51 protein-coding genes and 1 pseudogene (1 of these 52 only partly in view) are annotated in these 56999 nt (G+C 57.9%); 26 read left to right on the top strand and 26 right to left on the bottom strand.

Annotated elements, in window-relative coordinates:
- The 6 genes from dsbC to ACZZ0B_RS20755 all read left to right on the top strand — a co-directional run.
- On the top strand, positions 1 to 514 hold the 3' portion of the coding sequence (gene dsbC, locus ACZZ0B_RS20780) for a bifunctional protein-disulfide isomerase/oxidoreductase DsbC (RefSeq protein ID WP_008081624.1). It extends 218 nt beyond the left edge of the window; only the last 514 of its 732 coding nucleotides appear in the window; the start codon falls outside the window, past its left edge; the stop codon is at positions 512 to 514.
- Between the two features lie 130 nt (positions 515 to 644).
- The gene (locus tag ACZZ0B_RS20775; RefSeq protein WP_007908972.1) at positions 645 to 1949 is read left to right on the top strand and encodes a homoserine dehydrogenase; all 1305 of its coding nucleotides are present in this window, start codon (positions 645 to 647) and stop codon (positions 1947 to 1949) included.
- Between the two features lie 109 nt (positions 1950 to 2058).
- On the top strand, positions 2059 to 3468 hold the full coding sequence (thrC, locus tag ACZZ0B_RS20770; RefSeq protein WP_008081622.1) for a threonine synthase: 1410 nt from the start codon (positions 2059 to 2061) through the stop codon (positions 3466 to 3468).
- Positions 3469 to 3588: 120 nt separating this feature from the next.
- Positions 3589 to 4959: a transporter substrate-binding domain-containing protein gene (locus tag ACZZ0B_RS20765; protein WP_463546139.1), complete on the top strand. Its 1371-nt coding sequence runs from the start codon at positions 3589 to 3591 to the stop codon at positions 4957 to 4959.
- 117 nt (positions 4960 to 5076) lie between these two features.
- The gene (locus ACZZ0B_RS20760) at positions 5077 to 5484 is read left to right on the top strand and encodes a response regulator (protein ID WP_463546138.1); all 408 of its coding nucleotides are present in this window, start codon (positions 5077 to 5079) and stop codon (positions 5482 to 5484) included.
- Between the two features lie 166 nt (positions 5485 to 5650).
- Positions 5651 to 5932 carry a DUF3509 domain-containing protein gene (locus tag ACZZ0B_RS20755; protein ID WP_008081618.1) on the top strand — a complete coding sequence of 94 codons (282 nt, stop codon included), beginning with the start codon at positions 5651 to 5653 and terminating at the stop codon, positions 5930 to 5932.
- A gap of 176 nt (positions 5933 to 6108) precedes the next feature.
- Here the strand turns inward: ACZZ0B_RS20755 and ACZZ0B_RS20750 are convergent, their stop codons facing one another.
- Entirely contained in the window at positions 6109 to 7062 is a 954-nt protein-coding gene (locus tag ACZZ0B_RS20750) for a TIGR02285 family protein (protein WP_463546137.1), read from the bottom strand.
- On the bottom strand, positions 7016 to 8215 hold the full coding sequence (locus ACZZ0B_RS20745) for a CaiB/BaiF CoA transferase family protein (RefSeq protein ID WP_463546136.1): 1200 nt from the start codon (positions 8213 to 8215) through the stop codon (positions 7016 to 7018). Before ACZZ0B_RS20745 ends, ACZZ0B_RS20750 begins: the two co-directional genes overlap by 47 nt.
- A 146-nt stretch (positions 8216 to 8361) precedes the next feature.
- Between ACZZ0B_RS20745 and ACZZ0B_RS20740 the strand changes: the two genes are divergently transcribed.
- The 3 genes from ACZZ0B_RS20740 (at position 8362) to ACZZ0B_RS20730 (ending at position 12029) form a co-directional block, all read left to right on the top strand.
- Positions 8362 to 8904, top strand: coding sequence for a YaeQ family protein (locus tag ACZZ0B_RS20740; protein ID WP_007908961.1), 543 nt, complete (start codon positions 8362 to 8364; stop codon positions 8902 to 8904).
- A 55-nt stretch (positions 8905 to 8959) separates the two neighbouring features.
- Positions 8960 to 10669 carry a single-stranded-DNA-specific exonuclease RecJ gene (gene recJ, locus ACZZ0B_RS20735; RefSeq protein WP_463546135.1) on the top strand — a complete coding sequence of 570 codons (1710 nt, stop codon included), beginning with the start codon at positions 8960 to 8962 and terminating at the stop codon, positions 10667 to 10669.
- A gap of 253 nt (positions 10670 to 10922) precedes the next feature.
- Positions 10923 to 12029 carry an NADH:flavin oxidoreductase/NADH oxidase gene (locus ACZZ0B_RS20730; RefSeq protein WP_463546134.1) on the top strand — a complete coding sequence of 369 codons (1107 nt, stop codon included), beginning with the start codon at positions 10923 to 10925 and terminating at the stop codon, positions 12027 to 12029.
- 206 nt (positions 12030 to 12235) lie between these two features.
- Here the strand turns inward: ACZZ0B_RS20730 and ACZZ0B_RS20725 are convergent, their stop codons facing one another.
- Positions 12236 to 13864: a glucan biosynthesis protein D gene (locus tag ACZZ0B_RS20725; protein WP_440093410.1), complete on the bottom strand. Its 1629-nt coding sequence runs from the start codon at positions 13862 to 13864 to the stop codon at positions 12236 to 12238.
- A gap of 403 nt (positions 13865 to 14267) precedes the next feature.
- Here ACZZ0B_RS20725 and ACZZ0B_RS20720 point away from each other — a divergent pair, with 403 nt between their 5' ends.
- Entirely contained in the window at positions 14268 to 14453 is a 186-nt protein-coding gene (locus tag ACZZ0B_RS20720; RefSeq protein ID WP_008081608.1) for a hypothetical protein, read from the top strand.
- 38 nt (positions 14454 to 14491) lie between these two features.
- On the opposite strand, the gene ACZZ0B_RS20715 is transcribed toward ACZZ0B_RS20720, so the two are convergent.
- The 3 genes from ACZZ0B_RS20715 to ACZZ0B_RS20705 form a co-directional block, all read right to left on the bottom strand.
- Positions 14492 to 14782: a type II toxin-antitoxin system RelE/ParE family toxin gene (locus ACZZ0B_RS20715; protein WP_463546133.1), complete on the bottom strand. Its 291-nt coding sequence runs from the start codon at positions 14780 to 14782 to the stop codon at positions 14492 to 14494.
- On the bottom strand, positions 14751 to 15008 hold the full coding sequence (locus tag ACZZ0B_RS20710; RefSeq protein ID WP_463546132.1) for a CopG family ribbon-helix-helix protein: 258 nt from the start codon (positions 15006 to 15008) through the stop codon (positions 14751 to 14753). The genes ACZZ0B_RS20715 and ACZZ0B_RS20710 overlap by 32 nt, the downstream gene beginning before the upstream one ends.
- Positions 15009 to 15211: 203 nt before the next feature.
- Positions 15212 to 15718 carry a BRO-N domain-containing protein gene (locus ACZZ0B_RS20705; protein ID WP_463546131.1) on the bottom strand — a complete coding sequence of 169 codons (507 nt, stop codon included), beginning with the start codon at positions 15716 to 15718 and terminating at the stop codon, positions 15212 to 15214.
- 443 nt (positions 15719 to 16161) lie between these two features.
- On the opposite strand from ACZZ0B_RS20705, the gene ACZZ0B_RS20700 reads away from it, so the two are divergent.
- Positions 16162 to 16719, top strand: coding sequence for a hypothetical protein (locus ACZZ0B_RS20700; protein WP_098967395.1), 558 nt, complete (start codon positions 16162 to 16164; stop codon positions 16717 to 16719).
- Positions 16720 to 16777: 58 nt separating this feature from the next.
- On the opposite strand, the gene ACZZ0B_RS20695 is transcribed toward ACZZ0B_RS20700, so the two are convergent.
- The 8 genes from ACZZ0B_RS20695 to ACZZ0B_RS20660 form a co-directional block, all read right to left on the bottom strand.
- Positions 16778 to 18262 carry an APC family permease gene (locus ACZZ0B_RS20695; RefSeq protein WP_463546130.1) on the bottom strand — a complete coding sequence of 495 codons (1485 nt, stop codon included), beginning with the start codon at positions 18260 to 18262 and terminating at the stop codon, positions 16778 to 16780.
- Positions 18263 to 18488: 226 nt separating this feature from the next.
- On the bottom strand, positions 18489 to 19913 hold the full coding sequence (locus ACZZ0B_RS20690) for a gamma-aminobutyraldehyde dehydrogenase (protein WP_008081603.1): 1425 nt from the start codon (positions 19911 to 19913) through the stop codon (positions 18489 to 18491).
- A gap of 168 nt (positions 19914 to 20081) precedes the next feature.
- Positions 20082 to 20906 (bottom strand): ABC transporter permease, encoded by an 825-nt coding sequence (locus tag ACZZ0B_RS20685; RefSeq protein ID WP_016986393.1) that lies wholly within the window; start codon positions 20904 to 20906, stop codon positions 20082 to 20084.
- A complete protein-coding gene (locus tag ACZZ0B_RS20680; protein WP_463546129.1) occupies positions 20896 to 21831 on the bottom strand; it encodes an ABC transporter permease in 936 nt (311 codons plus the stop codon). Before ACZZ0B_RS20680 ends, ACZZ0B_RS20685 begins: the two co-directional genes overlap by 11 nt.
- Before the next feature lies 1 nt (position 21832).
- Positions 21833 to 22870 (bottom strand): ABC transporter ATP-binding protein, encoded by a 1038-nt coding sequence (locus ACZZ0B_RS20675; protein ID WP_463546128.1) that lies wholly within the window; start codon positions 22868 to 22870, stop codon positions 21833 to 21835.
- 223 nt (positions 22871 to 23093) lie between these two features.
- Positions 23094 to 24245, bottom strand: coding sequence for a putative ABC transporter substrate-binding protein YdcS (gene ydcS / locus ACZZ0B_RS20670; protein WP_463546127.1), 1152 nt, complete (start codon positions 24243 to 24245; stop codon positions 23094 to 23096).
- Between the two features lie 83 nt (positions 24246 to 24328).
- The gene (locus ACZZ0B_RS20665; RefSeq protein WP_212544199.1) at positions 24329 to 25786 is read right to left on the bottom strand and encodes a gamma-aminobutyraldehyde dehydrogenase; all 1458 of its coding nucleotides are present in this window, start codon (positions 25784 to 25786) and stop codon (positions 24329 to 24331) included.
- 131 nt (positions 25787 to 25917) lie between these two features.
- Positions 25918 to 26832, bottom strand: a complete 915-nt coding sequence (locus ACZZ0B_RS20660) for a LysR family transcriptional regulator (protein ID WP_007967749.1) — start codon at positions 26830 to 26832, stop codon at positions 25918 to 25920.
- Positions 26833 to 27146: 314 nt separating this feature from the next.
- Between ACZZ0B_RS20660 and ACZZ0B_RS20655 the strand changes: the two genes are divergently transcribed.
- Positions 27147 to 27866, top strand: coding sequence for a tellurite resistance TerB family protein (locus ACZZ0B_RS20655; RefSeq protein ID WP_440093421.1), 720 nt, complete (start codon positions 27147 to 27149; stop codon positions 27864 to 27866).
- Between the two features lie 9 nt (positions 27867 to 27875).
- Here ACZZ0B_RS20655 and ACZZ0B_RS20650 read toward each other — a convergent pair whose 3' ends face one another.
- From ACZZ0B_RS20650 to ACZZ0B_RS20605, 10 genes and pseudogenes are all read right to left on the bottom strand, one after another.
- The gene (locus ACZZ0B_RS20650; RefSeq protein ID WP_440093651.1) at positions 27876 to 28547 is read right to left on the bottom strand and encodes a hypothetical protein; all 672 of its coding nucleotides are present in this window, start codon (positions 28545 to 28547) and stop codon (positions 27876 to 27878) included.
- Between the two features lie 613 nt (positions 28548 to 29160).
- Positions 29161 to 29379 (bottom strand): annotated as a pseudogene (locus tag ACZZ0B_RS20645) (contractile injection system protein, VgrG/Pvc8 family); the annotation flags it as partial.
- 77 nt (positions 29380 to 29456) lie between these two features.
- Positions 29457 to 30188, bottom strand: a complete 732-nt coding sequence (locus ACZZ0B_RS20640) for a hypothetical protein (protein ID WP_463546126.1) — start codon at positions 30186 to 30188, stop codon at positions 29457 to 29459.
- A gap of 273 nt (positions 30189 to 30461) precedes the next feature.
- Positions 30462 to 31076 carry a hypothetical protein gene (locus ACZZ0B_RS20635; protein WP_463546125.1) on the bottom strand — a complete coding sequence of 205 codons (615 nt, stop codon included), beginning with the start codon at positions 31074 to 31076 and terminating at the stop codon, positions 30462 to 30464.
- Positions 31077 to 31091: 15 nt separating this feature from the next.
- Positions 31092 to 31337: a hypothetical protein gene (locus tag ACZZ0B_RS20630; protein WP_463546124.1), complete on the bottom strand. Its 246-nt coding sequence runs from the start codon at positions 31335 to 31337 to the stop codon at positions 31092 to 31094.
- Between the two features lie 275 nt (positions 31338 to 31612).
- Positions 31613 to 32374: a hypothetical protein gene (locus tag ACZZ0B_RS20625; RefSeq protein WP_463546123.1), complete on the bottom strand. Its 762-nt coding sequence runs from the start codon at positions 32372 to 32374 to the stop codon at positions 31613 to 31615.
- Positions 32371 to 35859 carry a T6SS effector BTH_I2691 family protein gene (locus ACZZ0B_RS20620; RefSeq protein ID WP_463546122.1) on the bottom strand — a complete coding sequence of 1163 codons (3489 nt, stop codon included), beginning with the start codon at positions 35857 to 35859 and terminating at the stop codon, positions 32371 to 32373. The genes ACZZ0B_RS20625 and ACZZ0B_RS20620 overlap by 4 nt, the downstream gene beginning before the upstream one ends.
- Positions 35859 to 36737, bottom strand: a complete 879-nt coding sequence (locus ACZZ0B_RS20615; protein ID WP_463546121.1) for a DUF4123 domain-containing protein — start codon at positions 36735 to 36737, stop codon at positions 35859 to 35861. The genes ACZZ0B_RS20620 and ACZZ0B_RS20615 overlap by 1 nt, the downstream gene beginning before the upstream one ends.
- Positions 36734 to 38785, bottom strand: coding sequence for a type VI secretion system Vgr family protein (locus ACZZ0B_RS20610; RefSeq protein ID WP_463546120.1), 2052 nt, complete (start codon positions 38783 to 38785; stop codon positions 36734 to 36736). The genes ACZZ0B_RS20615 and ACZZ0B_RS20610 overlap by 4 nt, the downstream gene beginning before the upstream one ends.
- 132 nt (positions 38786 to 38917) lie before the next feature.
- Positions 38918 to 39433: an Hcp family type VI secretion system effector gene (locus tag ACZZ0B_RS20605; RefSeq protein ID WP_007919523.1), complete on the bottom strand. Its 516-nt coding sequence runs from the start codon at positions 39431 to 39433 to the stop codon at positions 38918 to 38920.
- A gap of 526 nt (positions 39434 to 39959) precedes the next feature.
- On the opposite strand from ACZZ0B_RS20605, the gene ACZZ0B_RS20600 reads away from it, so the two are divergent.
- The 14 genes from ACZZ0B_RS20600 (at position 39960) to ACZZ0B_RS20535 (ending at position 55538) form a co-directional block, all read left to right on the top strand.
- Positions 39960 to 41582: a methyl-accepting chemotaxis protein gene (locus ACZZ0B_RS20600; protein WP_008086589.1), complete on the top strand. Its 1623-nt coding sequence runs from the start codon at positions 39960 to 39962 to the stop codon at positions 41580 to 41582.
- Positions 41582 to 42118 (top strand): chemotaxis protein CheW, encoded by a 537-nt coding sequence (locus ACZZ0B_RS20595; protein ID WP_463546119.1) that lies wholly within the window; start codon positions 41582 to 41584, stop codon positions 42116 to 42118. The genes ACZZ0B_RS20600 and ACZZ0B_RS20595 overlap by 1 nt, the downstream gene beginning before the upstream one ends.
- Positions 42115 to 43386 (top strand): CheR family methyltransferase, encoded by a 1272-nt coding sequence (locus ACZZ0B_RS20590; RefSeq protein WP_008086592.1) that lies wholly within the window; start codon positions 42115 to 42117, stop codon positions 43384 to 43386. The genes ACZZ0B_RS20595 and ACZZ0B_RS20590 overlap by 4 nt, the downstream gene beginning before the upstream one ends.
- On the top strand, positions 43383 to 44066 hold the full coding sequence (locus ACZZ0B_RS20585; RefSeq protein WP_463546118.1) for a chemotaxis protein CheW: 684 nt from the start codon (positions 43383 to 43385) through the stop codon (positions 44064 to 44066). The genes ACZZ0B_RS20590 and ACZZ0B_RS20585 overlap by 4 nt, the downstream gene beginning before the upstream one ends.
- Positions 44063 to 46336: a response regulator gene (locus ACZZ0B_RS20580; RefSeq protein ID WP_463546117.1), complete on the top strand. Its 2274-nt coding sequence runs from the start codon at positions 44063 to 44065 to the stop codon at positions 46334 to 46336. The genes ACZZ0B_RS20585 and ACZZ0B_RS20580 overlap by 4 nt, the downstream gene beginning before the upstream one ends.
- A complete protein-coding gene (gene cheB, locus ACZZ0B_RS20575) occupies positions 46333 to 47343 on the top strand; it encodes a chemotaxis response regulator protein-glutamate methylesterase (protein ID WP_008086599.1) in 1011 nt (336 codons plus the stop codon). Before ACZZ0B_RS20580 ends, cheB begins: the two co-directional genes overlap by 4 nt.
- 48 nt (positions 47344 to 47391) lie before the next feature.
- Positions 47392 to 48393, top strand: coding sequence for a response regulator (locus ACZZ0B_RS20570; RefSeq protein WP_008086602.1), 1002 nt, complete (start codon positions 47392 to 47394; stop codon positions 48391 to 48393).
- Positions 48394 to 48602: 209 nt separating this feature from the next.
- A protein-coding gene (gene prfB / locus ACZZ0B_RS20565) for a peptide chain release factor 2 (RefSeq protein ID WP_102358477.1) occupies positions 48603 to 49698 on the top strand; the annotation gives its coding sequence in 2 pieces (ribosomal slippage) (positions 48603 to 48674 and positions 48676 to 49698; 1095 coding nt in all).
- Positions 49699 to 49810: 112 nt separating this feature from the next.
- A complete protein-coding gene (lysS, locus tag ACZZ0B_RS20560) occupies positions 49811 to 51313 on the top strand; it encodes a lysine--tRNA ligase (protein WP_008078360.1) in 1503 nt (500 codons plus the stop codon).
- Between the two features lie 105 nt (positions 51314 to 51418).
- Positions 51419 to 52132: a TetR/AcrR family transcriptional regulator gene (locus ACZZ0B_RS20555; protein ID WP_008078361.1), complete on the top strand. Its 714-nt coding sequence runs from the start codon at positions 51419 to 51421 to the stop codon at positions 52130 to 52132.
- Between the two features lie 157 nt (positions 52133 to 52289).
- Positions 52290 to 52844 carry a hypothetical protein gene (locus tag ACZZ0B_RS20550; protein ID WP_463546116.1) on the top strand — a complete coding sequence of 185 codons (555 nt, stop codon included), beginning with the start codon at positions 52290 to 52292 and terminating at the stop codon, positions 52842 to 52844.
- Positions 52845 to 52904: 60 nt separating this feature from the next.
- Positions 52905 to 54155 (top strand): flavohemoglobin expression-modulating QEGLA motif protein, encoded by a 1251-nt coding sequence (locus tag ACZZ0B_RS20545; RefSeq protein WP_177323295.1) that lies wholly within the window; start codon positions 52905 to 52907, stop codon positions 54153 to 54155.
- Between the two features lie 151 nt (positions 54156 to 54306).
- Positions 54307 to 55212, top strand: a complete 906-nt coding sequence (locus ACZZ0B_RS20540) for an alpha/beta hydrolase (protein WP_008078365.1) — start codon at positions 54307 to 54309, stop codon at positions 55210 to 55212.
- Positions 55209 to 55538, top strand: a complete 330-nt coding sequence (locus tag ACZZ0B_RS20535; RefSeq protein WP_008078367.1) for a hypothetical protein — start codon at positions 55209 to 55211, stop codon at positions 55536 to 55538. The genes ACZZ0B_RS20540 and ACZZ0B_RS20535 overlap by 4 nt, the downstream gene beginning before the upstream one ends.
- 138 nt (positions 55539 to 55676) lie before the next feature.
- On the opposite strand, the gene ACZZ0B_RS20530 is transcribed toward ACZZ0B_RS20535, so the two are convergent.
- Both ACZZ0B_RS20530 and ACZZ0B_RS20525 read right to left on the bottom strand, forming a co-directional pair.
- Entirely contained in the window at positions 55677 to 56465 is a 789-nt protein-coding gene (locus ACZZ0B_RS20530; RefSeq protein ID WP_008078369.1) for a lipotoxin F family OmpA-related protein LptF, read from the bottom strand.
- A gap of 55 nt (positions 56466 to 56520) precedes the next feature.
- A complete protein-coding gene (locus ACZZ0B_RS20525) occupies positions 56521 to 56925 on the bottom strand; it encodes a DUF4398 domain-containing protein (RefSeq protein WP_440093435.1) in 405 nt (134 codons plus the stop codon).
- Positions 56926 to 56999 lie beyond the last annotated feature (74 nt).

Genomic DNA, 56999 nt, shown 5'->3' with positions numbered 1-56999 from the left:
CGTTCAGGGTTACCTGTTCCAGCTCAAGGACGGCAAACCGGTCAACCTGACCGAAAAAACCGAACGCCTGGGCGTCTCGAAACTGATCAATGCCATTCCGGTCGCCGAAACCGTGGTCTACCCGGCCATCGGCGAAACCAAATCGCACATCACCGTGTTCACCGACACCACTTGCCCGTACTGCCACAAGCTGCACGCCGAAGTGCCAGAGCTGAACAAGCGCGGCATCGAAGTGCGTTATGTCGCGTTCCCGCGCCAGGGTTTGAATTCGCCGGGTGACGAGCAGCTGCAAGCCGTGTGGTGCTCGAAAGACAAGAAAGCCGCCATGGACAAAATGGTCGATGGCAAGGAAATCAAGGCCGCCAAGTGCGATAACCCGGTTTCCAAGCAGTTCGCCCTCGGTCAGTCGATCGGCGTGAACGGCACACCGGCCATCGTTTTGGCCGACGGACAAGTCATTCCGGGCTACCAGCCTGCGCCACAAGTCGCCAAACTGGCGCTGGGCGCGAAGTAATTCGCATCGTCACGGTCAGCCGTGACGATCATGGCCCGGCAGCGACATCGCCGGGCCATCAATTGAGAGCCGCGAGCACGCGGTTGTTTTCCGGCCGACCCCGCGTCGGCCGTTTTATGGGGAGTTCACAGTGAATCCGGTCAAAGTAGGCATCTGTGGGTTAGGGACCGTCGGTGGCGGTACCTTCAACGTACTTCAGCGCAACGCCGAGGAAATTGCTCGTCGTGCCGGGCGTGGAATCGAAGTGGCACAAATTGCCATGCGCACGCCAAAGCCTCAGTTCCAGACGACCGGTATTGCGATTACCAACGATGTCTTCGAAGTGGCCACAAACCCTGAGATCGACATCGTCATAGAGCTGATGGGCGGCTACACCGTTGCCCGCGAGCTGGTACTCAAGGCCATCGAGAATGGCAAGCATGTGGTCACCGCGAACAAGGCACTGATTGCCGTTCACGGTAATGAAATTTTCGCCAAGGCTCGCGAGAAGGGCGTGATCGTGGCGTTCGAAGCGGCCGTGGCCGGTGGCATTCCGGTGATCAAGGCGATCCGCGAAGGCCTGTCCGCCAACCGCATCAACTGGGTCGCCGGGATCATCAACGGCACCGGCAACTTCATCCTCACCGAAATGCGTGAGAAGGGCCGTACCTTCGAAGACGTGCTGGCCGAAGCGCAGGCACTGGGTTACGCCGAAGCCGATCCGACCTTCGACGTTGAAGGCATCGACGCCGCGCACAAGCTGACGATTCTGGCTTCCATCGCGTTCGGCATCCCGCTGCAATTCGACAAGGCTTACACCGAAGGCATCACCAAACTGACCACCGCCGACGTCAACTACGCCGAAGCGCTGGGCTACCGCATCAAGCACCTCGGCGTGGCACGCAGCACTGCCGCCGGCATCGAGCTGCGCGTACACCCGACGCTGATCCCGGCCGATCGTCTGATCGCCAACGTCAACGGCGTGATGAACGCGGTGATGGTCAACGGCGATGCCGCCGGTTCGACGCTGTTCTACGGCGCTGGCGCCGGCATGGAGCCAACCGCTTCGTCGGTGATCGCCGATCTGGTTGACGTGGTTCGTGCCATGACTTCCGACCCGGAAAACCGCGTGCCGCACCTGGCCTTCCAGCCGGACTCGCTGTCGGCCCATCCGATCCTGCCGATCGAAGCCTGCGAAAGTGCTTACTACCTGCGTATTCAGGCCAAGGACCATCCGGGCGTGTTGGCTCAGGTGGCGAGCATCCTCTCGGAGCGCGGCATCAACATCGAGTCGATCATGCAGAAGGAAGTCGAAGAGCACGACGGTCTGGTGCCGATGATCCTGCTGACCCACCGCGTGGTCGAGCAGCGCATCAACGACGCCATCGCCGCCCTCGAAGCGCTGGCCGGCGTGAATGGTCCGGTCGTACGGATCCGCGTCGAGCACCTGAATTAAATAGAAGCAGCTGCAAGCTTCGAGCTGCAAGCGGCAAGAGAAAAGCGGTCTGGCTTTTACTTGCAGCTTGTAGCTCGTAGCTTGAGGCCCAAACCGAAGGTTTGCCCTTATGCGTTACATCAGTACCCGCGGCCAGGCACCGGCCCTGAATTTCGAAGACGTCCTGCTGGCTGGTCTGGCGACCGACGGCGGTCTGTACGTTCCGGAAAACCTGCCACGTTTCACCCAGGAAGAAATCGCTTCCTGGGCCGGCCTGCCGTATCACGAGCTGGCTTTCCGCGTCATGCGCCCGTTCGTCACCGGCAGCATTCCGGACGCCGATTTCAAAAAGATTCTTGAAGAAACCTACGGCGTGTTCTCGCACAGCGCCGTCGCGCCGCTGCGTCAGTTGAATGGCAACGAATGGGTGCTGGAGCTGTTCCACGGCCCGACCCTGGCGTTCAAGGACTTCGCCCTGCAACTGCTCGGTCGTCTGCTCGACTACGTGCTGGAAAAACGTGGTGAGCGCGTCGTAATCGTTGGCGCTACTTCCGGTGATACCGGTTCGGCCGCCATCGAAGGCTGCAAGCACTGCGAAAACGTCGACATCTTCATCCTGCACCCGCACAACCGTGTGTCGGAAGTGCAGCGTCGCCAGATGACCACGATTTTCGGCGAGAACATCCACAACATCGCCATCGAAGGCAACTTCGATGACTGCCAGGAAATGGTCAAGGCGAGCTTCGCCGACCAGAGCTTCCTCAAAGGCACGCGTCTGGTGGCGGTGAACTCGATCAACTGGGCGCGGATCATGGCCCAGATCGTTTACTACTTCCACGCCGCCCTGCAGTTGGGCGGCCCGGCGCGTTCGGTGTCGTTCTCGGTGCCAACCGGCAACTTCGGCGACATCTTTGCCGGTTACCTGGCGCGCAACATGGGGCTGCCGATCAACCAGTTGATCGTCGCCACCAACCGCAACGACATCCTGCACCGCTTCATGAGCGGCAATCAGTACGTCAAGGAAACCCTGCACGCCACGCTGTCGCCGTCGATGGACATCATGGTCTCGTCGAACTTCGAACGCCTGTTGTTCGACCTGCACGGTCGCAACGGTGCAGCGATCGCCGGCCTGATGGATTCGTTCAAGCAGGGTGGCGGTTTCAGCGTCGAGCAAGAGCGCTGGACCGAAGCGCGCAAACTGTTCGATTCGCTGGCCGTGGATGACGCACAAACCTGCGAAACCATCGCAGAAGTCTACGAGCAGACCGGCGAAGTACTGGATCCGCACACCGCCATCGGTGTCAAAGCTGCGCGTGAATGCCGTCGCAGCCTGGATATCCCTATGGTCATCCTGGGCACCGCTCACCCGGTGAAATTCCCTGAGGCCGTAGAGAAAGCCGGTGTAGGAAAAGCGCTCGAACTACCTGCACATCTTTCTGATTTGTTTGAGCGAAACGAGCGCTGCACCGTTCTGCCAAACGAGCTGAAAGCCGTGCAAGCCTTTGTCAGCCAGCATGGCAACCGCGGCAAGCCGCTTTAAGCCTGCAAAAGCTGTCACATTTTGAAGCCCGTCTCCTGACGGGCTTTTTTGTTTCTGCTGCCACACTGCTCGGGTTTTCACCCACGAAGGACGGGTGAGTCGATCACGAAGGAAGTGGCAATGTGGTTTTTTCGAAATTTGAAGCCGGCGACGGTCGGGCTGTTTGTATTGGCAATGCTGGGGTTCATGCGCTGGGGAGTGGCGGCACAACTGATGCTGCACGATGTCGAGGGCAGCAAGTTTCTGCCCGTGGAACTCGACGCCAAGGAGCGCCAATGGATCCGCGACAACCCTCGGATCATCGTCGCATCGGTGCAATATCCGTTGTACCTGTTCCAGGATGAACATGCTCACTGGAGCGGCTTGAACAACGAAGTGCTCCAGCGCATCAGCGCCATGACGGGGCTGCAGTTCGTGCATCAGGAGTCGTTCTCCACCGATCACATGCTCGAGCGGCTTGAGAAGGCCGAAGCGGACATCAGCACGACGTTGGCGATGAGTGATGAACGCAAAGTGTTTCTGGATTTCAGCCACGCCTTTGGCGGCGCCGGTTGGGTGTTTGTCGGCCGAATCGGTGAGCCGCCGGTGCAGTCGCTGGAACAATTGGCCAAACGCGTGCTGGTTCTGCCGAGCCGCCACGCACTCGAAGGCATCATTCGGCGCGACTATCCATCGATCGAGATCCGCTCGGTCAAAACCTACGCTGAAGCGCGGGCGTTGGTCGAAAGCGGCGAGGCGTACGCCACCATCGAAAACGAAATCGGCGCGCAATTGTTTCCCTCGGGATTGCTGCGCGTCGGCGAACTGCTGGAGGGTAAATGGGAAGCCGATCACCTGGCCGTGCGCAAAGGCCAGCCGGAGCTGTTGAGCATCCTCAACAAGGCGCTCGAGGCTTTTCCTGCGGCGGAGCTGCGTGCCATTCGGCTCAAGTGGCTGGACGGCGTCTCCCTGACCCCTGCGCCTTCGATCTGGCAGCGGGTCACGGGTTGGGGCTGTTGGACAATGACCGTCATTGGCCTGTTTGGCGTGCTGTCGTTGATCTGGAATCGCCGCTTGAGCGCCGTGATCAAACAACGCTGCCAGGCCGAAAAAGACCTCGGCGATCAGTTAGCCTTTCAGCATGCGCTGATCGATTCGATGCCCGATCCGATATTTGTCCGCGACTTGTACGGGCGGTTGATCATGTGCAATCGCAGTTACGAAGAGGCGCTCCTGGTGCGTTTCGATCAAGTGCAGGGGCGCTCGCTGCCGGAGGTCGATGCGCTGCCCAAGGCAACGGCGCTGATGTTGCACGATGAATTCATGCAGCAATTGCGCACGCGCAAGACACGCTTCAGTAATCGGCAGCTGCAGTTCAAGACCGGTCCTCGCGATGTCTATCAATGGACGGTGCCGTTTTACAGCGCTGATGGGCAGCTGCGCGGTCTGCTCGGAGGCTGGACTGATATCACTCACCGGCGAGTGAGCACACCGGGTCGGCATCCTTGGTGAACTTGGGAAAAGTCCTATAACACGTGACTACTTTTCCGATGGGAGGCTGAGGACGGCTGCCCTAGAGTGAACGGCATCTGCGGTGAGAGTCCGCACCTGCCGTTTCCGAGGTTGCTCATGCGCTCGCTCAAAGTCCTGATTCTTGAACACAACCCCTTTCAATTGATGGCGCTGCACCAGATGCTCAATGCCGTCGGTATCTACAACGTGCTGACCGCGCCTTCGCTGGCCGCAGCCTTGTGTTCTCTGGGGCACCGAGGCGCGGTCGATATCGCGATCTGCGATCCGCAACTCAAGGGCGGTGATGGCGTCGCATTGATTCAGCATCTGGCGGTCGAGCGGCAAGCGCGAGCGCTGGTTCTTCTCGGTACGGTCGCACCCAGCCTGCAGAACGACCTCGAGCGCTTATTGCAGCAACACCCCCTGCAATTGCTCGGACGTTTGCAGACCCCGGTTTCAGCCGTACTCATGCGTGATTTGCTCGACCGCTACCTGAACGCCCTGCATCAGCCACTGGAGGTCTGAAGCGCGGCGTTATTTTTCTGTCATCTTCACCGTGCATGCTCTGCAAGACCGGTGACGCTCCACGGAAGTAGCCATTGGCAGGCAGAACTTTCTTCTCGGGCCGGTGGTCATTTATTGTGAACACGCCCCAGGCACTATGTTTTCGGACTAATGAGTGGAGATCGAGATGGAAAGTATCAGTCTATTGCTCGGTGAGGCTCTGAGCCCGTATCAAGTGACGTTGACCCCTCGTGGCAGCCATGGCGAATGCCTGGTGACCCTGAAGAACAGCAACGGCGCCATTGTGGTTGAACGCGAATTCAATCAGGCGCAGTTGAGCGACAAGCGCTTGCTGACCGATGTCGTCGACGGTTTGCACCGTGACGTGCTGATCGCCGAAGGGCGACTGGAACCCTGTGTGATTGCGGCATTGCGCAACGCGGCGCTGGATAAACGTGCGGCGCTGTAAAGATGAAATATTTTTTGTGGGAACCTTCCTGCATCCCTGTCAGTCAGACCCAGTAACAGCAGGATCAAGCATTGTGCTCCGGTGCTTGTCGCTTGCTGCTACTGGTCTTTATGTAGGCCACGTTTAACCCCGAGTCGTCTCCCCACTTCTCGGGGTTTCTTTTGTCCGGCGTTTGCCTATTGCGCGGCTTGATGCTCGAAAAATGTACGGGCTTCCTGCAAATAATCCTCACGTCGGTCGGGGTCCAGCCATGCGGCGTAGAGCTGATTCAGGTGTTCATGGGGCAGGGTGCGCAGCAGATGATTGATCTCGGTAATCGCCTGACGCCCCTGCGTAGTGTCGGAACAGGCGACATAACCTGACAGGTATTTGCCGTTGCCCTGGATCAGATAGAACTCCAGTTCATCTTCATTGATCTGCGCCTGTTTCGCCTGATAGCGAATCTCCGGCCAATAACCCAACACCACCTGCAGCCGACCCAGACGCTGCATCGATAGCAGATTGGTCAGGGCATCGTTGCCGTAATGTGCGGTCAGCGCGGCGCTGGGCGCTTGATGCAACAGGCTGTCGATGAATTCGCCATAGCTGCGTTCCGCCACCACCCCGACTTTGCGTTCGGTAGCGGCCAGCAGCGCCGACAGATTCACTTCACCGTTGACCAGGTACGGTTCGAGCACCGAGCGATCTTGCTGGCGCACCACCAGGCCGTTGCCGACAGCGCGAATCGCCGGGATCGAATACGCCACCCACTGCGCACGTTCCTTGTTCCACAACAGCGCGGGATCGCAGGCGAACGGGTTTTCGTGGAGCATTTGCAGACCACGGGCGCGGTTGACCCGCATCAGCGTGTGTTCGTATTGCGGCATGCCGGCGATCAGCAGCGGCATCAATTGGTCGATCACACCCTGGCCCTTTTTCGGGCCTTCGAAAATCGTCAGGGGCGGCAGGTCGCGCAGCAACCAGATCAACGTCGGCTTAGCCTGTGCCCCGGTCGACAGGGCCAGCAGAAACAACAGGCCGAACAGCCGCCACGTCCACCAATGGTGGGCGCGGTTGGCGTGCGATGTCTGCCGGCGCTTCAGCTTAAATGGCTCCGTCTTCGCGCAGGCGAGCGATCTGTGTCTCGTCATAACCAAGATCGTTGAGTACCTGCGCATTGTGTTCACCGAGCTGCGGTCCGACCCATTCGGAGGAGCCCGGTGTCTCAGAGAGTTTCGGCACAATGCCGGGCATCTTGAAGTCCTTGCCGTCCGGCAGCTTGGCGTGCAGGAACATTTCCCGAGCCAGGTATTGCGGGTCATTGAACATGTCTTCGGCGCTAAAGATCCGGCTGACTGGCACATCGGCCTGATTGAGCAGGTCAAGTACGGTTTGCAGCGGTTGCGAATTGACCCAGCGATCGATCACGCCGTACAACTCGTCGCGGCGATTATCGCGGCCGTCGTTACTGGCCAGCGTCGGATCATTGGCCAGATCGTCGCGGCCGATGATCAGCATGAAGCGCTTGAAGATTGCATCACCGTTGGCGCCGATCTGCACATGCTTGCCGTCGGCGCTGGTGTGAATCGAGGAGGGGGTGATGCCGGGCATGATGTTGCCGGTGCGCTCGCGAATAAAACCGAACACATCGAACTCCGGCACCATGCTTTCCATCATCGCGAAAATAGCTTCATACAAAGCGACATCAACCACCTGCCCAGTGCCGCCGTTGACCTCACGATGACGCAGCGCCATCAGCGCACCGATCACGCCCCACAGTGCGGCAATCGAGTCGCCGATGGAAATCCCGGTGCGCACCGGTGGGCGGTCTTCAAAACCGGTGATGTAACGCAAGCCGCCCATGGATTCGCCAACCGCGCCGAAGCCTGGCTGATCTCTCATCGGCCCGGTCTGGCCGAAACCGGACAGGCGCACCATCACCAGTTTCGGGTTCAGCGCGTGCAGGGTTTCCCAACTCAGGCCGAGTTTTTCCAGGACGCCGGGGCGGAAGTTTTCGATGAGAATGTCGGCTTCACTGAGCAGTTTTTTCAGGATCGCCAGGCCATCAGGATGCTTGAGGTTCAGCGTCAGCGACTTCTTGTTGCGCGCCTGCACGAACCACCACAGTGACGTGCCTTCATACAACTTGCGCCACTTGCGCAGCGGATCACCGCCGTCCGGCGATTCGATCTTGATCACTTCAGCGCCAAACTCGCCGCAAATGCGCGAGGCAAACGGCCCGGCGATCAACGTACCCAATTCAATGACTTTCACGCCGCTGAGCGGCTTGTTGGCGAACGGCATACTGAATCCTGTAGGACAAGGCTGTGCGGATACAGCGTTTTAACATAGCCGGCTGTCAGACGCCGCAGGTTGATCGCCATCAATTCGATGATTGCCTACCGCATCGGTTAGACTTGCCGCCTTTCCTCGTATCAAGAAGCCCGTTCATGGCCCAGCCGTCCACTACCTACAAATTTGAACTGAACCTCACCGACCTCGACCGCAGCGTCTACGAGAGCGTCAAGCAGACCATCGCCCGTCACCCTTCGGAAACCGAAGAACGCATGACCGTGCGGCTGCTGGCCTACGCCCTCTGGTACAACGAGCAGTTGTCGTTTGGTCGCGGTCTGTCAGACGTGGATGAACCTGCGCTGTGGGAAAAGAGCTTGGACGATCGCGTTCTGCACTGGATCGAAGTCGGCCAGCCCGACGCCGATCGCCTGACCTGGTGCTCGCGCCGCACCGAGCGCACCAGCCTGCTGGCCTACGGCAGCCTGCGCGTCTGGGAAACCAAAGTGATCCCGGCGATCAAGAACCTGAAAAACGTCAACATCGCCGCCGTCCCGCAAGAAGTGCTGGAAACCCTGGCCAAGGACATGCCCCGCGTTATCAAGTGGGACGTGATGATCAGCGAAGGGACGATCTTCGTCACCGACGACCGTGGTCAACACGAAGTCCAGTTGCAGTGGCTGCAAGGTGAGCGCGGCTGATCCCGCGCCTGTAGCTGATTAATCCCACGTATTAAAGAGAAGTCTCCGTCACCCCATGCGTATCGAACCTCGTCAACTGCCTGCCACTATGCCGTTTCTCGGTGATATTCCGCCGCTGCTGACCCGCCTGTATGCGGCGCGGGGCGTGCAGTCCGAGGCGGAGCTGGACAAGAGCCTGGCGCGGTTGATCCCTTTCCAGCAGCTCAAGGGCATTGATGCGGCGGTGGACTTGCTGGTGACGGCACTGGAGCAACGCCAGCGCATCCTCATCGTCGGCGACTTCGATGCGGACGGTGCGACGGCCAGCACGGTTGGCATGCTTGGCTTGCGCTTGCTCGGTGCGGCGCACGTTGATTATCTGGTGCCGAACCGCTTCGAATATGGCTACGGCCTGACCCCGGAAATCGTCGAAGTCGCTTTGACTCGTGAGCCGCATTTGCTGGTCACTGTCGACAACGGTATTTCCAGCGTCGAAGGTGTGGCGGCGGCGAAAAAGGCTGGCCTCAAGGTCTTGATCACCGACCACCACTTGCCCGGCGAAGAACTGCCGCAGGCCGATGCGCTGGTCAATCCGAACCAGCCCGGTTGCGAATTCCCGAGTAAGGCACTGGCCGGCGTCGGGGTGATTTTTTATGTGTTGATGGCGTTGCGTGCGCGGTTGCGCAGCCTCGGCTGGTACGAGAACAAGCCGCAGCCGAACATCGGTGAACTGCTTGATCTGGTCGCGCTGGGCAGCGTTGCCGACGTGGTGCCGCTGGACGCCAACAACCGGATTCTGGTGCATCAAGGCCTGGAGCGAATTCGCGCCGGTCGCGCACGGCCGGGGATCAAAGCGATTCTTGAAGTGGCCAAGCGTGACGCCACTCGCATCACCTCCACCGATCTCGGTTTTATCGTCGGCCCGCGCCTGAACGCTGCCGGGCGTCTGGATGACATGAGCCTGGGCATCGAATGCCTGCTCACTGCCGACGCCAACGTTGCCCGGGAAATGGCCGCGCAACTGGACGGTATGAACCAGGATCGCAAATCCATCGAGCAGGGCATGCAGCGTGAAGCGCTGGCGCAGCTCAAGGACTTGCCGGTGGAGTCGATGCCGTTTGGTCTGTGCCTGTTCGATCCGGAGTGGCACCAAGGCGTGATCGGTATTCTCGCCTCACGCATGAAAGAACGTTACTTCCGTCCGACCATTGCCTTCGCTGATGCGGGTGATGGCTTGCTCAAGGGCTCGGGGCGCTCGGTGCAGGGCTTCCATATTCGTGACGCGCTGAGCGTTGTTGCAGCGCAGCATCCGACCCTGATCGCCAAGTACGGTGGCCACGCGATGGCCGCTGGTCTGACCTTGCCGCAGGAGAATTTTCCGCTGTTCGCCGAGGCATTCGACGCTGAAGTGCGTAGGCAACTTCGCGAGGAAGACCTGACCGGGCGCATGCTCTCTGACGGCACGCTGGCGGTGGAGGAATTCCACCTCGAACTGGCCCGCGCCCTGCGCCATGCCGGGCCTTGGGGGCAGCACTTCCCGGAGCCGCTGTTTCACGGTGTGTTCCAGTTGGTTGAGCAGCGGGTGGTCGGTGAGCGGCACCTGAAAGTGGTGCTGAAGAGCGAGTGTGGCTCGGTGAAGCTGGACGGTATTGCGTTTGGGATTGACCGGGATATCTGGCCGAATCCGACGATCAAGTGGGTTGAACTGGCTTATAAGCTCGACGTTAACGAGTTTCGGGGTAATGAGACCGTTCAACTGATGATTGCTCATATCGAACCGCGCTGAAGATCAAAAGATCGCAGCCTGCGGCAGCTCCTACATAGAAGTGCGCTCTGTAGGGGCTGCCGCAGGCTGCGATCTTTTCTTGAATTTCCCCCGATCCCCCGTTGTCGACTAGGCTCTAAGCACTGCTTGATTGGCCTTGTGACGTCTTGTCGAATTTTTTGCCCGCGGGGGCGGGTGCTGCACCTTTTTCCTGTCACTCGTCGACTATTCAAACAGAACCCTGGAGCCTGCCCACTGATTTGAGAGGTGCCCCATGAGTCTGCTGCTTGAACCCTTCACCCTTCGCCAACTGACCCTGCCCAACCGCATCGCCGTCTCGCCGATGTGCCAGTACTCCAGCGTCGACGGCCTGGCCAACGACTGGCACCTGGTACACCTCGGCAGCCGCGCGGTGGGCGGCGCCGGTCTGGTATTTACCGAAGCTACGGCGGTCACGGCCGACGGGCGGATCACCGCCGAAGACCTTGGCCTGTGGAACGACGAACAGATCGAACCGCTGCAACGCATCACTCGCTTCATTACCTCCCAAGGCGCGGTCGCCGGCATTCAACTGGCCCACGCCGGGCGCAAGGCCAGCACCCATCGGCCGTGGCTCGGCAAGCATGGCAGCGTTAAACTCGATGACGGCGGCTGGACCCCGGTCGGACCGTCGCCGATTGCCTTTGACCCGCAACACACGCAACCGAAACAGCTGGATGAAGGGCAGATTGCCGACGTCATTCAGGCGTTTGTCGATGCCGCGAAACGCGCGCTCAAGGCCGGCTTCAGTGTGGTTGAGGTGCATGCGGCGCATGGGTATCTGCTGCATCAGTTTCTCTCGCCGCTGAGCAACCAGCGCCGCGATCAGTACGGTGGTTCGTTTGAAAATCGTATTCGTCTGGTGCTGCAAGTGACTGAGGCAGTGAGGGCGGTTTGGCCGGAAGAGTTGCCGTTATTTGTTCGCGTATCGGCCACCGACTGGGTGGAGGACGGCTGGAATCCGGATGAAACCGTGGAGCTGGCGCGACGCCTGCACACGCTTGGCGCCGATCTGATCGATGTGTCTTCGGGTGGCACCGCAGCGAATGCCGAAATCCCCGTCGGGCCGGGTTATCAGACACGCTTCGCCGAGCGCGTACGCAAAGAGTCAGGCATCGCCACCGGCACTGTGGGAATGATTACCGAGCCGGCGCAGGCCGAGCATATTCTGCGCACCTGTCAGGCCGACATCATCTTCCTCGCCCGCGAGCTGCTGCGTGATCCGTACTGGCCGTTGCATGCCGACGATGATCTGGGTGGACGCAAAGCGGTGTGGCCGGCGCAGTATCAGCGTGCGACGCACCGTGATCAGCCGATTCATGAGTCTGATTTGCGCGATTGATTAATTAGCGATAAAGCAAAAAGCCCCGGGCAGTGATGGCCGGGGCTTTGTTTTTGGTGAGTGGTTTTGTGTTGACTGGGCGGATGCTATCGCGAGCAGGCTCACTCCTACAGGGATTCTGCCGTACACAGAATGTGTGTTCGACGCAGATTAAATGTAGGAGTGAGCCTGCTCGCGATGAGGCCCAATCAGACGCTAAAGAAACATCAAGGGTATTTGCGCTTATCCGGCGCCGGCGGGAAGTACTGGTACAACCACGTCTCGCTCAACGTGCGATCGTTGGTGCGAATGAACAACCGCAGCTCCACCGGCTCAACGCTGTCACTGGTCGGGTACCAGTCAAACAGAATCCGGTAACCCTTGATGTCATCCAGCACCAGCACGCTGAAATCCTGCACCTTGCCGTTCGAGCACGTCACCACCGGCTCAATCCCGGTGCCCTGTGGCAATCGATCAAGGCCGCCACCCGTGAAATCCACAGCAAAACGACGCGCCCACACCGGCGGGTAATGCTCGCCCGGTGCCCAACCCTCAACAAAACCGCCCATCCCGGAACGAGTCGCCTGCACCCGCGCCAACGGCGTGCTCACCGGCGGCAGAGCGCTCCAGTAAAGCTTGTAGCCATAGTTCAGCGAATCACCGGCAGCCACCGGTTTTTTCGGGGTCCAGAACGCCACGATGTTATCGAGCGTCTCGCCAGTCGTAGGGATTTCCAGCAGATCGATAGAGCCCTCGCCCCATGCGGTGGTCGGTTCTACCCACAGGCTCGGACGCTTGCTGTACCAGTCGACGGTGTCTTGATAGTTGGCGAACTCATGGTCGGTCTGCACCAGACCGAAACCTTTCGGATCGGTATCGGCAAACGCGTTGAATTGCAGAGTCGCCGGGTTGTTCAGCGGACGGCAGATCCACTCGCCGTTGCCGCGCCACATCGCCAGGCGATCCGAGTCATGGATTTGCGGGTGAATGGTGTCGCACATGCGTCGTTCGTGGTTGCCGCAGCTGAACATGCTGGTCATCGGCGAGATGCCCAGTTGCTCGATGGCGGTGCGCGCATTGATGTGCGCGTCGATCTCCATCACCACGCGCTCGGCCTGGCAATCGATGTCGAAGCGATACGCGCCGGTCGCACTCGGCGAGTCGAGCAGGGCGTAGACCACAAAACGCGTGGCGTTCTGATCAGGCGTCTCGAACCAGAACTTGGTGAAGTCAGGGAATTCTTCGCGTTTCTTGGCGTAAGTGTCGATCGCCAGACCGCGTGCGGAGAGGCCATATTGGCCAGACGCATCCACCGCACGGAAATAGCTGGCGCCGAGGAACGACACCACGTCGTGGCGATCCAGTTCCGGCGCCTTGAACAGCTTGAAGCCGGCAAAACCCAGGTCGCCCTTGAGCTGCTGGGTGTCGACCGAGGTGTTCTCGTAGTTGAACAGCGCCGGGCGGAAATGCACTTCACGCGCGGTACGAGTCTTCGGGTCGACGCTGTACATGCGCACCGGCTGGCGGAAACCCATGCCGACATGGAAGAACTGCACGTCGAGTTGGCCCTTGTTTTCCTTCCACAACGAATGATTGCCGTCGTAGCGGATCGCGTTGAAATTCTGCGGCGTCATGGTCGCCAGCGTCGGCGGCAGCACCTGTTTAGTGTCCTGATAGGCACTGCCAGCCAGTTGCTTGGCCTGGCGCTTCAGCGCTTCGAAGTCAAACGCCTGCGCCTCGCCATCAGCGGCGCCGCCACTGGCCGCCCACGCACGGGTCGCCAGCAGGCCGGTGGCCGAAAGACCGGTGTAAGCCGCAATGGCCATGGACGCTTTGAGCAAATTCCTGCGGTGCATAAATACAACCTGTCGTGTGCAATCCCGCGCCGTTCCTGGCACGTGCTGGATCAGAAATAACGGTTCGGACAAGCCTTCGGCCAAACGCAACGGACTATAAACAGATGCCGGCTAGCTTAAACGGTTCGCTCGCAATGCAAAATTCGTTGATTCACTGCGCCAGTGTGTCAATGAAACAAGACATGTCGGTTAAAAATCTGACAGGACGTTCTGATTTACACGGCATATCTGCTTTTCTTGACTAATTACTCTAAAAACCGCTTTTCAGCGGCGAATTTATTTCTATTCTATGGGCATGGCCGGCGCGATCCATTTGGCCGGCAGGGCACACGGCGCTGCTGTAAGGGGCAGGGCGACGTGGTGTTTAAGCAATTCTTTGCAGTACTAGAGAAGGACATCGTCCATGGCAAAAATACAAGGCATCACCGACATGCTGGGCATCTTCCCCTGCCTGGGCAGCGGACGCAGAAGGCGCCGGTTGAGCTCTGAGGAACTGAAACTGGTGGAGCGCTATCGGGAGCTTTCGGAAAGTGACCGGATCGCGATGCGGTATCTGGTGGATGCGATGCGGAGTGTTTCGCGGTTTTGAGGGAGGTGTGAAGTAACCAGCCGTCCTTTACGGCTGGTTCACCAATCCCGCGATCGTTCTGCCCGCTGGTGTAGAACACGAAGTATTTGAATGCGACCGTGCATCAACCGGTAGGGGGCAATAAATGGATAGTGAGTCATCACCAACTCTCGAATATCGGGGGCGACCGACGGCCTCCCTGATCCAGGAAATTGTTCAAGTTGACGAAACGTTTTAAGAATCGAATCGATGATTTCTAAGGAGCCCTCTGAACCTAAAAGGCCTTGGTAGTACTCATGGATAACATCGAGATCATTTTCAGCCCTTTTTGTCAGTACTACGTTCGGCACGTATTGCCCACTTAGCCTTCACGGCATCCAGATCGGTGAGATTTCCAGCATCGGCATCTGCGATACCTTCGCTGATAGCTTGTAGATGCCATGATTCGGCTTCTACGTATCGAACCAGTGCACGCTTGAGATGGTATTGACGGTCTCTGTCCGTTGCCGCAGCCAGTTCATCCAGCTGCTGTGCCAACAATTCTTCGACGCGGAAAGATAGAACTGGCGAGGCCATGTCAGAATTCCTATGTATACGTTGTAAACGACGTAAACACCCTAGGCTGCTGCCAGAGCTTCGTCAACCAGTGAGCGTGCGACAGTCCAAGAAAACTGTAGCGGGCCAGAGCGGAACGAAGCGTCGAGATGTGTTGCGAAATGCTTGGCGTAACACTCTGACGTCAGAATCGACGCCAGAGATAGACTAGTTTTGACGAGGAATTAGTTACAAGTCCCCTGAACTGGGAATGGCCGCTGACCGTTTATTAACTCTGGAACATCCCGCCATTTGACCCACGCCTGCTGTTGCCAGTGCAGCAGCGGCACGGTGACGCCCGCCCAATGCATCGAACTCAGGCTCGGGTGGTTTTCCTCTGGACTTGAATGGGTTTCGCGCAGCATCGGGATGACTTCGTGGCTCAGCCATTGGCGCAGGTAGCGGTTTTCCGGGACGACGTGGTGAACGAGCAGGGCGAACAGTCCGGACTCGCTGACCATCGCGCAATCGATGATTTCGCCGTCCTTGCGCAGGAGGACATTGCGACGCTGGTCGGGATCAAGTTTCAGGGTGAGGCGTTCGTTCAGCGGATAGCCCATCAAGCGACCGAGATCCTGAACGCAGAACCAAGCTTCGTGGTCTTGCATGAAGGCGTGGAGGAAGCGGTTGTGGCGGGTGAAGATGGTGGGGGTGAAGTGGGTCGACGATGAATTTTGGATTTGCGCAGACATGTAGTGACTTCCGGTTTGAGTAGGAAAGTCGCCATCAACTCTTCGACAAGTTGGGTGGCGAACCGTGTGGCGTTCGAAGTCGGGATACTTCCAGTCAAACACGGAAAAGCCAGAAGGCCCGCGCCACACGGCCCGCCATAAAGCAAAACTGAAGCTGTGACAGCCACAGTTCAATGGAGGGCATGCAAGCACCGCGTTGACAGTTTCCGGCTTCGACTCCGGGTCGCTGAATTAACAGCGACGGGATGAAGCCTATCGGTCAGGCGCTTGCGGCGACAAGTCTACTCTTTCGACGCACAGCGTAGGAAATGGGGCTTTTTCAAGAAGGCCGTATCTGTAGGAAATGCCTGATTTTGCACTGATGACGGTGAGCCCATCCCTGACCGGCATTTTTTCCGTTATTCATATGAATCTCTAGAAGCGCTGCAGATGATTTGAATTCAATGACCACTGTATTTATTGCTGGCTCTATCAACATCAAGAACCTTGATCCGAAGGTTAAAGAGCGCATCAATAATATCGTCGCGTCAGATTTTGAGGTGGTGGTTGGGGATGCAGGTGGCGCCGATACCTCCATTCAGGAGTACCTGCTGAGTCTCGAACGATCCAAAACCACAGTGTTCTGCAGCGGTTCTGCTCCGAGGAATAACCTTGGACAGTGGCCCGCCAGAACAGTCGACTCCAAGCATTCCAAGGGGTCGAGAGCCTTCTTCACCGAGAAAGACGTTGTCATGGCTGAGGCAGCTGACTACGGTTTGATGATCTGGGACGCAAAAAGCACCGGTACGCTCAGTAACGTCATTGAACTGTTGTCGAGAAAGAAGAAGTCGCTTGTTTTCGTCAACAAGGAAAAGGAATTCAAAGTGGTCGGAGACGTCAGTCAGCTCGAAGAATTGATTGCATTCATGTCCGATCACGCCAAGCAAAAAGCCAATGAAAAAATCAAATTGTTCGACCGTATTTCCCTGTTGAAGCACGATCAGGCGGAGCTTTCTTTTTGATGACGTTTCACGGCTTGCCTGAACCCCGGCACCTTGTCGGTGCCGGGATCAAACGCTCTTAGCGACTCACCTTCCAAGCATCTCCAGCCGGCGCCTTGCCATGGTCATACGGCTTGCCAATCCACATATAAACCAGGCCCAAGCCAATCACGATCGCCGTGCTCAACACCATCGCATAGTTCACATACCACGCCGCATCCGGTGTGCGTGGCCAGGCCATGTTGATGATTGCGCCAACGCCGTACACCAGCGCGCCGATGTTCACCGGCCAGCCCCATGCGCCGAGGGTGAATTTGCCGCTCGGTTTCCAGCCTTTGCTGCGGGCGTACAGCGCGGCCAGGACGATCATCTGGAAGGCGAGATAGATGCCGATGGCGGCGAAGCTGACGATGGTGGCCACGGCGTCTTGCAGGTAGAAGCCGAGGGCGATGATCAGGGCCGGCAGGACGCCGGACACGAACAGTGCGGCAACCGGTACTTGGGTTGTAGGAGAAATGTTTTTCAGTAGTCGGCTGCCGATGACCATTTCATCGCGAGCGTAGGAATAAAGCAGACGGCTCGCCGCGGCTTGTAGGCTGATGACGCAGGAGATGAAGGAAATCATCACCACGCCCATCACTACTTTCGAACCGACCGGGCCGAAGGCATTGTTGAGGATGGTGGTGACCGGGTCTTTGTCGGTGCCGTTGATTACTGCTTGCATGTCCGGCACGGCGAGGATCAGCGCCAGGCAGGCGAACATCGCCGCGATGCCGCCGATGTAGATGGTCATGCGCATGGCCACCGGGATTTTTGCGCTCGGGTTCGGGGTTTCTTCGGCGACGTCGCCGCAGGCCTCGAAGCCGTAGTAGAGGAACATCCCCGCCAGCGATGCGGTGAGGAACGCCGGCAGGTATGAGCCGTCGACGCTGATGTCGAAGGTGTTAAACAGCACGCTGAGCGGTTGATGGCGTTCGAACACCAACAAGTAAACGCCAACGATCACCGCGCCAACCAGTTCGCAGAGGAAGCCGAACATGGCGATGCGCGCCAGCACTTTGGTGCCGCTGAGGTTGACCAGTGTGGCGAACAGGGTCAGCACCAGGGCGATGACGATGTTGGTGTTGTTGCTTGGCTCGAAACCAAGCATGGCGGCCAGGTACGGGCCAGCGCCGACCGCAACGGCAGCGATGGTGACGCAAAGGGCGATGGAGTAGATCCAGCCGACCATCCATGCCCATTTCTTACCGACCAATCGGCGTGCCCAAGGGTAAACACCGCCGGAGATCGGGAACTGCGAAACCACTTCGCCGAAGATCAGACATACCAGCAATTGGCCGCAACCCACCAGCAAGTAGGCCCAGAACATCGGTGGGCCGCCAGCGGCAAGGCACAGGCCGAAGAGGGTATAAACCCCTACGACCGGTGACAGATAAGTGAAGCCCAAGGCGAAGTTTTCCCACAGGCTCATGCTGCGGTTGAAGTTCGAGGTGTAGCCCAGTTTGCGCAGTTGTTCGGCATCGCTGTCGGCAACGGCTGTGGCGAGATCGGGTGAGGAACTCATGTGTGTTTTGCTCCGTGAAATCGGCAGATTTCGGATGGCCGAGGCCGTGGCGGGGCCATGCAGGCGCCGCCCGGTTCGGTAGTTGTTGTTTTGGTTTCGGTGAAGCCTGGTGGTGAATCGCCGACATCATCCGTGTGTCGCGGAAAAGATCGCAGCCTGCGGCAGCTCCTACAGGGGAGCGGCCTCCATCATGTAGGAGCTGCCGCAGGCTGCGATCTTTTCGCCGTTAATGCTTGAACATCACATGCCGAACCGTGGTGTAGTCCTCCAGCCCATACATGGACATGTCCTTCCCGTAACCGGACAATTTCTGACCGCCATGGGGCATTTCGCTGACGAGCATGAAGTGCGTGTTCACCCACGTGCAGCCGTACTGCAAGCGTGCCGACATGCGGTGCGCGCGTCCCACATCCGCCGTCCACACCGAGGACGCTAGGCCGTAGTCCGAATCGTTGGCCCATTCCAGCGCCTGCGCCTCATCGGTGAACTTGGTCACCGAAACCACCGGGCCAAATACTTCGCGGCGAACGATCTCGTCGTCCTGCTGCGCGTCGGCCAACACGGTCGGCTCGAAGAAGAAGCCGTTACCATCAACAGCCTTGCCACCAGTGATCAAACGAATGTGCGACTGCGCCACAGCACGCTCGACAAACCCGGCAACACGGTCGCGATGTTGTGCAGTGATCAACGGCCCCAGTTCAGTCGAAGGATCATCCTGCAAACCGTACTTTATGCTGCTGACCGCCGCGCCGAGCTTCTCGACGAACTTGTCGTAGATGCCCTGTTGCGCGTAAATCCGGCATGCAGCGGTGCAATCCTGCCCAGCGTTGTAGAAACCAAACGTGCGAATTCCTTCCACCGCCGCATCGATGTCGGCGTCGTCGAAGATGATCACTGGCGCTTTACCGCCGAGTTCCATGTGCATGCGTTTAACGCTGTCGGCAGTGCTGGAAATGATATTGGCGCCCGTAGCGATGGAGCCGGTCAGCGAAACCATGCGCACTTTCGGGTGGGTGACCAACGGACTACCAACGGTAGGCCCACGACCAAACACCAGATTGAGTACACCGGCCGGGAAGATTTCCGACGCCAGTTCGGCCAGACGCAACGCGGTTAGCGGGGTTTGTTCCGAGGGCTTGAGCACCACGGTATTACCGGCGGCCAGCGCCGGGGCGATTTTCCAGGCGACCATCATCAGCGGGTAGTTCCACGGCGCGATGGAGGCGATCACGCCGACCGGGTCGCGACGGATCATCGAGGTGTGGCCGGGCAGGTATTCGCCACCGGCCGAACCGCTCATGCAACGGCTGGCACCGGCGAAGAAACGGAACACGTCGGCAATCGCCGGGATCTCGTCGTTGAGCGCGGCGCTGTAGGGTTTGCCGCAGTTGTCGGATTCGAGTTTGGCCAGCTCTTCGCCGTGGGCTTCGATGGCGTCGGCGAGTTTGAGCAGCAGCAGCGAGCGGTCTTTCGGCGCGGTTTGCGACCAGTCGGCGAAAGCGTTGTCGGCGGCGCGTACGGCAGCGTCAACCTGGGCTTCGCTGGCTTCGTTGATTTCTACCAGCACTTCGCCAAGCGAAGGATTGAGCACCGGTTGCGCCGCGCCTTCGCCGTTGACCAGTTGGCCGTTGATCAAGAGTTTGGTTTGCATGTCTGTTGTCCTCTTTATTGTTCTGCCGAAACCGAACCCCTGTAGGAGCTGCCGAAGGCTGCGATCTTTTGATGTTGCTGTTGAAGATCAAGATCAAGATCAAGATCAAGATCAAAAGATCGCAGCCTTCGGCAGCTCCTACATGGGGTTGGGTTTGTGGTTATTCGGTTATTTGCCGCCGCTGCCGGCGACGCTTTCGCCACCACGCGTCAGGTAGTACGCGCCGAGGATCGGCAGCATGGTCACCATCATCACCAGCATCGCGACGACGTTGGTCACCGGCACATCCCGAGGGCGACTCAACTGATTGAGCAGCCACAACGGCAACGTGCGCTCATGCCCGGCGGTGAACGTGGTGACGATGATTTCGTCGAACGACAGCGCAAACGCCAACATGCCGCCGGCCAGTAACGCCGAGCCGAGGTTCGGCAGAATGATGTAGCGAAAGGTCTGCCAGCCATCGGCGCCGAGATCCATCGAGGCCTCGATCAAACTGTGCGAAGTGCGGCGCAGGCGGGCGATGACATTGTTGTAGACGATCACCACGCAGAAGGTCGCGTGGCCGACGATGATGGTGAACATCCCCGGCTCGATCCCCAGCGTCTTGAACGTCGCCAGCAGCGCGATCCCGGTGATGATCCCCGGCAACGCAATCGGCAAGATCAGCATCAGCGAAATGCCCTGTTTGCCGAAGAAGTCGCGGCGATACAGCGCTGCCGATGCGAGCGTGCCGAGCACCATCGCAATCAACGTGGCGATGGCTGCGATCTGCAATGAAAGCTTGATCGACTCCAGCACATCCGGCCGCGAAAAAGCCACGCTGAACCAGTGCAGCGTGAAGCCCTTCGGCGGAAAGCTGAACGCGGCTTCTTCGGTGTTGAAGGCGTAAAGGAAGATGATCAGGATCGGAAAGTGCAGAAACACCAACCCGCCCCAGGCTGCGATTTTCAGGCCTAGAGAGGCATGCCCTTGTGATGAAGAATCAGAGCGCATCGAAAGCCCCCAGTCGTTTGACGATGGACAGGTACACCGCGATCAACACAATCGGCACCAGCGTGAACGCCGCCGCCATTGGCATATTGCCAATCGCACCTTGCTGCGCGTAGACCATGCTGCCGACGAAATACCCCGGCGGCCCGACCAGTTGCGGCACGATGAAGTCGCCCAAGGTCAGCGAAAACGTGAAGATCGAACCTGCCGCGATGCCCGGAATCGACAGCGGCAAAATCACCTGCATAAAGGTCTGACGCGGCTTCGCACCAAGGTCAGCGGAGGCCTGCAACAGCGACGGCGGCAGACGTTCCAGCGACGCCTGAATCGGCAGAATCATGAACGGCAGCCAGATGTACACAAACACCATGAATCGCCCCAGATGCGAGGTCGACAAGGTGCTGCCGCCCACCCCGGGAATCCCCAAGATGAACTGCAAAACCGGCTCCAATCCCAAGTGCTGCACGAACCATTGCGCCACGCCGCCCTTGGCCAGCAGCAACGTCCACGCATAGGCCTTGACGATGTAACTGGCCCACATCGGCATCATCACCGCGATGTAGAAAAATGCCTTGGTTTTACCCGTGGTGTAGCGCGCCATGTAGTAGGCAATCGGGAACGCGACGATGGCGCTGGCGATCGACACGACGATGGCCATGCTCAGCGTGCGCAGGATGATGTCGAAGTTCGACGGCTGAAACAGCGCGGCGAAATTCGCCAGGGTCAGGTCAGGGGTGACCGCCATGGTGAAGTCGTCAAATGTGTAGAAACCCTGCCACAACAGCACCAGCAGCGAGCCAAGATAAATCGCGCCAAACCACAGCAGCGGCGGTACCAGCAGCATCGACAGATACAGGTTCGGCTTGCGGTAGAGCAGGTTGGAAAACCTGCGCAACGGCGGCGATACAGTCATCGCGAGCGTGCTCATATCAAGCCCCGCTCGTCACGGTATCGTGCAGCGGGATCATCGCTTCCCGCGCCCAACGTGCGCTCAGGCGCTGGCCGGTCTGGTGCTGCGCGCTGCTGTCGATCCACTGATTGTTGGCGTGGCTGATACTCAGGGTCTGGCCGTTTTCCAGCTTCAATTCATAACGCGTGGCGCTGCCCTGATACTGGATGTCGTGGAGCAGGCCGCTGACTTCGATTTCGTGACTGGCCAGCGGGCCTTCGGCGAAACGCACGTGCTCGGGGCGAATCGAAAACGGCTGCGGATGACCGCTGATTTCGCGGGCCAGATCGCCACGAATCACGTTCGAGGTGCCGACGAATTCAGCCACGAATGTAGTGGTCGGTTTCATGTACAGATTGCGCGGCGTGTCGACCTGTTCGATGCGGCCCTTGTTGAACACGGCGACGCGGTCGGACATCGACAGCGCTTCGGTTTGATCGTGGGTGACGAAGATGAAAGTGATGCCGAGCTGGCGTTGCAGCTTCTTCAATTCGCTTTGCATTTGCTCGCGCAGTTTCAGATCGAGCGCACCCAAAGGCTCATCGAGCAACAGCACGCGCGGGCGATTGACCAAGGCGCGGGCGAGGGCGACGCGCTGGCGCTGACCGCCGGACAACTGCACCGGTTTGCGCGCGCCGTAACCGCCGAGGGCGACCATGTCCAAGGCTTCTTCGGCGCGGTTGTGCCGTTCGGTTTTGCCGACGCCTTTGACTTTTAATCCGTAAGCGACGTTGTCGAGCACGTTCATGTGCGGGAACAGCGCGTAATCCTGAAACACCGTGTTAACGTCGCGTTGATACGGTGGCAAACCGGCCGCTTCAGCACCGTGAATGCGGATCGAGCCGGCGCTCGGTTGTTCGAACCCGGCGATCAGGCGCAGGCAGGTGGTTTTGCCCGAGCCGGAAGGGCCGAGCATGGAAAAAAACTCGCCGTCCTCGATATCGATGGAAACCCGGTCAACGGCCTTCACTTCGCCGAACTGCCGGGAAACGTTGGTGAACTGGACTGCAAGCGTCATGGTGCGGTGCTCCGGTAAAGCGGGCTTTCAAAAAAGTCGTGTGTGCGTCGAAAAGATCGCAGCCTGCGGCAGCTCCTACAGGAGAGCGGTGCCATTGATCGTTCCCACGCTCCGCGGGGGAATGCAGCCTGTGACGCTCTGCGTCATTTCATGCGAATGGACGCGGAGCGTCCGGTGATGCATTCCCACGCAGAGCGTGGGAACGATCGGCATCGAGTGAAGGCTAGCGGCCGCCCATGATCGCGATGTAGTCCTGCGTCCAGCGGCTATACGGCACAAACTTGCCACCTTCAGCCTGCGGGGTTTTCCAGAAAGCGATCTTGTCGAACTGGTCGAAACCGTTGGTCTTGCAACCTTCAGCGCCAAGCAACTCGCTCTCCTTGCACGCCGCTGGCACGGCTGGCAACGAACCAAACCACGCCGCCACATCACCCTGGACTTTCGGTTTCATCGACCAGTCCATCCACTTGTACGCGCAGTTCGGGTGCTTGGCCTCGGCGTGCAACATGGTGGTGTCAGCCCAACCCGTGGCGCCTTCTTTCGGAATGGTCGACGCGATCGGCTGCTTCTCGTTCATCAAACCGTTGACCTGATACGGCCACGCGCTCGACGCCACCACGCCTTCGTTTTTGAAGTCGCTCATCTGCACCGTGGTGTCATGCCAGTAGCGGTGGATCAACGGCTGCTGCGCGCGCAACAGGTCGAGCACGGCTTTGTACTGATCTTCGGTGAGTTGGTACGGATCCTTGATGCCCAGTTCAGGCTTGGTCGACTTCAGATACAGCGCCGCGTCGGCGATGTAGATCGGCCCGTCATAGGCCTGCACGCGACCCTTGTTCGACTTGCCATCGGGCAGATCCTGCGCGGCGAACACCACGTTCCAACTGGTCGGCGCGGTTTTGAACACGTTGGTGTTGTACATCAGCACGTTCGGGCCCCACTGGTACGGGGTGCCGTAAGTCTGGTTGTTGACCACGTACCACGGCGCGTCCTTGAGGCGTGGGTCGAGGGTGTTCCAGTTCGGGATCAACGCGGTGTTGATCGGTTGCACACGCTTGCCGACGATCAACCGCAGCGAGGCGTCGCCGGATGCGGTGACCAGGTCATAACCGCCCTTGGCCATCAGGCTGACCATTTCGTCCGAGGTCGCAGCGGTCTTCACATTGACCTTGCAGCCGGTTTCTTTTTCGAAACCGGTCACCCAGTCGTAGGCTTTGTCGCTCTCGCCACGTTCGATGTAACCCGGCCACGCAACGATATCCAGCTGACCTTCGCCAGCGCCGACAGCCTTAAGCGGCTCGGCAGCTTGCAGGCTGGCGCTGGCCAGCAGGGCCGTGGTGATTGCACTGAGCAGTGCGGTCTTGTGCACGAACATGGTTGAACCCTCTTCTTTAAATTATGGTCGGGGCAGTTGTGAACGCGGTGAAGCATGCCGTTGGCGGCTTGTTATTAGCGTAGTCAGAGATGCTGGCCGTGGCGGGCCATGATGTGCCGCACCACGCTGTAGTCCTGCAGCGAATCGCTGGATAAGTCTTTGCCGTAACCCGAACGTTTCAGGCCACCGTGGGGCATTTCGCTGACCAGCATGAAATGGCTGTTGATCCACGTGCAGCCGTATTGCAGGCGCGCGGCAACCTGCATTGCCTTGTCCAGATTCTGCGTCCACACCGACGAGGCGAGGCCGTACTCGGAATCGTTGGCCCAGTCGACGGCCTGCGCGAGTTCGTCGAAGCGAGTCACGGTGACCACCGGGCCGAACACTTCGCGCTGGACGATTTCATCAGTCTGTTTGCAACCGGCGAGCAGCGTCGGTTGATAGTAGAAACCGGCGCCGGAATGCACGGCTGCACCGGTCACGCGTTCGATGTGCGGCTGACCGAGGGCGCGTTCGACGAAACTGGCGACGCGGTCGCGCTGGCGCGTGCTAATCAGCGGGCCAATCTCGTTGTCGGCATCACGTTTGCCGGCGAAACGCAGGCTGCTGACGGCGGCGCCAAGCTCTGCGACCAATTTGTCGTGAATCCCGGCCTGCGCGTAGATCCGGCAGGCGGCGGTGCAGTCTTGCCCGGCGTTGTAGTAACCGTAAGTGCGCACGCCTTCGACCACGGCCTGAATGTCGGCGTCGTTGCAGACGATCACCGGGGCTTTGCCACCGAGTTCGAGGTGCGTGCGCTTCAGGGTTTTCGCGGCGGCCTGGAGGATTTTCTGGCCGGTGACGATATCGCCGGTCAGCGAAACCATGCGCACTTTGGCGTGGCCAACCAAGTGGCTGCCGACGCCTTCGCCGCCACCGCAGATGATGTTGATCACCCCGCGCGGGAGGATTTCGGCCAGCGCTGGCGCCAAGGCGAGGATCGACAGCGGTGTGTGTTCGGAGGGTTTGAACACTAGCGTGTTGCCGGCGGCGAGGGCCGGGGCGATTTTCCACGCGGCCATCATGATCGGGTAATTCCACGGCGCAATCGAGGCGACCACGCCAATCGGATCGCGACGGACCATGCTGGTGTAGCCCGGCAGGTATTCACCGCTGAGCTGACCGGTCTGGCAACGCACGGCGCCGGCGAAGAAACGGAACACATCGACGGTCGCGGTCAAATCATCCTGACGCGCCAGGTGCAACGGCTTGCCGCAGTTCAGCGATTCGAGGCGGGCGAGGTGGTCGGCGTGTTTTTCGACGGCGTTGGCGATGTCCAGCAACAGGTTTGAACGTTGCTGCGGCGTGGTGCGCGACCATTCGGCGAAGGCGCGGTGGGCGGCGAGGATGGCGGCTTCGACTTGCTCGGTGCTGGCCTCGGCGATGTGCGTGAGAATTTCACCGGTGGCCGGGTTGAGAATCGGCTCGACGAAACCTTCCCCGGCGACCAATTCGCCGTCGATCAACAACGCGGTACACATCGGGGTCTGCGCGCCAGCCATTTTCCGCGTTCTCTTTTCTTGTGTGGCCATTGTTGCTCCCTGATATCGGGAGCCGACCGTCTTATAGATGCAGCAAGACTAGTGCGCGGCTCCGAGGTCGACAAATTCTAAATACTGAAGGCAGCATTCGATTAAATAGATGGCTTGCGCCCGCCGTGGGGTTGTTCGCGGGCGACGGTGAGGAATGGATCGACGAGAGCGGGGCGCGCGGTGCCACGGCGCCAGGCCAGGCCTACGTCGAGGGTCTGGTTGAGGTCGGCGATGGGCCGCGCTTCGATGATGTCGCCCTCCAGTGACCAGGGGCGATAAGTCATGTCTGGCTGGATCGATACGCCCAAACCGGCGGCGACGAGGCTTCGCACGGCTTCCGTCGAGGCGGTTCTCAAGGTGATTTTTGGCTGCAACCCGGCGCCGCGCCACAATCGCTGGGCGTTGCGATCCATCTCATCGACGTTTAGCTGAATCAAAGGCTCGCGGGCGACATCGGCGAGGTTGATGCTGTCGTGTTCCAGCAATGGATGCTGAGCCGGCAGCCACAGACGATGGGGGGAATGAGTCAGTACCTCGGTCTGCAAGGCGTGGCGATCTTCGAGGTTGGAAAGAATCAAAACGCCAACGTCGATCTCGCCGCTGACCAGCAGATGCTCGATGTACGGCCGCTCGTCTTCCATCACGCGAATCTCGACGTTGGGATAAGCACGTTGAAAACGGGTGAGCAGATCCGCCAGGTAATAACCGGCGACGAGACTGGTCACACCGACGATCAACTGCCCGGCGACCTGATCGGTGCTCTGTTGCAGGCTGCGTTTGGCGTTGTCCACCGTTGCGAGAATCAGGTGCGCCTGGCGTAGGAACTGATGACCTTGGTGCGTAAGAGTCATGCCTTTGGCGTGACGGCTGAACAGGCTGACGCCAATTTCCTCTTCCAGTTGCTGGATCGCCAAGGTCAGGGTCGATTGGGAAATGAATGCGGTTTGCGCGGCGGCGGAGATCGAGCCGGTCTCGGCCACAGCGATGAAGTGACGGATCTGACGCAGGGTCATCATGACGAGGCTACCCAGTGGGCGGTTTTTATAGATTGGCCTGAGTGTATATCTATTTTTTAGAGGGTATGGCTTGCGCATTGCTTTGTGGCGAGGGAGCTTGCTCCCGTTCGGCTGCGAAGCAGTCGCAAAACCGGCAAACCGGGTATGTCTGAAAGAATGCATTGGGTGCCGCTTCGCAGCCCAGCGGGAGCAAACTCCCTCGCCACAGGGGTATCAAGCAACATCTGGAAGCACACTTGCCAGCCGGAAAGGGGCACTTTCGAACTAGGCTGGAGGCCTTATAGATCCGGTTAACCCCTGTTTGGAGGCGGAACATGAACACCCGTGGATTACTCGATCAACTACTCAAGTCCGGTCAGGATCTGTTGCAGAACAAGGCCGGTGGCACGCAGAACAAACAGGCTACCGGTGGCCTGGGCGGTTTGCTTGGCGGCGCTTCTGGCTCCGGCGGTCTCGGCAGTCTGCTGTCAGGCGCAGGTGGCGGTGCGTTAGCGGCTGGCGCGATGGGCTTGTTGCTCGGTAACAAGAAAGTGCGCAAGGTCGGCGGCAAAGTCGCGATTTATGGCGGCCTCGCGGCGCTGGGCGTGCTGGCTTACAAGGCTTATGGCAACTACAACGCGCAAAAAGGCACCGCTCCACAAAGTGAACCGCAGACCCTCGATCGTTTGCCACCGGCGCAGGCCGAACAACACAGCCAGGCCATTCTCAAGGCGCTGGTTGCTGCCGCGAAGGCCGACGGCCACATTGATGACCGCGAACGCGAACTGATCGAAGGCGAATTCACCAAACTCGACAACGACCAGGAACTGCAACACTGGCTCCACGCCGAACTCAACAAACCCCTCGATCCCACAGACGTTGCTCGCGCTGCGAGTACGCCGGAGATGGCGGCAGAAATGTATATCGCCAGTGTGATGTTGGTGGATGAGGGAAACTTTATGGAGAAGAGCTACCTGGATGAACTGGCGCGGCAATTGAAGCTGGAGCCGGGGTTGAAGGTGGAGTTGGAGAAGCAGGTGCGACAGTCGAACTGAGGCGCTACATCATCCGGGCCGATGAACGTCATCAAAATCATCGGCCTTCGGAGTAGCAACTATGCCTTTCGCTTCTTGAGCGCGGTAATACGCCTCAATCGTCAACGATGGATCGATACGCGCTTTGACGATGCAAGCTTCCTTTTGCCATGGATACTCTTGCAGTTGCTTGGACAGAGTTTTCAGGCCGCCTGTGGCCCATCCTTTTTCTGACTGATCTCTCCATCGACGTGGGTTGCGGCCTGTTTTTACATCATGGGCCGCAGTCACGGGATCAAGATGGCGACTTTGCTCAAGCGCAGGCAGGTCAGGCAACGGCTGTGTGACATCCATGTAACGCTGCAGACAATCCCAAAACGCGAGTGCGTTCGACTGATCCAATCCCAGCGAGTGAACCTTGGTCGCCAAGCAAATTTTGTTATCCGTATAACGGTGATGCAACCACAGAGCATAGTCATGGGAGCCAAAGCCATTAGGAAGCAGTTGAAGCACTGGGTCAAACTCTTCAAACGGTGCAACGAATAGCTGACGGAAGCGCCTTTTGAATCTGAGCATGCCATCAGTTCGATTGAACTCGCTGCCATCATGCGTGCTGATTTTGCTATGAGTCCACAATAATGCGTCGGTGCCGAGAGAGGCTACGAAATATAGAAAGGCGCCTGCCCATAGGGCGATACACATTGAGTTTGCACTGAATAATGAGCCTTGCATCCAATAGGTAGTCATTGCACCGGCTACAAATCCCAAGATTTGCATGTAGTGAGCAAATTTATTTCCCTTCATGAATAACACGAGAGAGGTGAGCATCAAAATGGCGGTGGAAATACCAATGAACGCACCTCCTGCAGTGCCAGGGTTGCCATATCCTAGCTCTGCTCCTATAGAACCAAAGACCCCTAGAACCCACGGTGCCCAGATGAACGAATAGCAAACAAGCTTAAGTACGAAAAAAGAATGGGCGACTTTGCTGGAGTTTTGAAATTTCCAGCGTTTATTGCTGCAATAGGTTTCTTCGTCGTGATCGCTTTTTTTATCCCTGACCAAGAGTCTGATAGTTTCAAGTTGAGAACTGACTTCTACCTCCGGCTCTAAATTAGCGTAATTGCCAAACGCCAAGTGAGTGTTAAACATCCCGGTCCGGTTTGCATCTTCCGTGCTGCGAGGTGGTGGCAAAGGTTTTTTGCTGTTGCTTCGATATGCTCCATTCGCATAGATTTTATCTAGTTCAGTAATCATACTTTAGACTCGATTGTTTCAATCTGCCAATAAGCGGGTGCATCCTCGGGAGGAATACTTCCAGCACCTGGCTGATGATTTTCGGCACGCTGAGGTTCTGGAAGATGCGCTGGTTGATGCGGTGCGCGAGGTACGCCAGTTGCGGGCACAGGGTCAGCGAATAACGCGTCAGGCGTTTGCCCGAGTCGCCCTGCGCGGCGCGGTAGATCTGGCCGTGGATGCCGCTGCCGTCGGGCGACAGTTGCAGGAAGGCCGGTTTGTGCAGGAGGGTTTCGAGAACCACGATGTTTGCTCATTGGCCAACTCAGGTTTAAAACGAAAACCTAGTTGCTGGCTCTTTGGTCGTGCAAAAAATTAATTTTTGTCGCGGCCCTCTTCAAAACTTGTAGACGGTCGAGTAAGTTTTTTTGCGAGTACTAAGAATTTGTCAATGTCAGCTTTAGGTAGGTGTACCGGTATATATAGGTAGTTGTCTTCAAGGCGCATTTTTGGATTGTGACGGCGCTGGACAGCGACTAAATTTCGCTTTCTATCAGTAATTACGAGATTTGGTCGATCCCAAGTGAATCTTAAACTTTTTGTCGGGTTTTTCCAGTTTAAAAGATGTATGGCACTCACTATAGAGATTCCAGCGGGACCGGCTAGTAGCCATGCTGCTGATGGGTTGAAAATAATAAATACTAAAACTGCGAAGAGGAATATTCCAGATAGCCATTTGAAGAAGGTCCCCGCAAGCTTCGGGAAGTGGGTTTTGTATTTGACATCGATTTCTTTGTCGGTAACTACGTAGTGGTATATATATTTTTGCCGTATCACTAATGTCCAGAAATATAAAGTCATGCAGAGGCATACAGTTCCGAAGTGCGCGCTTAGAAATATTGAGCGTTTTTGTAATGGGAGCTCAAGATAAAATATTTCATATATTCCATCTAAGAGAGCAGTTAGTCCGATTAAGGTAAGTACAATCATGCCCATGTCCATGATTGAAGTATTGTGAGGTAGAGCTTTGATTGTCCAAGACATTTGGACATTGCCCGCAATTGGTGCCTGTTCGATGGCGTTTTTGTCTGGTATTGAAGTAGTCATTTATTTTTCTTAAGCGGAGCTTGCACCAAGGCGCCACGCATTCGACCGCCTAGTATTTGATTTAGATGTGTGTGATTAACAAGTTCTTTTTATGTCCTTATTCCTGTCAGTGTATTGGCTGGCTGTTCAGATTTAAAGATATTGAAATTAGTGTTGGCTTGGTGTTTTAGCGCTCACCATTTCCAGTCTTCCTCAGAAAAAATTGCATCATCTGGAAGTATTGTGTGAAGGGTTTTTAGATACTCATCGAACAATTTGTCTGGCAGTCGGGCTTCAAATCCAACTATTAAGTTGGTTTGGTGGATTACTATTATATTTTTTTTTTCGATCAACTGTTACAAATTTATATTTATCCCAGTTGCTACTCGTTTCGGTATGTGTTTCATTTTTCCAGCCTAAAAAGAATTTTGCAGAAATTATGGCCATGCCGGCTGGCCCCGCAAGTATTAGAAGCATTGAGGGGTCGTATATGCATGCGCCGATAATCGCTATCAAAAAAAACGCTGAAACTGATTTAAATATATAATTCGCTATTCTTGGAAAGTGTAGTTGTGACTCTTGAGTTCCGAAAGTTCGATTGATTTTATAGTGGTATATTTTTTTTTGGCGAACGACAAGCTTCCATAAGTAAATTGTCATAATCGTCCAAGCGAACCCTGCGTGGAGACTCAGAAATGTCGATTGATCTTTTTCAGATAAGTTCAAGATATAGACTTCGTGCATCCCGTTTGCTATGGCCGTTAATCCGAGTATCAGCATTGCCGCCATGCCGATATCCATAAACCTGGAGGCGTGTTGTCGCGTTTTTATCGACCACTCCATAACAGGAAGAAGTTTATTTGTATTTTTAATATTAGCGAGGGTTGGAGTGTCATTATTTTGGCTCATTATCTTTTGCTCCATTTAATCGAGAATAGGAAGAACTGCTGCATTTTCACGTCCTCCTAATTCTTGTACTACGAGAGTGCTGTCATCCAAAGAACTAATTTCAGTATCATTTTGGTCATTGATTCCGTCGCCTACGAGTTCCAGTTGATAGCGGTATCCTCTGTCTCCTTCTCCGGAACTTAAAATTTCAGAAGGGTACCATATTTGGAACTCGATGTTTTGTGCATCTGCTGTCAAAGGTACCCAGGTCTGCCATACCAATGACTCTCCCTTCCCGGATACGGGCGGTATAAAAATAAAGCGGTAAATTTATTTTCTATAAAGCCAGCTCAAGTTCACTGTTGATGTGCCTTCGTTGAAGGCCCAACATAAAACATTGTTAGGTAGGGGGCATATTAAATTAATCCGATAACAGGACATCATAGAAGCTTCACAAGCGAGTCGACAGATTTAAGATCTGTGCTCTAGGCAAGAGATCATTAGATATATCCCCTTGATAATAGGGTCGGCCTCCGCCGACTCATCGGGGCGCCGAATCAGGCAGTGCTCATCGGGACATTTACTTTGGCTTTGATGATAGGTACATCTGGAGATAAGTATGGCTTTATGAAGTTGGCTACGTTCTCTTTTTGTTTTGGCTTGCAAAAAATGTTGATGCTGTAACTTATGGTTTTTCCAAGGCGCTGGTTGAAATGAGTAAATTTCAAGTCGACTACTTCGCGGTTAGTTGCAATAGCTAGTTGGGTGAAATCTTTCCATTCATATGTGAGGTGATGGTATTGGGTATGCATTTCCCGGTAATTCTTCGAACTGGTCATAGAGAGGTACATTAATCCCATCCCTCCAGGCCCAATTAATGCTCCTATCAAAAAGGCAGGGTCTATCGTCGCGAGAATGATGAATATGATCGCTGTGATCCCAGTGAACCATTTTAAGAAAGTTAACGTCCATTTGGGAATATCCTTCCATTCGCAGCACTCCAACCCGGATTGAGTGAAGCGAAACGAAAAGTTCATTTTTTGATGCGTCATGGATACTAGTGCGGTAGCAACTGTTATGAAAAATAATGAAGTTAGAATCCCACTGAAGATGGGGTCTTCGTCCATGCTCTTATAGATCAGGAACGACCCTATCGATATTGCGGTTAAGCAGGACCAAAACATTATGTCGGCAACAAAAGTGTTGTAATTCCTGGCGCGAATAGTCCACCCTAATAATTCAGTTTCACTCCCAAACTTCCATTCGTGCTGCGGAGGCAGTTCAGGGGTAGGGATGAGCTTTAATTTTGAGTAATTCATTTTGTCTTCCAGTTTGGTACTGCTAGAGTCAGTGTTTTAGTGCTTTTTTGACTCAGTACGATATCCTCTTTTATTTCGCCGCTAGATATGTCGTTGACACTCTCAGCGTTTCGGCTGGTTGACTCCATAGCTATTTTGAACATGTACCCGCGACTATTTTCACTCTTTTGGAAGGAGCCAGGAGGGTATTTTATTTCTATTTCGAAGGCGGGATCGTCATTCGATGTTTCAATCCATACTTGCCATAATCGGTGCTGGTCTGTTTTTTTGTATACGAAATCAGGTGGATTAGTTTTTGGTCCAACGTAACTAGGGAGCTCTCCTGTGAGCTTTGGGTCTATCCAATTGCCGAGAAGGAACTGGTCGTAAAACCCTGCCTGCGTGGCTTCCAGCTTATTTTTCGAAAAATAATTATTTTGTATCATTGCCGGCTGTAAAGCGACATTAATTCCGTCTAATGAAGCAGGAAACTGTATTTGGGCCCAGAAACCAAATGACTTTCTTGGTGTACTTCCTCCTCCGTAATATAATGCTCTCCCCACAACGCTTGGTCGTTGCAGAGTTTCAAGGAGTGTTTGCATTTGTTTGGAGTGACCGTCACTTCCTAACCATTCAGGCAGGGCACCGCGCCCCCAGTTGCAACGGTATAACCACAATCGCAATCCTTCACGCTTATAGCGGTTTGCTGCCATAGTTATCATGAGGTAAGCAACTCCGAGAACCGCTAGAATTATGGTGACCGGATTAGACATTACCCATGCAAACCCAAACCAAAAGCCAAGGGCGGCTCCAACAGTTTGAATGCCTGCAATGGCAAACATTCCCAATACAATTATTCTTTTTGTTTTTAGCAGGTTTTTTTCTGTGTCACTTGTTGCGCCTTCAATGTCTTTGGATAATTGCCAAGCCTCAAGCCCTGTCGCAATTACTCCAAATACAGCCCATGTCAGGGTCCGCAGAATCAGGCCTTTTGAATATGTTGCCATCTTGTTAGCAGCAGTCACGTCTGTACTTCCACTACCGTTCGTCTTGATTGCGGTTTTGGCTTCATCTATCCATTGTGCATAACTGGCTTGTGCTAGTTTCAGCGTTTTTTCACCCACTTCCAGGGACATCGCTCCAGCGCGACTCCAAGCAGGGCCGACCCACAACGCAGCAATAGCATTGGCGGCGTATGCAGCGCTTGATCCTAAATTTCGTAATTCATCTTTCGTAAAGTTACCGTCGTTTTGCGCTTGTTTCGCCGTGTTGTAAACGTTCCACACATTCAAACCAACCAGCAAGGCAGGCAAAGCATTGCCCAGGTTCTGTCCCACCCATGTTTTTGTGCGTGTCACATATTCAATGGTGCCTGCGCTTCTCAGTTGTGCAGCCAACTCTGACTGCCCAAGGTCGGCGAGCCAACTGTTGATTTTAGGAAGGCCCGCATCCAGGCGAGTGCTGCCAGACGCTTTCGCAACGATTTGATGGGGTTGCGTCGAGAACAGGACTTTGAGCTCTTGTTCAAACGCTTGCAGAGATATACGCGCCGAGCGCTGATCGTAAGCAGCCCCCGGGCGCTCCAATACCCCTCTGGCACCGTCCATCTTCTTGTTCAGGGTGCTCAGCTTCATCTGCCAAGCTTGGTATTCACGCTGGTAGTTCGGATTGAAGGAGAGTTGAGTTGCGCTGGAAATTTCGGTGGAAATCAGCACTTGCGGCACGGCGATTATCAGTGCGATTTCCTGTTTCATCGCTGGTAACAGCACTGTGCTCAAGCCATGCCATGCATCTTTGGCCTGGTTGTTGGCGACCTTGATCAACGTCGTCAAGGATTGCTTGGCGGCGTTGCTCATGGCCTTGTAGAGTTTGCTGTTTTTGACAACATCCAGATCCAGCACGGCTTTGATTTCTGCCACTCGGGTGGCGATGTTTGTGGCATCGCTGGACGAAGTTGGTGTCAATGTCGCAGCGCTGCCATCTCCTTCGCGACCTTGGTCATCAAGATTGCCGGTGGTCGTGAAGTTGTGCGTCACCTGCTTGATCAGGGTGGCGAGTTCCGGGTTGAAGTTGAACAGTGCCATGCCGAACAGCTTGCTCGGTTGCTTGGCTTGCTTGCACAACCATTCCTGGCCTTTTTCACCATTGCCCAACAGCGTGTAAAGGGCATGGGCCGTTTCTATAAGCAGGCACGCCTGAGCCTCATCGGTGGTGTCATGGAAGACCGCTTCGGCGCTCGGGCTGAGCAGGTCTAGCCATTTAATCAGGTCCTGCTCGCTACGCTGGCAATGGTCTTGAAGTCGTTGTGCTTCGGTAGTGGTCTTGCTCAGGTATTTCTGTACCTCGTCAAAGCGCACGTCTTCACGCCAGTAACGCTTGGCGTTCCATTCCTCAAGGGCGGCCTGCCATTTTTCCCGATCGGGCAGGTGTCCCCATTTAGCTTTAAATTTGGCTTGGGCCTTTGCAGTCGAAGGGGCTGAGCCCATCTCTACCATCGCTGCTTGATCACCAGTAACAAGGTCCTTGCCGCGCTCCATTTCATCATTAGTGCCCAGAAGGCTGTAAAGATCATCGGCGTAGTCTTGGCGCTTGATCGGATCTTTGATCGAGTCCGGCGTAAATGAGTTGGTGTCGAAACCACACAGGTTTTGCACAGCGATCGCGCTTTGCAGTTTGTATTGATTCAGATTTTCAAACCGACCCTGCTCCATAAGCCTGCCGGCAAGGTTCATGCTCAGGTCGTCGACCATCGCCAGCGGGTCCTCCAGTGCGATAAACAGGGCAGTGTCCTGTTCCGGGACTTTACCGCGCACCAAGGCTTCTTCGAAGGCTGGCTTGAAGGGGCCACCTTTTTCTGGTGCTTGGGTGGGCAAGAGGGTGCTTTTGAACGTGGGGGATGTTTCACCGGCGGCGAGGATGTCCGAAACGCTTTTACCCAATTCGGTAATCGGGCCGCCGTGACCCACTTTTCCACTGGCGCAGAAACCCGCCAAGTCAACCTTGCGCATCCATTGGGTCTGTTCCGTTGCACTGCTGCGCATCAGTTCGCACATGCGCCAGGTCCATTGGACGGGCGAGTAGGCGATACGCAATTGATTGCGACGGGGATAGAGCAGATAGGGGTGCGTTTCACCAGGGTTATTGCGCACATCCTGATTCAACTGGCCGTCAGCCCATTTGTGACGGGTGAATTGTTCGCCTTTGACTTGGTACTCGTGGAAGGTCTTGTCGACGCTGTCCCACACATACAGCCAGCCGTCGCGCAGTTGGCGAAGGGTGTAGCTGCGGGTCTTGAGTTCGGCCGGTTTACCTGACCAGTTCTTGGGCAGTGGATTCGGACCCTGAGCGCTGCCTTTTTGTGGGGATTCATCCAGCGCGTAGCGCACGGGAAAAATGGCCACTTCGCCAGCCATCAATGAGCACTGGCCAGATCCCATGGGCGCATTGGTAAATGCCTGGTTTCGGTTGGCCTGTTTCAGTTGAGCTTCGGTCGCGGGCTGAGTCATCACACTTCCTTGTTTATTTCGATGTCCAGGCAATCGTTATCCATTTGCTGGATACGGATTTCCGGTGCGAGTCTGTAGGCGTCTGGCGTACGGGCCAACCAATCCTGATAAGGCCCTTTGGGGCTTTCGCTGAATCCTGCGCCCCACCGGAGGCTGTATTCGACCCAGATGGCGAGACTGCGTTCGCTCGACAGCCCCCAAGCCTGAGCTTCGTCCAGGCGTTGAGAAAACCACTCGGTACGAATGCTTTTGTCCAGGGTTGATAGAGGCCGAGAATGGTATTGCTCAAAGTTATCGTGCAGTCGCTCGATAAACTGCCAGCGTGCAGCCTGAGCAAGTGCGTCCAATTGTGCCTGACCCAAAAGGGCGTAGTTATCCTTCCACTGCGGTGTCGAGGAGTTACGCTGAAAATTTACCCATTGAACGGGGGCGGCTGACTCCCAGGAATGCAGCTCTTCGGGCATCGACCACGATTCAATCGGGCCAAGTATCGCATCCAGATGTTCGCCCTGATAACTGCCGAGCCAATGACGTGTGACCAGCGGGTCGGCAAAGCGGAGCATACCATTGCCCCCCAGCACGTCGGATGGGGCGATGAACCGTCTCAAGTGATCGGCGACGATGCTGATGGGCGCGCGGCTGGAGAGGAGGCTCGCGTCTATCTGCTGGTCAGGATTTTGGTACGTCTGCGTCAGTAGGTTTGTGGAACCCAAAGACCTGACCAGTATCGGCCCCAAATCCTTCAACTCTGCCCATCGTGTTCCCAAGTACAACGGTTCGATCTCTAACGGTTCGCCGAGCTGATACAGACTTGGGATCGCATCAGGACGCAGGACCCCGTCGATCAGCAAAAAGTTGGCGTTCGACGGGTAGCTCATTTGGCGGCGTCCTTCGCGGCTTGCGCGGCAGCTTTCTCGCAAATTTCACAGCGTGGTGTACGGCGCATCAACGCTTGCCGCTGCGCCGGCACCAACAGCTGCCCGGCCTTATCCGCATCCGCCTGCTTCAACGGCCCCGGCAACAACGGCGCCGCCCCCGTGCCACTGCCCGGCCCACCACCAGAGTTGATGTTGATCACCGGCCCACTCAGGGTCACCCCACCCGCATCAATCTTGATAAAACTCCCACCACCAATCAGCGTCAGCTCCGCGCCAGCCTCCATCACCACTTTCATGCCGCTGCTCAGGTGGATTTCCTGCCCCGCATCCATGAACTGCCCAGTGCCAATCTTGACGTGCTGATTCACCCCAACCGTCAGGTGATCATTGGCCTGCGCTTCAACCTTGCGGTCTTCATAAACCGTGTGATGTTCTTCGGCCTTGAATTCCGTGTAGCTGTTCTTCTCAACCGTATCGTGACGCTCATTGCCGACCCGAATCTTCTGGTCGTGCTCGATGTTTTCATCCCAATCCCGCTGGGCGTGCAGATAAATCTGCTCCTGACCTTTCTTGTCCTCAATACGCAGTTCGTTGTAACCGCCACCGCCCATCGAGCTCAGGGTCTTGAACGTGCTGCGGGTCTTGTTCGCCGGCAGTGCATACGGGACGGTGTTTTCCTTGTGGTACAGGCAGCCGCTGATCAGCGGTTGGTCGGGGTCGCCTTCAAGGAAGGTGACCAGCACTTCCATGCCGATGCGCGGGATGGCGATGCCGCCGTATTGGGCGCCGGCCCAGGCGCTGGAGACGCGCAGCCAGCAGCTGGTTTTGTCGTCGGCCTGGCCTTCGCGGTCCCAGTGGAACTGGACTTTGACGCGGCCGTATTCGTCGCAGTGGATTTCTTCGCCTTTGGGGCCGGTGACCACGGCGCTCTGGCTGCCGAGGATGCGCGATTTGGCGTGGCGCAGGGGCGGGCGGTTGGGTACGTCCCACGGCGTGGCCTGGAAGCGGTTGCGGTAGCCCTGGTGGAAATCGTCTTTGAGTGCGGTGGTGTCGCTGGTCACCGATTCTTCGAGCACTTGCGGCTGTTTGCCTTCGTGGTGGACTTCGGTGAGCAGCCAGAGGTCGTTCCACTTGGCTTTCGGGTGCGCGGTGAGCGCGAGGAAATGGCCGCTGACCAGCAACGGTTGATCGCTTTTGCCTTCGGCCAGCTGGAAGTCGCTGCGGTGGCGTTCGAGGGCGCGTTTGGCCAGGTGTTTGCCGCGCGCGCGGTCGACGAAGCGGCCGGGGTAGTCGTAATCCTCAAGGTCGGGCAGGGCGTCGCCACGGTGTTCGCTTTCGAGGGTGAGGCGCGGTTTTTCGAAGTCGTAATCGCGGCGCGTGGTGCGGCTGGTGCGGGTTTCCAGGCGCAGGTCGAAGCGCTTGATCACCGGGTCGCTGGCGACCATGCCGGAATCTTGCTGGTAGGCCACGGGCTGAAGTTTCGGGAACACCGTCTGGTCATCGCCGAAGATCAGTTTGTGCGCCGTGGCGCTGTGCTGGAAGTGGTAGTGAATGCCTTCTTCTTCGCACAGGCGCTGGATGAAGTGCAGATCCGATTCGTCGTATTGCACGCAGTAGATGCGCTCGGGGTAGACCGCGCCGGTCTGAAAGGCGTAGGCATTGCCCTGGATGCCGTGTTCTTCCAGCACCTGGCTGATGATTTTCGGCACGCTGAGGTTCTGGAAGATGCGCTGGTTGATGCGGTGCGCGAGGTACGCCAGTTGCGGGCGCAGGGTCAGCGAATAACGCGTCAGGCGTTTGCCCGAGTCGCCTTGCGCGGCGCGGTAGATCTGGCCGTGGATGCCGCTGCCGTCGGGCGACAGTTGCAGGAAGGCCGGTTTGTGCAGGAGGGTTTCGAGGTCCAGCGACGGTTTTTCACTGACCAGTTCCACCTCGAACACGAAGGGCTGGCTGATGGCTTCCCGGCCTTGCAGGGTAAACACCTGAAAGTCGGCGGGGAGACCTTCGATGGTCAGGGCAAAGTGGGTTTCATTGGCCGGCGCGAACATCCGTTGTTCCTCGTGCTGTACAGCGGCGCTCGTCGACGGCCGCGAAAGCGGGTCAACGTACGCGAAATTCTGGAGGGGCGTAAACAACATCGACCAGCAGAGCTGGCCGATGTGTGAAGCGATCAGCCGTAATTAAACGACTGGAGCACGCCAGTCATCGGAACCCGAAGTACCGGATACTTCGTGGGTCCAGGTGATTTTGCGGTAGGTGAACTGCACTTCTTCCAGGTGGGTGAAGTGCGAGTTGCCTGGATCCTGGCAGTTGTGCATTTTGTTGTTGATGGCGACGATGATCGCGTCTTCCAGTTTGGTGGTGTAGTAGTGCTCTTGAGTACCTTGAGCCGAAGTACGGAACCACTGGATAACGATTTCGCTCATGCGCTCGCCCGAAGTCAGAGCAGCTTGCAGCAGAGGCGAAGCCTTGTCGTAGACCTTTGTGATCACAACTGGCTTGTGAACGCGTTGGCCGGTTGGCTGACCGGATTGTGGGTCACGCGGGATGATCACGTCGTGGCTGAAAGCCTGAACCATCACTTGGTCTTCGTGGCCTTCCTGGTAGGTGTTGCCTACGGAGTCAGCGGTGAATGCGCCTGCAGTGATCAGGCCTTGTTTTTCGCCGGTAACCGACATGTACGCTGGTGTTGCCATGGGGTGCTCTCCTTGCGGAATAATTTAAGGTGCCCGGGAGGCGAAATCGCCCGGTGGGTGCCTGACTGTTATCAAGGACCATGCCAGCTTTTGCCAAGTCCCCGGCAGCCGGGGGTTAGAGCGCTCTAGCCTGCGGCTTTGCAGTTTTTTGGCAGGTGAATCAGGGCAAAAGTGCGCAAGAAGTTGCGCAGTACTGCGCAACTTCTTGCGCACTCGTCTGTAGACCACGTGGGACGTGGGCTGTAGAGGAATTGATGGGTGAAAAACGAAAACAAGTGCGCAACTTCTTGCGCACAATGGCTCGTGGCCACCATTGCGAAGAAACCGTCCGTTCAGAAATGACCGATCCAGCGCCCCTTTCTACCATTCCGTCACTGGCCAGTTGACCCTCGCTTGCTGGAAAGTCCCAAGCCAGAGCCCGTGCCGGTTTAGCCGCGGCGGGTGTGAGGGTTAAAAAGCGTCTTATAAATGAAACACCGCCCTCGGCTATACTCCCCGCATTTCGACCTAGGCACGAGGAATCACTGTGAAGAACTGGACGTTGCGCCAACGCATTTTGGCGAGCTTTGCGGTGATTATCGCCATCATGTTGCTGATGGTGGTGCTGTCGTACTCGCGACTGTTGAAGATCGAAGCCAGTGAAAACAGTGTCCGCGACGATGCGATCCCCGGTGTCTATTACAGCTCGATGATTCGTGGTGCCTGGGTCGACAGCTATCTGCAGACTCAGGAATTGCTCGGCCTCAAGGAAGGTCAGGGCATCAGCAGCGAAGACGCTGCCGAGTACAAATCCTTTGAGAACCGTCTGCAGGAGCAGATGGAGAATTACCGCAAGACCATGGCGACCGACGAGGACCGTAGCGAATTCGCCGCCTTCGTGAAGTACCACGATAACTACATGCAGATTCAGGACGCGGTGCTCGATTTGCACAAGCGCAATCTGGAAGCTGATGCGGTGAAGCTGTTCCACGAGAAGCTCACGCCGGCGTGGTACAGCGGTCGTACGAAACTCAACGACATCATCGGCGAAAACAAGAAAGTCGCCGATCAGGCCATGGCCAATATCGACGATGCCGTGGCCGCGGCCAAAGTCAGCATGTTCGTTTCCCTGCTGGTTGCGGTCTTGGCTGCCGGTCTCTGCGGTTTGCTGTTGATGCGCGCAATCATGGCGCCGATGAACCGCATCGTGAAGATCCTCGAAACCATGCGCACCGGCGACCTCAGCTCGCGCCTGAATCTCGACCGCAAGGACGAATTCGGCGCCGTCGAAACCGGCTTCAACGACATGATGACCGAGCTGACCTCGCTGGTGTCCCAGGCCCAGCGCTCGTCGGTGCAAGTGACCACGTCGGTCACCGAAATCGCTGCCACCTCCAAGCAACAACAAGCCACCGCTACCGAAACTGCTGCGACCACCACTGAGATCGGCGCGACCTCCCGCGAGATTGCTGCCACCTCGCGCGATCTGGTGCGCACCATGACCGAAGTATCGACCGCCGCCGATCAGGCTTCGGTACTCGCCGGTTCCGGCCAGCAAGGCCTGGCGCGCATGGAAGACACCATGCACTCGGTGATGGGTGCCGCCGATCTGGTCAACGCCAAACTGGCCATTCTCAATGAGAAGGCCGGCAACATTAATCAGGTGGTGGTGACCATCGTCAAAGTCGCCGACCAGACCAACCTGCTCTCGCTCAACGCCGCGATCGAAGCGGAGAAGGCCGGTGAGTACGGTCGCGGTTTTGCCGTGGTCGCCACCGAAGTGCGACGTCTGGCGGATCAGACCGCTGTCGCCACCTATGACATCGAACAAATGGTTCGCGAGATTCAGTCGGCGGTATCGGCCGGTGTGATGGGCATGGACAAATTCTCCGAAGAAGTGCGCCGCGGCATGTCCGAAGTGCAGCAGGTCGGCGAGCAGCTGTCGCAGATCATCCATCAAGTGCAGGCGCTGGCGCCGCGGGTGTTGATGGTCAATGAAGGCATGCAGGCCCAGGCCACCGGCGCCGAGCAGATCAACCATGCGCTGGTGCAGTTGGGCGATGCCAGCAGCCAGACCGTCGAGTCGCTGCGTCAGGCCAGTTTCGCCATCGACGAACTGAGCCAGGTGGCCGTCGGGCTGCGCAGCGGCGTTTCGCGATTCAAAGTCTGATGAGCGACATCATCGGCAAACGCGGTGCCGCGCCCGTGGCGAAGCCGGCGCTGTTCCTGCTGTTTCGCATCGGCAGCGAGCGTTACGCCTTGCGCGCCACTGAAGTGGCGGAAGTGCTGCCGCGCCTGCCGTTGAAAGCGATTGCCCGCGCGCCTCAATGGGTCGCCGGAGTGTTCGCCTATCGCGGCGCGGTGGTGCCAGTGATCGACCTCAGCGCGCTGACGTTCGGCCAATCGGCCGAGGCGCGCACCAGCACGCGGCTGGTGCTGGTGAACTACCGCCCGGACGCCACGCAAGCGGCGCAATGGCTCGGGCTGATCCTCGAACAGGCCACCGATACCCTGCGCTGCCATCCGCAGGAATTTCAGCCTTACGGTCTCGATAACCGTGAGGCGCCGTACCTCGGCCCGGTGCGCGAAGATGCGCAAGGGCTGGTGCAATGGGTGCGGGTCAATGACTTGCTCGATGAGTCCGTGCGTACGCTGTTGTTCCCCACTCCACCGCTGGACCCGGCGCAGCTTGAGGCGCAGCCATGAGCAGTGATCAGCGCTTTTTCGACTTCCTCAAGGAACGCATCGGCCTTGATGTGACCTCGGTTGGCCCGGCGATCATCGAGCGCGCGGTGCGGCAGCGCACGACGCTCTCGCAGGCCGCGCATGCCGATGAGTATTGGCAACTGCTGCAAGGCTCGCGCGATGAACAGCAAGCGCTGATCGAAGCAGTGATCGTCCCGGAAACCTGGTTTTTCCGTTACCCGGAATCGTTCGCCACCCTGGGCAAACTGGCGCGAAATCGCCTCAACGAGCTGAACAACATGCGCGCCTTGCGCATTCTCAGCCTGCCGTGTTCCACCGGCGAAGAACCCTATTCGATTGCCATGGCGTTGCTCGATGCCGGGCTCAAGCCGCATCAGTTCAAGGTCGATGGCATGGACGTCAGCCCGCTGTCGGTGGAAAAGGCGCGGCGGGCGCTGTACGGCAAGAACTCGTTTCGCGGCCAGGATCTGGACTATCGCGAACGGCATTTCAGCGCCGAGCAGGATGGCCATCGGGTCAATGAAAATGTCCGTGAGCAGGTGCGTCTGCAAGTCGGCAATGTGCTTGATCCGGCGCTGCTGGCCAGCGAGCCGGCGTTCGATTTTGTGTTCTGCCGCAACCTGTTGATCTATTTCGATCAGCCCACGCAGAAGCAAGTGTTCGAAGTGCTCAAACGCCTGACGCATGTCGACGGCGTGCTGTTTATCGGCCCGGCCGAGGGCAGTCTGCTCGGGCGTCTGGGCATGCGTTCGATCGGCATCCCGCAGTCTTTTGCGTTCAGTCGTCATAGCGATCCGCATCCCGAGCCGCTGCCGACGCCAAAACCTGTCACGTTGCCGATCAGCCCAGCGCCACGCAGCCCGTCGCCGCCTCCGGTGCGCAATCGGCCGTTCAGCGCAGTAACGCCACTGCCGATCACCCGCAACAGCGCGAACCCGGACGCGGCAGCATTGCTGGCGAACATTGCCGCGCTGGCCAACGAAGGCAAAAGCGCCGAAGCACGCGCCGCGTGTGAACAGTATTTGCGCAGCCATGAGCCGGTGGCTCAGGTGTTTTACTGGCTCGGCCTGCTCAGCGATGTCGCCGGGCTGACCCTCGAAGCCCAGGGTTTCTACCGCAAGGCGCTGTACCTTGAACCGCAACACCCCGAAGCGTTGATGCACCTGGCCGCGTTGCTGCAGGCCCAGGGCGACAGCGCCGGTGCCAGACGATTGCAGGAGCGCGCTGCCCGCAGCGGCCGCACCGCCGACAGTGAGCGTAAACGATGATCGCGTCCGACACCTTGAACGTCACCCACGAAGACGCCCGGGCCATCGACGATTGCTGGAACCGTATCGGCATCCACGGTGACAAGTCCTGCCCGCTGCTCGAAGAACATATTCATTGCCGCAATTGCTCGGTGTATTCCGCCGCCGCCACGCGTCTGCTCGACCGTTACTCGTTGCAGCAGGATGAGCGCGATCCGGTGGCCAGCGCCGTCGAAACGGATGTGAAAACCCGTTCGCTGCTGATGTTTCGCCTCGGCGAAGAATGGCTGGGGCTGGCCACGCGCAGTCTGGTCGAGGTCGCGCCGCTGCAGGCCATTCATTCCCTGCCGCATCAGCGCTCGCGGGCCTTGCTCGGCGTTGCCAATGTCCGCGGCGCGCTGGTGGCGTGTCTGTCGCTGGTTGAATTGCTTGATCTGGACGGCAGCGCTGCACCGGCCAGCAGTGTGCGAATCATGCCGCGCATGTTGATCATCGCCGCCCATGGCGGGCCGGTGGTGGTGCCGGTGGATGAAGTTGACGGCATACATGCCATCGACGAGCGCATCCTTGATGCCGCCTCGCAATCCGGTGAGCAAGCCAGTGCCAAATTCACCCGTGGCGTTTTGCAGTTTCGCGGTCGCAGCCTGCGTTGGCTGGATGAAGAACAGTTGTTGTCCGCCGTGACCCGGAGCCTTACATGACCCCCGAGCAAATGCGCGACGCCTCGTTGCTGGAACTGTTCAGCCTCGAAGCCGAAGCGCAGACCCAAGTGCTCAGCGCCGGGCTGCTGGCGCTGGAGCGCAATCCGACCCAGGCCGATCAACTCGAATCGTGCATGCGTGCGGCGCACTCGCTCAAGGGCGCGGCGCGGATCGTCGGTATCGACAGCGGCGTCAGCGTCGCGCATGTGATGGAAGATTGCCTGGTCAGTGCGCAGGAAGGGCGGTTGTTGCTGCGCCCGGAACACATCGACGCGTTGTTGCAGGGCACCGATTTGCTGATGCGCATCGCCACCCCTGGCAGTGCGCCGCAGCCGAGCGATATCGAAACGTACGTCGCGTTGATGGGGCGCCTGCTCGATCCATCAGCGCCGCCCGTGCCCGTGGCGGCACCGGTCATGGCCGAGTTGCAGCTTGAAGCGCCGCCCGCGTCTTCTATAGACGTGCCGGTCGAACCTTCCGAGCAGCCACCGTCACGCAAAGGCAAACGTACTACCGAAGGCGGCGAACGCGTTCTTCGCGTTACCGCTGAGCGCCTCAACAGCCTGCTCGATCTGTCGAGTAAATCGCTGGTGGAAACCCAGCGCCTCAAGCCGCATCTGGCGACCATGCAGCGCCTCAAGCGCATGCAGAACAACGGCCTGCGCGCACTGGAAAACCTCAACGTGCACCTCAAGGAACACGCGCTGAGCCTTGAAGCGCTGGAGGCGCTGGAAGATGCGCGGCGCTTGCTCGCCGAGTCGCAACAACTGCTGAGCGAGAAAAACGCCGAGCTCGACGAGTTCGCCTGGCAGGCCAGCCAGCGCGCGCAGGTGCTTTACGACACCGCATTGGCCTGTCGCATGCGGCCGTTCGCCGATGTGCTCAGCGGCCAAGTGCGCATGGTCCGTGACCTCGGTCGCAGCCTCGGCAAACAGGTGCGCCTGGAGATCGAAGGCGAGAAGACTCAAGTCGATCGTGACGTGCTGGAGAAGCTCGAAGCGCCACTGACCCATTTGCTGCGCAATGCGGTCGATCACGGCATCGAAACCCCGGAGCAGCGTCTGCTCAAGGGTAAGTCGGAAGAAGGCCTGATCCGCCTGCGCGCTTCGCATCAGGCCGGTTTGCTGGTGCTGGAGCTCAGCGATGACGGCAACGGCGTTGATCTGGAAAAGGTCCGCCGCAGCATCGTCGAGCGGCAGTTGTCGCCAGCGGAAACGGCGGCGCAGTTAAGCGAAGAAGAATTGCTGACGTTCCTGTTCCTGCCCGGTTTCAGCCTGCGCGATACGGTCACTGAAGTGTCCGGTCGCGGCGTCGGGCTCGATGCTGTGCAACACATGGTTCGGCAACTGCGCGGCGCCGTGGAGCTGGAGCAGACGGCGGGCGAGGGCAGTCGTTTCCATCTCGAAGTGCCGCTGACTTTGTCAGTGGTGCGCAGTCTGGTGGTGGAAGTCGGTGAAGAAGCCTATGCCTTCCCGCTGGCGCACATAGAACGCATGTGCGATCTGGCCCCTGAAGACATTGTCCAGGTCGAAGGTCGTCAGCATTTCTGGCACGAAGGTCAGCATGTCGGCCTGGTCGCGGCCAGCCAGTTGCTCAACCGCCCGGCGAGTCAGAACAGTGGCGAAACCCTCAAGGTCGTGGTGATCCGCGAGCGTGATGCCGTCTACGGCGTGGCAGTCGAGCGCTTCATCGGTGAGCGCACGCTGGTGGTCTTGCCACTCGACGAACGTCTGGGCAAAGTGCAGGACATCTCCGCCGGGGCCTTGCTCGACGACGGTTCGGTGGTATTGATTGTCGACGTCGAAGACATGCTGCGGTCGGTGGACAAATTGCTCAATACCGGTCGCCTCGAGCGCATCGCCCGTCACGGCAATCAAGCCGCCGAGGCCGCGCGCAAGCGGGTGCTGGTGGTCGACGACTCGCTGACCGTGCGCGAGTTGCAACGCAAGCTGCTGCTCAACCGTGGCTACGACGTCGCGGTGGCGGTGGACGGCATGGACGGTTGGAACGCATTGCGTTCGGAGGACTTCGATTTGCTGATCACCGACATCGACATGCCGCGCATGGACGGCATCGAGCTGGTCACCTTGTTGCGCCGCGACAACCGTCTGCAATCGCTGCCGGTGATGGTCGTCTCGTACAAGGATCGTGAAGAGGATCGCCGCCGTGGCCTGGACGCCGGGGCGGACTATTATTTAGCCAAAGCCAGTTTTCATGACGACGCCCTGCTCGATGCAGTGGTCGAGCTCATCGGAGGAGCGCGGGCATGAAGATCGCAATCGTCAACGACATGCCAATGGCGGTGGAGGCCCTGCGTCGTGCATTGGCCTTCGAGCCGGCGCATCAGGTGGTCTGGGTCGCCCGCAATGGCGCCGAGGCGGTGCAACTGTGCGCCGAAAACACCCCGGACCTGATCCTGATGGATCTGATCATGCCGGTGATGGATGGCGTCGAAGCCACGCGGCGGATCATGGCCGAAACCCCGTGCGCCATCGTCATCGTAACCGTCGACCGCCAGCAGAACGTCCATCGCGTGTTCGAAGCCATGGGCCACGGCGCGCTGGATGTGGTCGACACCCCGGCCCTCGGTGCCGGCGACGCACGGGAAGCCGCCGCGCCGTTGCTGCGCAAGATCCTCAATATTGGCTGGCTGATCGGCGACAAGGCACCGCGCTCGCGCCCGGCACCGACACCGCAGCGCAGCTCGGGCTCGCGCCAGCGACTGGTGGCGATCGGTTCATCGGCGGGCGGCCCGGCAGCGCTGGAAGTGTTGCTCAAAGGCCTGCCCCGGGACTTCTCGGCGGCGATTGTGCTGGTGCAGCACGTCGATCAGGTCTTTGCCGCCGGCATGGCCGAATGGCTGGCCAGTGCCAGCGGACTGGATGTACGTCTGGCCCGCGAAGGCGAGCCGCCGCAAGCCGGCGCGGTGCTGCTGGCCGGCACCAACCATCATATTCGTCTACTCAAGAACGGCACGCTGGCCTACACCGCCGAGCCGGTCAACGAGATCTACCGGCCCTCCATCGACGTGTTTTTCGAAAGTGTCGCCAGTTACTGGAACGGTGATGCGGTCGGGGTTTTATTGACCGGGATGGGACGCGACGGCGCGCAAGGGCTTAAGCTCATGCGCCAACAGGGTTACCTGACCATCGCGCAGGATCAGCAGAGCAGTGCGGTGTATGGCATGCCCAAGGCCGCCGCTGCGATCGATGCCGCCGTAGAAATTCGCCCCTTGGAAAAGATAGCGCCACGATTGCTGGAGATTTTCCCCAAATGAACCGACTTATCCGCAATCCTGGCCCGCGCAGTACTCAGGTGACCGCCCATGAATGACTTACAGATCGACGACATTAAAACCGACGAAAACGCCGCCATGGTGTTGTTGGTGGACGATCAGGCGATGATCGGCGAAGCCGTGCGCCGTGGGCTGTCTAACGAAGAGAACATCGACTTCCACTTCTGCTCCGACCCGCATCAGGCCATTGCGCAAGCGGTGCGGATCAAGCCGACGGTAATCCTCCAGGATCTGGTGATGCCCGGCCTCGACGGCCTGAGCCTGGTGCGCGAATACCGCAATCACCCGGCGACCAAGGACATCCCGATCATCGTCCTGTCGACCAAGGAAGACCCGCTGATAAAGAGTGCGGCATTCTCCGCAGGGGCCAACGATTATCTGGTGAAACTGCCGGACACCATCGAACTGGTGGCGCGCATCCGTTATCACTCGCGCTCGTACATGACGTTGTTGCAGCGGGATGCGGCGTACCGCGCGCTGCGGGTCAGTCAGCAGCAGTTGCTCGACACCAATCTGGTGCTGCAACGACTGATGAACTCCGATGGCCTCACCGGGTTGTCCAACCGCCGCCACTTCGATGAGTACCTGGAGCTGGAGTGGCGCCGTTCGCTGCGCGATCAGAGCCAGTTGTCGCTGCTGATGATCGATGTCGATTACTTCAAGTCCTATAACGACAGTTTTGGCCACGTTGAAGGCGATGAAGCGTTGCGCAAGGTCGCCACGGCGATCCGTGATGCCAGTGCGCGGCCGTCGGACTTGCCGGCGCGTTACGGCGGCGAAGAATTTGCCCTGGTGCTGCCGAACACCTCGCCGGGTGGTGCGCGGTTGGTCGCGGAGAAGCTGCGCCAGACCGTGGCCTCGCTGAAAATCCCGCACAACACCCCGGCGGATGGCGCGAGCCTGACCATCAGCATCGGCCTGGCAACCATGGTGCCGCAGTCGGGCAGCGATTGCCGCCTGCTGATCTCGGCCGCAGATCGTGGCCTCTACCTGGCCAAAAACAATGGCCGTAACCAGGTCGGCATCGAATAACCACCGCAATCCTCTGTAGGAGCTGCCGCAGGCTGCGATCTTTTGATCTGTTTTTAAAATCAAAGTCAAAAGATCGCAGCCTTCGGCAGCTCCTACAGGTGAAGTGTGTCAAGTGAATCACCCCCACAGCCGCCAGACGGGCTGCCGTCACAGCCTGTTTACGGTATACTCGCCGGCTTTCAAAAGTTCGCCAACGAGTGCTGCCCGTCATGGAAATCAACCCGATCCTGAACACCATCAAGGACCTGTCCGAGCGCTCCGAAACTATTCGGGGGTATCTTTGACTACGATCAAAAGCATGAGCGTCTGACTGAAGTCAATCGCGAGCTTGAAGATCCGAGTGTCTGGAACAAACCTGAATACGCCCAGGAGCTGGGCCGCGAGCGTTCGGCGCTGGCGCAGATCGTCGATACCCTCGACGAATTGAACGCCGGCCTGGCCGATTGCCGCGATCTGCTGGACATGGCCGTCGAAGAAAACGACGAAGGCGCAGTGGGCGATGTCGTCGCCGAGCTGGCCCGTCTCGAGGAAAATCTGGCCAAGCTGGAATTCCGCCGCATGTTCAGCCATGAAATGGACCCGAACAACGCCTACCTGGACATCCAGGCCGGTTCCGGCGGCACCGAAGCCCAGGACTGGGCCAACATCCTGCTGCGCATGTACCTGCGCTGGGCGGATAAACGCGGTTTCGACGCGACCATCATGGAACTGTCGGCCGGTGAAGTCGCCGGTATCAAAGGTGCGACCGTGCACATCAAGGGCGAATACGCCTTTGGCTGGCTGCGTACCGAGATCGGCGTACACCGTCTGGTGCGCAAGAGCCCGTTCGACTCCGGCAACCGTCGCCACACCTCGTTCTCCGCGGTTTTCGTCTCGCCAGAGATCGATGACAAGGTGGAAATCGAAATCAACCCGGCAGACTTGCGGATCGACACCTATCGTTCCTCGGGTGCCGGTGGTCAGCACGTAAACACCACCGACTCGGCCGTACGTATCACTCACGTACCGACCAACACCGTGGTCAGCTGCCAGAACGAACGTTCCCAGCACGCCAACAAGGACACCGCCATGAAAATGCTGCGGGCCAAGTTGTACGAGCAGGAAATGCAGAAACGCAACGCCGCGTCGCAAGCGCTGGAAGACACCAAGTCCGATATCGGCTGGGGTCACCAGATTCGCTCGTACGTGCTCGATGCGTCGCGGATCAAGGATCTGCGCACCAACATCGAACGCAGCGACTGCGACAAGGTACTCGACGGCGACATCGACGAATACCTGTATGCCAGCCTGAAATCAGGGCTGTAAAAGACGCAATACAGGGCGACTGATTCACCTCGATCCCTGTAGGAGCCAGCCTGCTGGCGATCCCCGGGCCGCAAGGCCCGGAGGCAATGAACCTGATGGAATATCTAAAGACATGAGCGACCAACAACTCGACCCGCAAGCCCTGCAACAGGAAGAAAACTCCCTGATCGCCCTGCGCAAGGAAAAGCTGGCTGCCGAGCGCGCCAAGGGCAACGCCTTCCCGAACGACTTCCGCCGCGAAAACTACTGCGAAGATCTGCAGAAGAAATACGCGGACAAGACCAAGGAAGAGCTGGCAGAGGCTGCAATCCCGGTCAAGGTTGCCGGTCGCATCATGCTCAACCGTGGCTCGTTCATGGTGATTCAGGACATGACCGGTCGCATCCAGGTCTACGTCAACCGTAAAACCCTGTCGGAAGACACCCTGGCCGCGGTGAAAACCTGGGACATGGGCGACATCATTGCCGCCGAAGGCACCCTGGCGCGTTCCGGCAAGGGCGACCTGTACGTTGAAATGACCCACGTACGTCTGCTGACCAAATCGCTGCGTCCGCTGCCGGACAAGCACCACGGCCTGACCGACACCGAACAGCGCTACCGTCAGCGCTACGTTGACCTGATCGTCAACGACGAAGTGCGCCAGACCTTCCGCGTGCGTTCGCAAGTGATCGCGCACATCCGCAGCTTCCTGATGAAGCGCGACTTCCTCGAAGTCGAAACGCCGATGCTGCAGACCATTCCTGGCGGCGCCGCAGCCAAGCCGTTTGAAACCCACCACAATGCGCTGGACATGGAAATGTTCCTGCGTATCGCCCCGGAGCTTTATCTGAAGCGTCTGGTGGTTGGTGGTTTTGAAAAGGTTTTCGAGATCAACCGCAACTTCCGTAACGAAGGCGTTTCGACTCGTCACAACCCTGAGTTCACCATGTTGGAGTTCTATCAGGCGTACGCCGATTACGAAGACAACATGGACCTGACCGAAGAACTGTTCCGTGAACTGGCGCAGCTGGTTCTGGGCAGCACCGACGTGCCGTACGGCGACAAGGTGTTCCACTTCGGCGAGCCGTTCGTACGCCTGTCGGTGTTCGACTCGATCCTCAAGTACAACCCTGAGTTGACCGCTGATGATCTGAACGACATCGACAAGGCCCGCGCCATCGCCAAGAAGGCCGGTGCCAAGGTGCTGGGCTTCGAAGGTCTGGGCAAGCTGCAGGTGATGATTTTCGAAGAGCTGGTCGAGCACAAGCTGGAACAGCCGCACTTCATCACTCAATACCCGTTCGAAGTGTCGCCGCTGGCGCGTCGCAACGATGACAACCCGAACGTCACCGACCGTTTCGAGCTGTTCATCGGTGGCCGTGAAATCGCCAACGCCTACTCCGAGTTGAACGACGCGGAAGACCAGGCCGAGCGCTTCATGGCGCAGGTGGCCGACAAGGACGCCGGCGACGACGAAGCCATGCACTACGACGCCGACTTCGTTCGCGCGCTGGAGTACGGCATGCCGCCAACGGCCGGTGAAGGCATCGGCATCGACCGTCTGGTGATGTTGCTGACCAACTCGCCGTCGATCCGTGATGTGATCCTGTTCCCGCACATGCGACCGCAAGCGTAAACGTTTCAGTTAAAAAGCCGCCTAAAACAGGCGGCTTTTTATTGCCTGTCTGGTACAAATGTATCAATTGGTTAATTTCGCAATAGCAGAGGAAGTTCTGTCGTGATGGGTGCAATAGCTCAAGAGGGTGCAGCGGGTATCGCCACTGCGGTCGCTGAAAGTGTTCAGTACCAGGGTCGCAAGGCCAGCCGACAGGGCAGTGAGCAGCGTCGACAGGACATTCTCGACGCCGCAATGCGCATTGTCGTGCGCGACGGCGTACGTGCGGTGCGCCATAGGGCAGTGGCCGCCGAGGCCGGTGTGCCGCTGTCTGCGACGACTTACTACTTCAAGGACATCGATGACCTGCTCACCGATACCTTCGCCCAATACGTTGAGCGCAGCGCTGAGTACATGGCCAAGTTGTGGGTCAACAACGAAGGCTTGCTGCGTGAGATGGTGGTCAGCGGCGACGGCAGCCCGGAGTCGCGCTCGCAACTGGCTGACGATATTGCGCGGCTGATGGCCGATTACGTGCACCGGCAATTGATTAACCGCCGCGAGCATTTGATGGCCGAGCAGGCCTTCCGTCAGGAAGCGCTGCTCAACCCGCGCCTGGCAATTCTGGTGCGTTCGCATCAGCAGATTCTGTTGCAGGGCACCTGCCAGTTGTTCCAGGTGCTGGGCTCGCGTGAACCGCAACAGGATGCCAAGGTGTTGACGGCGATTATCGGACGGATGGAATATCAGGGCCTGCTCAACGACGCCGAGCCTTTGGCCGAAGAGGACATGCTCGGCATTCTGACGCGCTACATGCACCTGGTGCTCGCATCGGTCTGACCACAAGATCGTTCCCACGCTCTGCGTGGGAATGCCGCCGGGGACGCTCCGCGTCCCTTCGTCGACATGACGCAGAGCGTCAGTGGATACATTCCCACGCAGAGCGTGGGAACGATCGATCACCATGAGGGCGGCCAATGTTCATAGGGAGTATTGAATGAAAGCCTGGCGTGGCGTGCTGATCGCCTTGTCGTTCCTGCTGCTCAGTGGCTGTCTGGTGACGTTCAAGGAACCGCTGGCCGCCAGTGAACCGGCCCCCAAAGGCTTGCTCGGCAAATGGTCGAGCACCAATGCCTGGGGTGAGCCGATGAACCTTGAGCTGACGCGCCTGAGCAATGATCGCTATCAGGCCGTCACGTATTTCAAAGCCAAACCCCGCGAGCGCGAAGCCTATCCGTTCACCGTCTCGCGCCACGGCAGCCGCTGGTACCTGTCGGCGAAAGTCCCGGCGCAGTACGGCGGCCACTTCACCATCGCCGGTTTCGAACTCACCGATAAACACGAATTGGTGGTCTACAACCTCGATCTCGAACAGATCAATCAGGCGATCAAACAAAAAGCCCTCGACGGTCAGCCATTCCAGACCGACGATGGCGACGGTGTGCAAGTCGACAGCAACCTCGACAAGGTCTTTGCTTACCTCGACGATCCGGCCAATTCCGATGTTTTCGTCGAAGCCGTGCGCTACCAGCGCCAGGCCCGCGCCCAATAATTCATTACGTCAGGTTTTCTACAGGAGTTTCGGGTGGACGATTACCAGCAGACGATACGCATGTTGTCCGACCGCATTGTGCTGGCGCAGACGCCGATCCGTGTCCTCGACGCGGTCAAGTGGGACGAGAACATCCGCAAGGGTTTTCTCAAGGCCAAAGGCAAGGAAATGCCGGCGATCGACCGCGACTACTACCTCAATCGACCACTGAGTTTCGATTCGAGCAAGGTCAAACTGGAATTCCAGAACATCGAGCGCGACATCACCCGCCAGCTCGGCCAGTTCAACCCGGTCGGACAGATCATGCGGCGCATGTGCAAGGAGTACCGCATGGTCGTGCGCATGCTCGAAGCGCGCGGCACCGAGGATTTCGGCCTGATCTCCCAAGAGCTGTATGGCGCCGCGTCCGATGCGTTCCACGCCGGCGACCCGACCCTGGCCGACCTTGGCCTGATGATGTCCGACTACCTCAACAACATCGACGGCCGTGGCGACTTGAAGGATGAGCCGAAAACCCTCACCGCCAAAGACGCCGTACACCTGCTGCAGACGCGTCTGAACAAGGTTTTTGGCGAGGCCGAGGAAACCATCCGCGTGTTCGAGTCCGACGGCATCGTTGCCGACGCGGCGGCGGGCGCCGACTACATCAAGATCCGCACCGACGCGATGTTCAATGATCGTGATGTGCGTGCGCTGGAAGTCCACGAAGGTCTGGTACATGTGGGCACCACGCTTAACGGCCTGAACCAGCCGATCTGCACCTTCCTGTCGAAAGGCCCGCCGTCGTCGACGGTGACCCAGGAAGGCCTGGCGATTCTGATGGAAATCATCACCTTCGCCTCTTATCCGAGCCGCCTGCGCAAACTGACTAACCGTACCCGCGCCATTCACATGGTCGAGGAGGGCGCCGATTTCTTGCAGATTTTCGAGTTCTTCCGCGAGCAGGGCTTTGAAATGGCGGAAAGCTACGGCAACGCCAGTCGAGTGTTCCGTGGCTCGACGCCGACGGGGCTGCCATTCACCAAAGACTTGTCCTATCTCAAGGGCTTTATCATGGTTTACAACTACATTCAGTTGGCCGTGCGTAAGGGCAAGCTTGAGCAGATCCCGCTGTTGTTCTGCGGTAAGACCACGCTGGAAGACATGCGTACCTTGCGCCAGTTGGTGGATGAAGGATTGGTGGTGGCACCGAAATATCTGCCGGATCAGTTCCGCGATTTGAATGCGTTGTCGGCGTGGATGTGCTTCTCCAACTTCCTCAATCACTTGAGCCTGGACCGGATCGAAGCCGACTACTCCAACATCCTCTAATCCAAACACAAATCCCCTGTAGGAGTGAGCCTGCTCGCGATAGCGGTGTGTCAATCAACACAAATAGCGACTGACACACCGTTATCGCGAGCAGGCTCACTCCTACAGGTTTGTTCTGTACTCCAACCGAATTTTTGCGAGGTTTCACCGGATGAGAATCCTCGGCATCTTTTGCCTGCTCTTGACCCTCGGCGGTTGCAGCTCTTTGTTGTTCTACCCAGAGCCCGGTCAGATATTCACCCCGGAAAAAGCCAAGCTCGAATTCCGCACCGTCACGCTGGTCACCGCCGATGGCCTGAAGCTCAACGCCTGGTGGCTGCCGGCCAAACCCGGTGTCGAGGTCAAGGGCACCGTCCTGCACCTGCACGGCAACGGCGGCAATCTCCCGATGCACCTCGGTGGCAGTTGGTGGTTGCCGAAAAACGGCTATCAAGTGTTGCTGGTGGACTACCGCGGTTATGGCTTGTCCGAGGGCGAACCGAGTTTGCCGGCGATCTATCAGGACATCGACGCCGCGTTCGCCTGGCTCGACAAGGCGCCGGAAGTCAAAGGCAAACCGCTGGTGCTGCTCGGCCAGAGCCTCGGCGGGTCGATGGCCGTGCATTGGCTGGTGCAGCATCCGGAGCGGCAGAAGCAGCTGAAAGCGCTGGTGCTCGACGGCGTACCCGCCAGCTATCGCAGCGTCGGCCAATATGCGCTGAGCACCGCGTGGCTGACTTGGCCATTCCAGGTGCCGCTGTCGTGGCTGGTGCCGGACGGCGACAGCGCAATCAACTCGATGCCGCAGCTCAACGGTGTGCCAAAGCTGATCTTCCACAGTCTCGACGATCCGCTGGTACCGCTTTCCAACGGCATCCGCCTGTATCAAGCTGCGCCGCCACCGCGCGTGCTGCAACTGACCCGCGGCGGCCACGTGCAGACCTTCGGCGACCCGGTGTGGCGCCAGGTGATGCTGCGCTACCTCGACGATCCCGAGCATTTCAACGGCCTGCGCCGTCTCGGCGAAATCCCCAATTACCCGACACCCCCGAATTCTGAAGATGAGAGTCCGCAATGACTGAAGAACGCAACGCCATCCCGCTGATCATCACCGGTATCTGCAGCATCCTCGGCACCGTCGGGGCGCTGTGGTACTACGGCTACCTGCACTTCGCCAAACCCGAGGATGCGCTGCTGCTCAACGAATTCACCATGCTCAAGACTGTGCCGGGCGAAGACTACAAAGTCTCGCTCGACCCGGCGCCGCAAGTGGCGCAGTGCATTGATGGGGTGTTGGTGTTGTTTGATACCGAGCAGAAGGGCCTGACCGGCGTACTGATCAATGCGCAGAAAAAAGCCGTGCGCTGCATGGGCGAAGAGACCCCGCAAAAACTCCAGCCTTAAAAGCAAAAGATCGCAGCCTTCGGCAGCTCCTACAGGAAACGCATTCCAATGTAGGAGCTGCCGAAGGCTGCGATCTTTTGATCTAAAAAAGCCCCGCCTGACTCAGTCAGGCGGGGCTTTTACGTTACAGCAGGGCGCTTAGTTCGAGCTGACTGCCGAACGCGGCACAACCGGCTGGTTGTCGTTGGAAATGGTCACTTCCACACGACGGTTCATCGCACGACCCGACACGCTGCCGTTCTCGGCAACCGGGTATTCCTTGCCGTAGCCCTGAGCAACGATGCGCGCTGGATCAACGCCCATTTTCACCAGAGCAGTACGCACGGAATTGGCGCGACGCTCAGACAGCGTCTGGTTGTGGCTCGCAGTACCGGTGCTGTCGGTGTAACCCTCGACAATCACTTTGCGATCCGGGTTTTCCTGGAGGAACTGCGCCAGTTTGTTGATGTTGACCAGACCGCTGGATTTCAGGTCAGCACGGTCGGTGGCGAACAGTACGTCACCGAAAGTCACCAGCGTACCGCGATCGGTCTGCTTGGCGTTCAGGCTGTCCTGCAGCTGTTTGATCTGCTGATCGCGAGCATCCAGACGTGCCTGGGCACGTTGGGCAGCGGCGTTCTTCAGATTGTTTTCAGCGGTGCGCAGGGCGATGGTCTGCTTGGCCACTTCTACGCGCTGATTGGTCAGGTAAGCCAGTTGGTCAACCTTGGCCGCGTCTTGCTTGTCCAGATAAGCCTTGTCGGCCTTGTCCAGGTAATCACTGGCGTCTTTGGTTTCCAGCGCTGCGACTTTGCTCGCTTGCGGGTTGGCTTGCAGACCCGAGTAGTTGGTGCGCGCGTTTTCCAGATTCGGGTTAGGTGGGGTCGAGCAGGCAGCCAGAGCGACACTTGCGGCCAGAAGAGCGGGGATCATCAGTTGCTTACGCATAATTTTTCGTCCTTTCTATCGATAAAAGTTTCAGCGTTGCGATCGGGATGCGCGCTTACTGCACAGTGCGCTGACTTTCCTGACGCAGTTCCTGAACACCTTTCTGGGAATCCTTGACAGCCTGTTCGGCTTTCATCGCCTGAGCCTTGCGTTCAGCGACGCGAGCGTCCCATTCGGCTTGCTCGGCGAGGGTGCGCGCTTCGTCATACTTCTTGTCGTGCATGGCGATTTCGGCTTGTTTCAGTTTGTCCTGCGCTTGCTTCATTTCGACCGCCGCGAACTCGGTACCGCCAGCGCTTACTGCGCTGTTGACTGCCGATTGGGTCACGGCGTACTGCTCGGTCGGCGGGTTACCGGCGCAACCGGCCAGTACAAAGCTGGTACCGATTGCCAGGGCAGCCAGTTTCAGACCGCGCAGGTGGGTAAACGAGGTTTGGTTTTTCATGGTCTTCAACTCCATTAGGCATCTCCTGAAAACAACTAAATCCATCCTGGTCGAGGAGCCGAAAGCGTCGTATCCAAGCGCGTTTTTGA

This window comes from Pseudomonas sp. AC247 (assembly GCF_979258015.1).
The sequence above is the reverse complement of the archived record's forward strand: the minus strand, read 5'-3'. Positions and strand labels throughout refer to the sequence as shown.

What these genes read in the sequence shown, in the direction of transcription:
- lysS (WP_008078360.1), top strand. Translation starts at nt 49,811, where the DNA reads ATGAGCGACCAACAACTCGACCCGCAAGCCCTGCAACAGGAAGAAAAC.
- ACZZ0B_RS20730 (WP_463546134.1), top strand. Translation starts at nt 10,923, where the DNA reads ATGAGTCTGCTGCTTGAACCCTTCACCCTTCGCCAACTGACCCTGCCC.
- ACZZ0B_RS20695 (WP_463546130.1), bottom strand. Translation starts at nt 18,262, where the DNA reads ATGAGTTCCTCACCCGATCTCGCCACAGCCGTTGCCGACAGCGATGCC.
- ACZZ0B_RS20525 (WP_440093435.1), bottom strand. Translation starts at nt 56,925, where the DNA reads ATGGAGTTGAAGACCATGAAAAACCAAACCTCGTTTACCCACCTGCGC.
- ACZZ0B_RS20620 (WP_463546122.1), bottom strand. Translation starts at nt 35,859, where the DNA reads ATGACTCAGCCCGCGACCGAAGCTCAACTGAAACAGGCCAACCGAAAC.
- ACZZ0B_RS20660 (WP_007967749.1), bottom strand. Translation starts at nt 26,832, where the DNA reads ATGATGACCCTGCGTCAGATCCGTCACTTCATCGCTGTGGCCGAGACC.
- recJ (WP_463546135.1), top strand. Translation starts at nt 8,960, where the DNA reads ATGCGTATCGAACCTCGTCAACTGCCTGCCACTATGCCGTTTCTCGGT.
- ACZZ0B_RS20725 (WP_440093410.1), bottom strand. Translation starts at nt 13,864, where the DNA reads ATGCACCGCAGGAATTTGCTCAAAGCGTCCATGGCCATTGCGGCTTAC.
- ACZZ0B_RS20605 (WP_007919523.1), bottom strand. Translation starts at nt 39,433, where the DNA reads ATGGCAACACCAGCGTACATGTCGGTTACCGGCGAAAAACAAGGCCTG.
- ACZZ0B_RS20760 (WP_463546138.1), top strand. Translation starts at nt 5,077, where the DNA reads ATGCGCTCGCTCAAAGTCCTGATTCTTGAACACAACCCCTTTCAATTG.
- cheB (WP_008086599.1), top strand. Translation starts at nt 46,333, where the DNA reads ATGAAGATCGCAATCGTCAACGACATGCCAATGGCGGTGGAGGCCCTG.
- ACZZ0B_RS20755 (WP_008081618.1), top strand. Translation starts at nt 5,651, where the DNA reads ATGGAAAGTATCAGTCTATTGCTCGGTGAGGCTCTGAGCCCGTATCAA.
- ACZZ0B_RS20700 (WP_098967395.1), top strand. Translation starts at nt 16,162, where the DNA reads ATGACCACTGTATTTATTGCTGGCTCTATCAACATCAAGAACCTTGAT.
- ACZZ0B_RS20675 (WP_463546128.1), bottom strand. Translation starts at nt 22,870, where the DNA reads ATGACGCTTGCAGTCCAGTTCACCAACGTTTCCCGGCAGTTCGGCGAA.
- ACZZ0B_RS20690 (WP_008081603.1), bottom strand. Translation starts at nt 19,913, where the DNA reads ATGCAAACCAAACTCTTGATCAACGGCCAACTGGTCAACGGCGAAGGC.
- ACZZ0B_RS20550 (WP_463546116.1), top strand. Translation starts at nt 52,290, where the DNA reads ATGAAAGCCTGGCGTGGCGTGCTGATCGCCTTGTCGTTCCTGCTGCTC.
- ACZZ0B_RS20590 (WP_008086592.1), top strand. Translation starts at nt 42,115, where the DNA reads ATGAGCAGTGATCAGCGCTTTTTCGACTTCCTCAAGGAACGCATCGGC.
- ACZZ0B_RS20750 (WP_463546137.1), bottom strand. Translation starts at nt 7,062, where the DNA reads ATGACGAGACACAGATCGCTCGCCTGCGCGAAGACGGAGCCATTTAAG.
- ACZZ0B_RS20650 (WP_440093651.1), bottom strand. Translation starts at nt 28,547, where the DNA reads ATGTGTATCGCCCTATGGGCAGGCGCCTTTCTATATTTCGTAGCCTCT.
- ACZZ0B_RS20745 (WP_463546136.1), bottom strand. Translation starts at nt 8,215, where the DNA reads ATGCCGTTCGCCAACAAGCCGCTCAGCGGCGTGAAAGTCATTGAATTG.
- ACZZ0B_RS20765 (WP_463546139.1), top strand. Translation starts at nt 3,589, where the DNA reads ATGTGGTTTTTTCGAAATTTGAAGCCGGCGACGGTCGGGCTGTTTGTA.
- ACZZ0B_RS20710 (WP_463546132.1), bottom strand. Translation starts at nt 15,008, where the DNA reads ATGGCCTCGCCAGTTCTATCTTTCCGCGTCGAAGAATTGTTGGCACAG.
- ACZZ0B_RS20530 (WP_008078369.1), bottom strand. Translation starts at nt 56,465, where the DNA reads ATGCGTAAGCAACTGATGATCCCCGCTCTTCTGGCCGCAAGTGTCGCT.
- ACZZ0B_RS20705 (WP_463546131.1), bottom strand. Translation starts at nt 15,718, where the DNA reads ATGTCTGCGCAAATCCAAAATTCATCGTCGACCCACTTCACCCCCACC.
- ACZZ0B_RS20585 (WP_463546118.1), top strand. Translation starts at nt 43,383, where the DNA reads ATGATCGCGTCCGACACCTTGAACGTCACCCACGAAGACGCCCGGGCC.
- ACZZ0B_RS20595 (WP_463546119.1), top strand. Translation starts at nt 41,582, where the DNA reads ATGAGCGACATCATCGGCAAACGCGGTGCCGCGCCCGTGGCGAAGCCG.
- ACZZ0B_RS20635 (WP_463546125.1), bottom strand. Translation starts at nt 31,076, where the DNA reads ATGAGCCAAAATAATGACACTCCAACCCTCGCTAATATTAAAAATACA.
- ACZZ0B_RS20665 (WP_212544199.1), bottom strand. Translation starts at nt 25,786, where the DNA reads ATGGCTGGCGCGCAGACCCCGATGTGTACCGCGTTGTTGATCGACGGC.
- ACZZ0B_RS20535 (WP_008078367.1), top strand. Translation starts at nt 55,209, where the DNA reads ATGACTGAAGAACGCAACGCCATCCCGCTGATCATCACCGGTATCTGC.
- ACZZ0B_RS20540 (WP_008078365.1), top strand. Translation starts at nt 54,307, where the DNA reads ATGAGAATCCTCGGCATCTTTTGCCTGCTCTTGACCCTCGGCGGTTGC.
- ACZZ0B_RS20555 (WP_008078361.1), top strand. Translation starts at nt 51,419, where the DNA reads ATGGGTGCAATAGCTCAAGAGGGTGCAGCGGGTATCGCCACTGCGGTC.
- ACZZ0B_RS20625 (WP_463546123.1), bottom strand. Translation starts at nt 32,374, where the DNA reads ATGAATTACTCAAAATTAAAGCTCATCCCTACCCCTGAACTGCCTCCG.
- ACZZ0B_RS20615 (WP_463546121.1), bottom strand. Translation starts at nt 36,737, where the DNA reads ATGAGCTACCCGTCGAACGCCAACTTTTTGCTGATCGACGGGGTCCTG.
- ACZZ0B_RS20545 (WP_177323295.1), top strand. Translation starts at nt 52,905, where the DNA reads ATGTTGTCCGACCGCATTGTGCTGGCGCAGACGCCGATCCGTGTCCTC.
- ACZZ0B_RS20655 (WP_440093421.1), top strand. Translation starts at nt 27,147, where the DNA reads ATGAACACCCGTGGATTACTCGATCAACTACTCAAGTCCGGTCAGGAT.
- thrC (WP_008081622.1), top strand. Translation starts at nt 2,059, where the DNA reads ATGCGTTACATCAGTACCCGCGGCCAGGCACCGGCCCTGAATTTCGAA.
- ACZZ0B_RS20610 (WP_463546120.1), bottom strand. Translation starts at nt 38,785, where the DNA reads ATGTTCGCGCCGGCCAATGAAACCCACTTTGCCCTGACCATCGAAGGT.
- ACZZ0B_RS20685 (WP_016986393.1), bottom strand. Translation starts at nt 20,906, where the DNA reads ATGCGCTCTGATTCTTCATCACAAGGGCATGCCTCTCTAGGCCTGAAA.
- ydcS (WP_463546127.1), bottom strand. Translation starts at nt 24,245, where the DNA reads ATGTTCGTGCACAAGACCGCACTGCTCAGTGCAATCACCACGGCCCTG.
- ACZZ0B_RS20640 (WP_463546126.1), bottom strand. Translation starts at nt 30,188, where the DNA reads ATGACTACTTCAATACCAGACAAAAACGCCATCGAACAGGCACCAATT.
- ACZZ0B_RS20740 (WP_007908961.1), top strand. Translation starts at nt 8,362, where the DNA reads ATGGCCCAGCCGTCCACTACCTACAAATTTGAACTGAACCTCACCGAC.
- ACZZ0B_RS20680 (WP_463546129.1), bottom strand. Translation starts at nt 21,831, where the DNA reads ATGAGCACGCTCGCGATGACTGTATCGCCGCCGTTGCGCAGGTTTTCC.
- ACZZ0B_RS20570 (WP_008086602.1), top strand. Translation starts at nt 47,392, where the DNA reads ATGAATGACTTACAGATCGACGACATTAAAACCGACGAAAACGCCGCC.
- ACZZ0B_RS20720 (WP_008081608.1), top strand. Translation starts at nt 14,268, where the DNA reads ATGGCAAAAATACAAGGCATCACCGACATGCTGGGCATCTTCCCCTGC.
- ACZZ0B_RS20580 (WP_463546117.1), top strand. Translation starts at nt 44,063, where the DNA reads ATGACCCCCGAGCAAATGCGCGACGCCTCGTTGCTGGAACTGTTCAGC.